This window comes from Mesorhizobium sp. Root552, from assembly GCF_001427285.1.
Lineage (GTDB): Bacteria > Pseudomonadota > Alphaproteobacteria > Rhizobiales > Rhizobiaceae > Mesorhizobium.
Genome location: NZ_LMFV01000034.1, coordinates 115020 through 171037, shown reverse-complemented (window position 1 = coordinate 171037; position 56018 = coordinate 115020). Strand labels below are relative to the sequence as shown.

Annotated in this window: 54 protein-coding genes and 3 tRNA genes (2 of these 57 cut by a window edge); 26 read left to right on the top strand and 31 right to left on the bottom strand. The window is 60.9% G+C overall.

Annotated elements, in window-relative coordinates; genetic code table 11:
- A protein-coding gene (locus ASD50_RS14285) for a M23 family metallopeptidase (RefSeq protein ID WP_056242504.1) crosses the window boundary here: on the top strand, window positions 1-636 show its 3' end. 672 nt of this gene lie to the left of the window's left edge; 636 of the gene's 1308 nt are visible here — the last part of the coding sequence; the start codon falls outside the window, past its left edge; the stop codon is at window positions 634-636.
- An 81-nt stretch (window positions 637-717) separates the two neighbouring features.
- On the opposite strand, the gene ASD50_RS14280 is transcribed toward ASD50_RS14285, so the two are convergent.
- Window positions 718-1590: an ATP-binding protein gene (locus ASD50_RS14280; RefSeq protein ID WP_056242600.1), complete on the bottom strand. Its 873-nt coding sequence runs from the start codon at window positions 1588-1590 to the stop codon at window positions 718-720.
- 440 nt (window positions 1591-2030) lie between these two features.
- On the opposite strand from ASD50_RS14280, the gene yajC reads away from it, so the two are divergent.
- From yajC to ASD50_RS14260, 4 genes are read left to right on the top strand one after another with little or no spacing between them, the layout of a single operon-like run.
- Window positions 2031-2366: a preprotein translocase subunit YajC gene (gene yajC / locus ASD50_RS14275; protein ID WP_056242502.1), complete on the top strand. Its 336-nt coding sequence runs from the start codon at window positions 2031-2033 to the stop codon at window positions 2364-2366.
- A 48-nt stretch (window positions 2367-2414) separates the two neighbouring features.
- Window positions 2415-4979: a protein translocase subunit SecDF gene (secDF, locus tag ASD50_RS14270; RefSeq protein WP_056242500.1), complete on the top strand. Its 2565-nt coding sequence runs from the start codon at window positions 2415-2417 to the stop codon at window positions 4977-4979.
- Between the two features lie 31 nt (window positions 4980-5010).
- Window positions 5011-5400, top strand: coding sequence for an Mth938-like domain-containing protein (locus tag ASD50_RS14265; protein ID WP_056242499.1), 390 nt, complete (start codon window positions 5011-5013; stop codon window positions 5398-5400).
- A gap of 6 nt (window positions 5401-5406) precedes the next feature.
- Window positions 5407-6249 (top strand): phytoene/squalene synthase family protein, encoded by an 843-nt coding sequence (locus ASD50_RS14260; RefSeq protein WP_056242497.1) that lies wholly within the window; start codon window positions 5407-5409, stop codon window positions 6247-6249.
- A gap of 12 nt (window positions 6250-6261) precedes the next feature.
- Here ASD50_RS14260 and trmFO read toward each other — a convergent pair whose 3' ends face one another.
- The 3 genes from trmFO to ASD50_RS22560 form a co-directional block, all read right to left on the bottom strand.
- Entirely contained in the window at window positions 6262-7671 is a 1410-nt protein-coding gene (gene trmFO, locus ASD50_RS14255) for a methylenetetrahydrofolate--tRNA-(uracil(54)-C(5))-methyltransferase (FADH(2)-oxidizing) TrmFO (RefSeq protein ID WP_056242494.1), read from the bottom strand.
- A 199-nt stretch (window positions 7672-7870) separates the two neighbouring features.
- A complete protein-coding gene (locus ASD50_RS22565) occupies window positions 7871-8011 on the bottom strand; it encodes a DUF1127 domain-containing protein (RefSeq protein ID WP_082549667.1) in 141 nt (46 codons plus the stop codon).
- A gap of 47 nt (window positions 8012-8058) precedes the next feature.
- The gene (locus ASD50_RS22560; RefSeq protein WP_082549671.1) at window positions 8059-8199 is read right to left on the bottom strand and encodes a DUF1127 domain-containing protein; all 141 of its coding nucleotides are present in this window, start codon (window positions 8197-8199) and stop codon (window positions 8059-8061) included.
- A gap of 240 nt (window positions 8200-8439) precedes the next feature.
- Here ASD50_RS22560 and ASD50_RS14250 point away from each other — a divergent pair, with 240 nt between their 5' ends.
- Both ASD50_RS14250 and ASD50_RS14245 read left to right on the top strand, forming a co-directional pair.
- Window positions 8440-9555 (top strand): DUF2157 domain-containing protein, encoded by a 1116-nt coding sequence (locus ASD50_RS14250; protein WP_056242491.1) that lies wholly within the window; start codon window positions 8440-8442, stop codon window positions 9553-9555.
- On the top strand, window positions 9552-10133 hold the full coding sequence (locus ASD50_RS14245; protein WP_056242487.1) for a GDYXXLXY domain-containing protein: 582 nt from the start codon (window positions 9552-9554) through the stop codon (window positions 10131-10133). The genes ASD50_RS14250 and ASD50_RS14245 overlap by 4 nt, the downstream gene beginning before the upstream one ends.
- 144 nt (window positions 10134-10277) lie before the next feature.
- On the opposite strand, the gene ASD50_RS14240 is transcribed toward ASD50_RS14245, so the two are convergent.
- Window positions 10278-10362, bottom strand: a tRNA-Leu gene (locus ASD50_RS14240).
- 338 nt (window positions 10363-10700) lie between these two features.
- Between ASD50_RS14240 and tig the strand changes: the two genes are divergently transcribed.
- Both tig and ASD50_RS14230 read left to right on the top strand, forming a co-directional pair.
- On the top strand, window positions 10701-12167 hold the full coding sequence (gene tig / locus ASD50_RS14235) for a trigger factor (protein ID WP_056242597.1): 1467 nt from the start codon (window positions 10701-10703) through the stop codon (window positions 12165-12167).
- A gap of 129 nt (window positions 12168-12296) precedes the next feature.
- Window positions 12297-12815 (top strand): hypothetical protein, encoded by a 519-nt coding sequence (locus ASD50_RS14230; RefSeq protein ID WP_244484530.1) that lies wholly within the window; start codon window positions 12297-12299, stop codon window positions 12813-12815.
- A gap of 16 nt (window positions 12816-12831) precedes the next feature.
- Here the strand turns inward: ASD50_RS14230 and ASD50_RS14225 are convergent, their stop codons facing one another.
- The 4 genes from ASD50_RS14225 to ASD50_RS14210 all read right to left on the bottom strand — a co-directional run bounded on the left by ASD50_RS14225 (window position 12832) and on the right by ASD50_RS14210 (window position 15800).
- Window positions 12832-13323, bottom strand: coding sequence for an NUDIX hydrolase (locus ASD50_RS14225; RefSeq protein ID WP_056242483.1), 492 nt, complete (start codon window positions 13321-13323; stop codon window positions 12832-12834).
- A 208-nt stretch (window positions 13324-13531) separates the two neighbouring features.
- Window positions 13532-14029 carry a xanthine phosphoribosyltransferase gene (gene gpt / locus ASD50_RS14220; protein WP_056242480.1) on the bottom strand — a complete coding sequence of 166 codons (498 nt, stop codon included), beginning with the start codon at window positions 14027-14029 and terminating at the stop codon, window positions 13532-13534.
- Window positions 14030-14139: 110 nt separating this feature from the next.
- Complete coding sequence (locus ASD50_RS14215; protein ID WP_056242479.1) at window positions 14140-14973, bottom strand: universal stress protein; 834 nt, start codon at window positions 14971-14973, stop codon at window positions 14140-14142.
- 86 nt (window positions 14974-15059) lie between these two features.
- Window positions 15060-15800: a competence/damage-inducible protein A gene (locus tag ASD50_RS14210; protein ID WP_056242476.1), complete on the bottom strand. Its 741-nt coding sequence runs from the start codon at window positions 15798-15800 to the stop codon at window positions 15060-15062.
- 177 nt (window positions 15801-15977) lie between these two features.
- On the opposite strand from ASD50_RS14210, the gene wrbA reads away from it, so the two are divergent.
- The gene (wrbA, locus tag ASD50_RS14205; protein ID WP_056242596.1) at window positions 15978-16610 is read left to right on the top strand and encodes an NAD(P)H:quinone oxidoreductase type IV; all 633 of its coding nucleotides are present in this window, start codon (window positions 15978-15980) and stop codon (window positions 16608-16610) included.
- A 134-nt stretch (window positions 16611-16744) separates the two neighbouring features.
- Here wrbA and ndk read toward each other — a convergent pair whose 3' ends face one another.
- Window positions 16745-17167 (bottom strand): nucleoside-diphosphate kinase, encoded by a 423-nt coding sequence (gene ndk / locus ASD50_RS14200; RefSeq protein ID WP_056242473.1) that lies wholly within the window; start codon window positions 17165-17167, stop codon window positions 16745-16747.
- A gap of 136 nt (window positions 17168-17303) precedes the next feature.
- On the opposite strand from ndk, the gene ASD50_RS14195 reads away from it, so the two are divergent.
- From ASD50_RS14195 to ASD50_RS14180, 4 genes are all read left to right on the top strand, one after another.
- On the top strand, window positions 17304-17816 hold the full coding sequence (locus ASD50_RS14195) for a DinB family protein (protein ID WP_056242471.1): 513 nt from the start codon (window positions 17304-17306) through the stop codon (window positions 17814-17816).
- Window positions 17817-17888: 72 nt separating this feature from the next.
- On the top strand, window positions 17889-19766 hold the full coding sequence (locus ASD50_RS14190; protein WP_056242594.1) for an ABC-F family ATP-binding cassette domain-containing protein: 1878 nt from the start codon (window positions 17889-17891) through the stop codon (window positions 19764-19766).
- Between the two features lie 513 nt (window positions 19767-20279).
- Window positions 20280-20594: a hypothetical protein gene (locus tag ASD50_RS14185; protein ID WP_056242459.1), complete on the top strand. Its 315-nt coding sequence runs from the start codon at window positions 20280-20282 to the stop codon at window positions 20592-20594.
- Between the two features lie 166 nt (window positions 20595-20760).
- The gene (locus tag ASD50_RS14180; RefSeq protein WP_056242457.1) at window positions 20761-22869 is read left to right on the top strand and encodes a molybdopterin-dependent oxidoreductase; all 2109 of its coding nucleotides are present in this window, start codon (window positions 20761-20763) and stop codon (window positions 22867-22869) included.
- A gap of 14 nt (window positions 22870-22883) precedes the next feature.
- Here the strand turns inward: ASD50_RS14180 and ASD50_RS14175 are convergent, their stop codons facing one another.
- The 3 genes from ASD50_RS14175 to purM are packed head-to-tail and all read right to left on the bottom strand — an operon-like array spanning window position 22884 to window position 25188.
- On the bottom strand, window positions 22884-23402 hold the full coding sequence (locus ASD50_RS14175; RefSeq protein ID WP_056242454.1) for a SixA phosphatase family protein: 519 nt from the start codon (window positions 23400-23402) through the stop codon (window positions 22884-22886).
- 11 nt (window positions 23403-23413) lie between these two features.
- Complete coding sequence (gene purN / locus ASD50_RS14170; protein WP_056242451.1) at window positions 23414-24127, bottom strand: phosphoribosylglycinamide formyltransferase; 714 nt, start codon at window positions 24125-24127, stop codon at window positions 23414-23416.
- Window positions 24124-25188, bottom strand: coding sequence for a phosphoribosylformylglycinamidine cyclo-ligase (purM, locus tag ASD50_RS14165; RefSeq protein WP_056242447.1), 1065 nt, complete (start codon window positions 25186-25188; stop codon window positions 24124-24126). Before purM ends, purN begins: the two co-directional genes overlap by 4 nt.
- Before the next feature lie 178 nt (window positions 25189-25366).
- Here purM and ASD50_RS14160 point away from each other — a divergent pair, with 178 nt between their 5' ends.
- From ASD50_RS14160 to hdaA, 3 genes are read left to right on the top strand one after another with little or no spacing between them, the layout of a single operon-like run.
- Window positions 25367-25924, top strand: a complete 558-nt coding sequence (locus tag ASD50_RS14160) for a CDP-alcohol phosphatidyltransferase family protein (RefSeq protein WP_056242445.1) — start codon at window positions 25367-25369, stop codon at window positions 25922-25924.
- A complete protein-coding gene (locus ASD50_RS14155; RefSeq protein ID WP_056242442.1) occupies window positions 25896-27071 on the top strand; it encodes an AI-2E family transporter in 1176 nt (391 codons plus the stop codon). Before ASD50_RS14160 ends, ASD50_RS14155 begins: the two co-directional genes overlap by 29 nt.
- Window positions 27072-27077: 6 nt before the next feature.
- On the top strand, window positions 27078-27779 hold the full coding sequence (gene hdaA, locus ASD50_RS14150; protein WP_056242440.1) for a DnaA regulatory inactivator HdaA: 702 nt from the start codon (window positions 27078-27080) through the stop codon (window positions 27777-27779).
- A gap of 53 nt (window positions 27780-27832) precedes the next feature.
- On the opposite strand, the gene yghX is transcribed toward hdaA, so the two are convergent.
- The 3 genes from yghX to ASD50_RS14135 all read right to left on the bottom strand — a co-directional run bounded on the left by yghX (window position 27833) and on the right by ASD50_RS14135 (window position 29583).
- Entirely contained in the window at window positions 27833-28720 is an 888-nt protein-coding gene (yghX, locus tag ASD50_RS14145; RefSeq protein WP_056242593.1) for a YghX family hydrolase, read from the bottom strand.
- Window positions 28721-29155: 435 nt separating this feature from the next.
- A tRNA-Arg gene (locus ASD50_RS14140) sits at window positions 29156-29232 on the bottom strand.
- A gap of 45 nt (window positions 29233-29277) precedes the next feature.
- A complete protein-coding gene (locus ASD50_RS14135) occupies window positions 29278-29583 on the bottom strand; it encodes an ETC complex I subunit (RefSeq protein ID WP_056242437.1) in 306 nt (101 codons plus the stop codon).
- A gap of 129 nt (window positions 29584-29712) precedes the next feature.
- Between ASD50_RS14135 and ASD50_RS14130 the strand changes: the two genes are divergently transcribed.
- Window positions 29713-29789 (top strand) — tRNA-Pro (locus ASD50_RS14130).
- Window positions 29790-29871: 82 nt separating this feature from the next.
- Here the strand turns inward: ASD50_RS14130 and ASD50_RS23520 are convergent.
- The gene (locus ASD50_RS23520) at window positions 29872-30021 is read right to left on the bottom strand and encodes a hypothetical protein (protein ID WP_164480444.1); all 150 of its coding nucleotides are present in this window, start codon (window positions 30019-30021) and stop codon (window positions 29872-29874) included.
- Window positions 30022-30140: 119 nt separating this feature from the next.
- Window positions 30141-31310, bottom strand: a complete 1170-nt coding sequence (locus ASD50_RS14125; protein ID WP_056242434.1) for a cystathionine beta-lyase — start codon at window positions 31308-31310, stop codon at window positions 30141-30143.
- Between the two features lie 444 nt (window positions 31311-31754).
- Between ASD50_RS14125 and ASD50_RS14115 the strand changes: the two genes are divergently transcribed.
- The 4 genes from ASD50_RS14115 (at window position 31755) to ASD50_RS14100 (ending at window position 36052) form a co-directional block, all read left to right on the top strand.
- Window positions 31755-32783, top strand: coding sequence for an amino acid ABC transporter substrate-binding protein (locus ASD50_RS14115; RefSeq protein ID WP_056242427.1), 1029 nt, complete (start codon window positions 31755-31757; stop codon window positions 32781-32783).
- 99 nt (window positions 32784-32882) lie between these two features.
- Window positions 32883-34067, top strand: a complete 1185-nt coding sequence (locus ASD50_RS14110; RefSeq protein ID WP_056242424.1) for an amino acid ABC transporter permease — start codon at window positions 32883-32885, stop codon at window positions 34065-34067.
- Window positions 34068-34070: 3 nt separating this feature from the next.
- Window positions 34071-35231: an amino acid ABC transporter permease gene (locus ASD50_RS14105; RefSeq protein WP_056242421.1), complete on the top strand. Its 1161-nt coding sequence runs from the start codon at window positions 34071-34073 to the stop codon at window positions 35229-35231.
- Window positions 35232-35248: 17 nt separating this feature from the next.
- Window positions 35249-36052 (top strand): amino acid ABC transporter ATP-binding protein, encoded by an 804-nt coding sequence (locus ASD50_RS14100; protein WP_056242419.1) that lies wholly within the window; start codon window positions 35249-35251, stop codon window positions 36050-36052.
- A 28-nt stretch (window positions 36053-36080) separates the two neighbouring features.
- On the opposite strand, the gene ASD50_RS14095 is transcribed toward ASD50_RS14100, so the two are convergent.
- Both ASD50_RS14095 and ASD50_RS14090 read right to left on the bottom strand, forming a co-directional pair.
- Window positions 36081-37355: an FAD-dependent monooxygenase gene (locus ASD50_RS14095; RefSeq protein WP_056242410.1), complete on the bottom strand. Its 1275-nt coding sequence runs from the start codon at window positions 37353-37355 to the stop codon at window positions 36081-36083.
- A gap of 11 nt (window positions 37356-37366) precedes the next feature.
- Complete coding sequence (locus ASD50_RS14090) at window positions 37367-37612, bottom strand: zinc-finger domain-containing protein (protein WP_056242406.1); 246 nt, start codon at window positions 37610-37612, stop codon at window positions 37367-37369.
- A gap of 145 nt (window positions 37613-37757) precedes the next feature.
- On the opposite strand from ASD50_RS14090, the gene ASD50_RS14085 reads away from it, so the two are divergent.
- Both ASD50_RS14085 and ppx read left to right on the top strand, forming a co-directional pair.
- Entirely contained in the window at window positions 37758-39962 is a 2205-nt protein-coding gene (locus ASD50_RS14085; RefSeq protein ID WP_056242404.1) for an RNA degradosome polyphosphate kinase, read from the top strand.
- Entirely contained in the window at window positions 39959-41491 is a 1533-nt protein-coding gene (ppx, locus tag ASD50_RS14080) for an exopolyphosphatase (RefSeq protein WP_056242403.1), read from the top strand. The genes ASD50_RS14085 and ppx overlap by 4 nt, the downstream gene beginning before the upstream one ends.
- Here ppx and ASD50_RS14075 read toward each other — a convergent pair.
- From ASD50_RS14075 to fumC, 3 genes are all read right to left on the bottom strand, one after another.
- Entirely contained in the window at window positions 41484-41897 is a 414-nt protein-coding gene (locus tag ASD50_RS14075) for a DoxX family protein (RefSeq protein ID WP_056242591.1), read from the bottom strand. The genes ppx and ASD50_RS14075 overlap by 8 nt on opposite strands.
- Window positions 41898-42041: 144 nt before the next feature.
- Window positions 42042-42464 (bottom strand): DoxX family protein, encoded by a 423-nt coding sequence (locus ASD50_RS14070; protein WP_056242400.1) that lies wholly within the window; start codon window positions 42462-42464, stop codon window positions 42042-42044.
- Between the two features lie 100 nt (window positions 42465-42564).
- The gene (gene fumC / locus ASD50_RS14065) at window positions 42565-43980 is read right to left on the bottom strand and encodes a class II fumarate hydratase (protein ID WP_244484529.1); all 1416 of its coding nucleotides are present in this window, start codon (window positions 43978-43980) and stop codon (window positions 42565-42567) included.
- Between the two features lie 714 nt (window positions 43981-44694).
- Here fumC and ASD50_RS14060 point away from each other — a divergent pair.
- Window positions 44695-45822 carry a metallophosphoesterase gene (locus ASD50_RS14060; protein ID WP_056242393.1) on the top strand — a complete coding sequence of 376 codons (1128 nt, stop codon included), beginning with the start codon at window positions 44695-44697 and terminating at the stop codon, window positions 45820-45822.
- Between the two features lie 128 nt (window positions 45823-45950).
- On the opposite strand, the gene ASD50_RS14055 is transcribed toward ASD50_RS14060, so the two are convergent.
- The 3 genes from ASD50_RS14055 to gltX form a co-directional block, all read right to left on the bottom strand.
- Entirely contained in the window at window positions 45951-46130 is a 180-nt protein-coding gene (locus ASD50_RS14055; protein ID WP_056242391.1) for a CsbD family protein, read from the bottom strand.
- A 303-nt stretch (window positions 46131-46433) separates the two neighbouring features.
- Entirely contained in the window at window positions 46434-47723 is a 1290-nt protein-coding gene (gene gltA / locus ASD50_RS14050; protein ID WP_056242388.1) for a citrate synthase, read from the bottom strand.
- Window positions 47724-47902: 179 nt separating this feature from the next.
- Window positions 47903-49324: a glutamate--tRNA ligase gene (gltX, locus tag ASD50_RS14045; protein ID WP_056242384.1), complete on the bottom strand. Its 1422-nt coding sequence runs from the start codon at window positions 49322-49324 to the stop codon at window positions 47903-47905.
- A gap of 94 nt (window positions 49325-49418) precedes the next feature.
- Here gltX and ASD50_RS14040 point away from each other — a divergent pair, with 94 nt between their 5' ends.
- Entirely contained in the window at window positions 49419-51890 is a 2472-nt protein-coding gene (locus ASD50_RS14040; protein ID WP_056242381.1) for a ComEC/Rec2 family competence protein, read from the top strand.
- A 449-nt stretch (window positions 51891-52339) separates the two neighbouring features.
- Here the strand turns inward: ASD50_RS14040 and lexA are convergent, their stop codons facing one another.
- The 5 genes from lexA to trpD form a co-directional block, all read right to left on the bottom strand.
- Window positions 52340-53059, bottom strand: coding sequence for a transcriptional repressor LexA (gene lexA, locus ASD50_RS14035; RefSeq protein ID WP_056242378.1), 720 nt, complete (start codon window positions 53057-53059; stop codon window positions 52340-52342).
- A 116-nt stretch (window positions 53060-53175) separates the two neighbouring features.
- Window positions 53176-54381 carry a gephyrin-like molybdotransferase Glp gene (gene glp / locus ASD50_RS14030; RefSeq protein WP_056242375.1) on the bottom strand — a complete coding sequence of 402 codons (1206 nt, stop codon included), beginning with the start codon at window positions 54379-54381 and terminating at the stop codon, window positions 53176-53178.
- Window position 54382: 1 nt separating this feature from the next.
- Window positions 54383-54871 (bottom strand): cyclic pyranopterin monophosphate synthase MoaC, encoded by a 489-nt coding sequence (gene moaC / locus ASD50_RS14025; RefSeq protein WP_056242372.1) that lies wholly within the window; start codon window positions 54869-54871, stop codon window positions 54383-54385.
- The gene (gene trpC / locus ASD50_RS14020; protein ID WP_056242369.1) at window positions 54868-55686 is read right to left on the bottom strand and encodes an indole-3-glycerol phosphate synthase TrpC; all 819 of its coding nucleotides are present in this window, start codon (window positions 55684-55686) and stop codon (window positions 54868-54870) included. Before trpC ends, moaC begins: the two co-directional genes overlap by 4 nt.
- Before the next feature lie 13 nt (window positions 55687-55699).
- A protein-coding gene (gene trpD, locus ASD50_RS14015; RefSeq protein ID WP_056242366.1) for an anthranilate phosphoribosyltransferase crosses the window boundary here: on the bottom strand, window positions 55700-56018 show its 3' end. Its footprint extends 692 nt past the window's final position; the window shows 319 of its 1011 coding nt (coding positions 693-1011); the start codon falls outside the window, past its right edge; it ends in the stop codon at window positions 55700-55702.

Here is a 56018-nt window from a genome sequence, read left to right as displayed (position 1 = left end):
AGTGTGACGGCGCTGAAGCAGGCCAACGGCATGCAGGACGGCCTGATCCGCGTCGGCCAGAAGCTTTCGCTGTCCGGTGCAGGCGCTGCTGTCGCAACGACGACCGTCGCCGCGGCAAAGCCGGTTGCGGTCGATCCGGTCAAGACGGCCTCGACCCCGCCGGCAGCGCCGGCAACGCAGACGCTTGCCACTTACACGCCGCCCAAGAAGGCCGACAAGGTCATCCAGCAGGCGCAGGACGATGGCGCCGCAGCGCCTGACTCGACCGGCATCGGCAAGATGCGCTGGCCGGTCCGGGGCAGGGTGATTTCAGGCTTCGGCGGCGGCCAGGGCGGCGACGGCATCGACATCTCCGTGCCGAAGGGCACGCCGATCAAGGCCGCCGAGAACGGCGTCGTCATCTATGCCGGCAACGGCCTGAAGGAATTCGGCAATACCGTCCTGGTGCGCCACGACAACGGGCTTGTCACGGTCTACGGCAACGCCAGCGAGTTGTCCGTAACCCGCGGCCAGAAGGTCAAGCGCGGCGACGACATCGCGCTTTCGGGCATGAGCGGCAACGCGACATCGCCGAAGCTGCACTTCGAGATCCGCAAGAACTCCGCGCCGGTCGATCCCTCGACCTATCTCGAATAAGCCACGACAAACGATTGTGGGCAGCCTGACCTCCAGTCAGCCCCGTCGCTTGCCCGCTCCGTCAGGAGCGGGCATTTCAGTTTAGCCGTTGAGCGACTTGCCCAGCCGTCCTGCAAGGTCTTGCGTAAATTGCCAGGCCACGCGGCCCGAGCGGCTGCCGCGCGTCGTCGCCCATTCGAGCGCCTCCGCCCGCAGGGTTTCCGGCTCCACATCGAGCTTGTAGTGCCGGGCATAGCCATTGACCATGTCGAGGTAGTCGTCCTGCGAGCACTTGTGGAAGCCGAGCCACAGGCCGAAGCGATCCGACAGCGACACCTTTTCCTCCACCGCCTCCGACGGGTTGATGGCGGTCGAGCGTTCGTTGTCGATCATGTCGCGCGGCAGCAGGTGCCGGCGGTTCGACGTCGCATAGAAAATCACGTTGCCGGGCCGGCCTTCCACGCCGCCTTCAAGCGCTGCCTTCAGCGACTTGTAGGAAGTGTCGTCGTGGTCGAACGACAGGTCGTCGCAAAACAGGATGAAGCGGTAGGCCGAAGCCTTGAGGATCGAGAGCAGCATCGGCAGCGTGTCGATGTCCTCGCGGTGGATTTCGATCAGCTTCAACGGATGCTCGAACTTGCCGGATGCATTGATGGCGGCGTGCGATGCCTTGACCAGCGACGACTTGCCCATGCCGCGCGCGCCCCACAGCAACACGTTGTTGGCTGGAAAGCCGGAGGCGAAGCGCTCGGTGTTTTCAACCAGTATGTCGCGCACGCGGTCAACGCCGCGGATCAGGTCGATTTCCACCCGGTTGACGCTGTGGACGGGCTCGAGGAAGCCGGGATTTGCCTGCCACACGAAACAGTCGGCGGCGGATAGATCGGTTTTGGGTGGGCGCACTGGCGCCAGTTGGTTGATCGCCGCGATCAGCAGATCGAGTTTGGTGTTCAGGGCATCGATAGGGTCGGTCATTTCGTTGCTTGATCTTTCGCTTTGCTGGCGCATGAGCGTTTAGAGCGTTTCAGGGCTAGATGGAATCATTCTGTTTGTCGTGCGGCGGGATGATCCACGCGAAGGGTTGCGAAGGTCGATGTGGTTCATCGGCCGGGCAAGCCGACAAAGTGGGCGCCCGCCGCAGGCAAACCCAAAGGGCCGGGCCGGTTTGGATCAAATCCTTCGGCCTTCGCCTCGACCGCACCGCCAGTGCGTTCGTCGCCGAAGTCCTCGACCTTGTCCCAAACCCTCACCGGCAGAATGTTTCCAGCTAGCCCTGAAACGCTCTAACATGCGTCAACGGACTGGAAAAGCGCCGGATTCGGCAGTAGGTGCGGTTGCAATGGCCGCTTTACCGACTATATTCCGGCCAAATTTCAGGCCGGATAACGGCTTTCCTCGCGGCTCAGGAGCTTTTGATGTTCGTTACCCCGGCATACGCCCAAGGCGTGGGCGCTTCTCCCGACATGTTTATCAGCATACTGCCGTTCGTTCTGATTTTCGTGGTAATGTATTTCCTGATCATCAGGCCGCAGCGCACGCAGATGAAGAAGCGTGCCGAGATGCTGACCGCGATCCGCCGCGGCGATACCGTCGTCACCGGCGGCGGCTTCATCGGCAAGGTCACCAAGGTCATCGATGACAACGAACTCGAAGTCGACCTCGGCGGAATGAAAGTTACCGCGCTGCGCTCTACCATTGCCGAGGTGCGCGTCAAGGGCGAACCGGTGGCGAACCAGAACGCCAAGAAATAACCGCATTGCAGGCGGAATGCCGCCTGCTCGCCAACAGGTTCTCGACATATGCTGTATTTTTCGCGCTGGAAGACGATTTCGATCTGGGCCGTCGTCCTGCTGGGCGTTTTGTTCTCCTTGCCCAACATGTACCCGCAGAGCCTGTTGTCGGCCATGCCGAACTGGTTGCCGAAAAAGCAGATGACGCTGGGCCTCGATCTTCAGGGCGGGTCGCACATCCTGCTCAAGATCGACACCAACGATCTTATCAAGGCCCAGCTTGAAAGCGCACGTGACGAGATCAGGAATCAGCTGCGTGACGCCAAGGTCGGCTACACCGGCCTTTCCGGCAGCGGCAGGGTCGTTCAGGTCCGCATCCGCGACGCCGGCCAGGTCGAAGCGGCGAAGGAAGCGCTGAAAACGCTGACGCAGCCGGTTTCGTCGAGCATGTTCGGCAGCGGCAGCGTCACCGAAATGGCGATGGACGAGCCCGAACCCGGTCTGCTCCGTTTCACCATCACGGACGAGGGCGTGCGGTACCGTTCCTCAACCGCGCTCAGCCAGTCGATCGAAGTCGTCGGCCGCCGCGTCAACGAGCTTGGCACCACGGAGCCGATCGTTCAGCGTCAGGGCGACGACCGCATTCTGGTTCAGGTTCCGGGTCTGCAGGACCCGCAGCGCCTGAAGGACATTCTCGGCCAGACCGCAAAGCTGACCTTCCAGATGGTCGATCAGTCGATGCCGGTCCAGGAGGCCATCGAAGGCCGCCCGCCGGCAGGCTCGACGGTGATGTACTCCAAGGACGATCCACCGGTCCCCTACCTGATTGAAAACCGCGTGATCGTGTCCGGCGAAAACCTCGTCGATGCGCAGGCTACATTCGATTCCCGCACCAACGAGCCTGTTGTTTCGTTCCGCTTCGATTCCAAGGGCGCGGCTCGATTCGGTCAGGCCACGCAGCAGAACACAGGCAAGTTGTTTGCCATCATCCTCGATAACCAGGTCATATCGGCGCCGCGCATCAACGAGCCGATCCTTGGCGGTTCGGGCCAGATTTCCGGCAGCTTCACGCCGCAGAGCGCCAACGATCTCGCCGTCCTGCTTCGGGCGGGCGCATTGCCGGCGAACCTGACCATCGTGGAAGAGCGCACCGTCGGCCCGAGCCTCGGAGCGGACTCTATCAGCGCAGGCAAGCTTGCCTCGGCCATCGGTGCCGTCCTCGTCGTTGTCTGCATGCTGCTGGTTTACGGCAAGCTCGGCTTGATCGCCAACATTGCACTGGCGGCGAACGTCGGCCTGATCGTAGCTGTTTTGACCACGCTCGGGGCGACGCTGACGCTGCCCGGCATTGCCGGTATCGTGCTGACAATGGGCATGGCCGTCGATTCGAACGTCATCATTTTCGAACGTGTGCGTGAGGAGCGAGCGCAAGGACGCTCGATCGTCCAGTCCTTCGACCAGGGCTTCAAGCAGGCTTTGGCGACAGTCGTTGACGCCAACATGACGACGTTCATCGTTGCGGTCATCCTGTTCTACATGGGAACCGGCCCGGTCAAGGGCTTCGCGGTCACGCTCGGCATCGGTATCATCACCACCGTCTTCACGGCGTTTACGCTGACGCGTTGGCTGGTTGCCTTCTGGGTCAGGCGCAACAAGCCCACCGAGTTCCCCAAGGGCCTGGTCCACTATCTGCCGCTGGAGCCTTCGTTCCCGTTCATGCGGTACCGCAACATCGGCTTTGCGGTATCCGGGTTTCTGTCCATCGCCGTTGTCGGCATGATGTTCGTCACGGACTTCAACTACGGCGTCGATTTCCGTGGCGGCTCCATGATCGAGATGCAGGCCAAGTCCCGCGTTGCGGATGCCGCTGACGTGCGCTCCAGATTGGAGGAACTCAATGTCGGCGATGTCCAGGTGCAGGAATTCGGCAGCGAAGGCGACCTGATGGTCCGTGTCGGCGCCCAGGAAGCTGGCGACAATGCCGAGCAATCGACCGTCAACAAGGTCAGGGCGGAGTTTGAAAACGACTACGATTTCCGGCGCGTCGAAATCGTCGGGCCCACGGTATCCAGCGAGCTTGCGACCACAGGCTTGATCGGCGTCGTGCTGTCGATGGTCGCGCTGCTGATTTACGTCTGGTTCCGCTTTGAGTGGCAGTTCGGCGTCGGTGCGATTGTTTCGACGGCGCACGACGTCATCATGATCGTCGGGCTCTACGTGGCATTGGGGCTTGAGTTCAACCTGTCCAGTGTCGCTGCGATCCTTACCGTTATCGGTTATTCGATCAACGATACCGTCGTCATTTACGACCGCATCCGAGAAATGCTGCGCAAGTACAAGAAGATGCCGATCGAAGACATCATCAACATCGCGTTGAACCATACGATGTCGCGCACGATCTTGACTGGCTTGACGGTTTTGCTGGCCCTGTTCGCGCTGTATTTCTACGGCGGCGAGGTCATCTCTTCCTTCGTCTTTGCCATCATCATCGGCGTTTTCGTCGGCACGTACTCGTCGGTGTTCATCGCGGGACCGATGCTGATCCTGTTCAAGCTTCGGCCTGAGACGTTCGGCGAGGAGACGGGAGCAAAGAAGAACAAGCTTCCTGCTCCCGCTCCGGCGTCGAAAGCCTGAACCGGGCAAGGCCGCTTGAGCATAAATCGAAATGGCACGGGGCATTGTCATTCGCGAAGCACACTTCCCGGGCCGTGCGCCGATTGAGGCGTACGGCAACGGAGGCTTCCGCTTCGCGGATATGTCCCATCGCGGTTCGATCGTTTGCCTGCCTTCTGGAATCTACGGCTGGGAGCCCGCTGACCGGCAGGCGCTGACCAGCGAGGATTTCGGCAAGCTCTTTGCCGAGGCGGGGAATATCGAGATACTGCTCGTCGGCATGGGTCCCGAGTTGCGGCCCTTGCCAGCGCCGTTGCGGGCCTCGTTCAAGCAAGTAGGTATTTCATCCGACCCGATGTCGACCGGTGCGGCCGTGCGGACCTACAACGTCCTTTTGGCCGAGGACCGCGCCGTGGCTGCCGCGCTCATCGCAGTAGACTGATCTGGCATGGGCGGGAATTCACAGTTCATCATGGATACGGTGCGCCGCGCCGATCATGACCGTCACCTGTCCGTGCTCTATGCGCCGCAGGACAAGCGCGACGCGCTGTTTGCCCTTTATGCCTTCAATGCCGAAATCGCCACGGTGCGCGACCGCATACGCGAAGCCCTGCCGGGCGAGGTTCGATTGCAGTGGTGGCGCGATACGCTTGCAGCGCCTTCCGGCCAGGACGAGACCGGCCAGCCGGTAGCCGATGCGCTGAGGGCGGCGATCGGCCAGTACGCCTTGCCGCTGCCGGCGTTCGACAACTATCTGGAAGCGCGTATCTTCGATCTCTACAACGACCCGATGCCGTCGCGCACGGATCTCGAAGGCTATTGTGGCGAGACCGCCTCGGCCTTGATCCAGCTTGCCGCCATGGTTCTCGATCCAGCGGAAGCGCCGCGCTTTGCGGAGCTGGCGGGCAGGGCAGGCTGCGCACAGGCGATAGTTGGCCTTCTCCTGCTGCTGCCGATCCATCGCGCGCGGGGCCAGTGCTATGTTCCAGCCGAAATCCTGGCTGCGGTTGGTTCCTCGCCGCAGGAGCTTCTTTCCGGCGATGGCGGGCAGGGCGCACTTCATGCCATCGATGCGATGATCGCGCTGGCGCGCGAGCATCTGGCGGCGTTCGAGAGTGGCGCCGCTAACCTGCCTGCCTCGCTGCGCCCCGCTTTCCTGCCGCTTGCGCTGACGGGAGCGTTTCTTTCAAAGATGTCGGGCAATCAGCGCGCGCTGATGACGGGCGGCATCAAGCTTTCTCTTGCTCGCCGCCATTGGCTGCTTTGGCGTCGGGCGATGCATGGCTGGTAGACGGTAAGAAAGCTACTCTGCCGCTTCGGCAGTTGCCGCAAGGCCGAGCCACTGGCGGCAGTCGGCCAATGCGCGCGCAGTCATGGCGCGCTTCTTGGCAACGGTCTTTTCCTTGCCGCGTAGCCGCTTGCCGTCGACCTTCGGCGCTTCCATCGGTGGAAACAGGCCGAAATTGACGTTCATCGGCTGGAACGAGCGCTTGCCCGGTTCGTCTTCCGAGACGATGTGGCCGCCGGTGATGTGGTTGAGCAGTGCGCCGAATGCGGTCGTTACCGGCGGAACCGAGATCGGCTGTCCCAGCCGCTCCGCTGCCGCGAAGCGCCCGGCCAGAAGGCCGACAGCCGCGCTTTCGACATAGCCCTCGCAGCCGGTGATCTGGCCGGCAAAGCGCAAGCCGTTGCGGCTCTTCAGTTGCAGCGAGCCGTCAAGCAGCGTCGGCGAATTGATGTAGGTGTTGCGGTGCAGCCCGCCCAGCCGCGCGAACTCGGCGTTCTCAAGTCCCGGAATGGTGCGGAAGATGCGAACCTGTTCGGCGTGCTTCAGCTTGGTCTGGAAACCGACCATGTTGTAGAGCGTGCCCAGTGCATTGTCCTGCCGCAACTGCACCACGGCATAGGCCTTTACCGTCGGGTTGTGGGCGTTGGTAAGCCCCATCGGCTTCATCGGGCCGTGGCGCAGCGTTTCGGGGCCGCGTTCCGACATCACTTCGATCGGCAGGCAACCATCGAAATAGGGCGTGCCTTCCCACTGCTTGAACTCGGTCTTGCCGCCGTCGAGCAGCGCCTGCACGAAGGCGTCATACTGCGCCTTGTCCATCGGGCAATTGATATAGTCCTTGCCAGTGCCGCCCGGACCGACCTTGTCGTAGCGGGACTGGAACCATGCCACGTCCATATCGACCGTATCGAAATGGATGATCGGCGCGATCGCATCGAAAAACGCCAGCGCATCCGCGCCCGTCGCCTCGGCAATGGACTTCGCCAGATCCGGCGCGGTCAACGGGCCGGTCGCGACAATGGCCTGATCCCAATCTTGCGGCGGCAGGCCGGCGACTTCCTCGCGCACGATCGTCACCAGCGGATGGGCTTCGAGCTTTGCCGTCACTGCTTGCGAGAAGCCGTCGCGGTCCACCGCGAGCGCACCGCCTGCCGGCACCTGGTGCGCATCGCCGGAGGAAATGATGAGCGAACCCGCCAGCCGCATCTCGGCATGGAGCAGGCCAACCGCGTTGCTCTCGGCATCGTCCGAGCGGAAGGAGTTGGAGCAGACCAGTTCTGCAAGGCCCTCGGTCTTGTGGGCATCGGTGCCGCGAACGGGGCGCATCTCGTGCAGCACCACCGGCACGCCTGCCTGCGCGACCTGCCAGGCAGCTTCCGATCCGGCCAAACCGCCGCCGATGATATGAACGGGCTTCATGCTCATGCGCGTCGCAATAGTCCTTTGCCTTGCCGAATGCAATCGACGCAGCCGGTCCGGTCATGGGGAAACAGTCGCCTGAAACGACAACACCCGCCGGGGGAGGATCCGGCGGGTGTCGTTTTGGGGGTCAGCCTTGGGAGGAGGAGCGGCTGACCTTATTTGCCGGGTCGGGGAGGAGGTCGATCCCGGCAAAATTCCTTGGTTAGAGCGCCTTGCGGGCGATGGTCTTGATCTCGTCACGCACGATGCCGAGATCTGCAAGCTGGCGGTTCGACAAGCGACCCAGTTCATTGACCGTGTCGCGGTAAGCGCGCCAATTACGGTAGTTGCGGATCAGGTTCATTGTCATACTTCCAGAAATTCGTTCGGGCCGGGTGAGGCCCGATTGGATCAGACCGACTTGCGCGCGACGAAGTGGATGTCGCTGCGGCTGATGCCGAGGTCGTTCAGTTCGCGGTTGGTCAGGCGGTTCAGCTCGGAAACGGTTTCCCGGTAGCGGCGCCAGTTGCGGTAGTTGCGGATCAGGTTCATGGTATTGCTCGTTTCGTCTTTGTTGCGGATCATTTCCGTCGTTCTGTACGATGCACAGATAGGCCGACCCACATCGATTTAAAAGAGACGCCCTTGCATGGCAGCATTGCAAATTGTGCATTGCAACATTTCGCCGCAATCATGCCTCTGACACAAAACTGCCGGAATCGAAAAAGCTCCTGACCTCAATAGCTTGAACACCTAGCTTAACAATACGACTGATTTTGTGGAAAAAGGCGCATGGCGAGCCATTCGGCCAAGGTGAAACAGGACATCGCAAGGTGGCTCGAGGCCGGCCTGATCGACGGCATGACCGCCGATGCGCTCGCCCGCGACGTCGTGGCCAACGAGCGCCGCTCGCTGAGCTTCGGCTCCATCCTCGCCATGATGGCGGCGCTGTTGCTCGGCGCGGCTATCCTGATCTTCGTTGCCGCCAACTGGGAGGCCATTCCCCGGCTCGCCAGGGTCGCGGCGCTGTTTGCCGTCATGCTCGGCGGCTATGTCGGAGGGGCGCTGGTCAAGGCGCGTGGCTACGGCGCCATCGGCGAGGCGCTATGGATCGTCGCGGCTGCGGCGTTCGGCGGATCGATCGCGCTGATCGGCCAGATGTACCACTTCTCGGGCGACGAATCCGCGGCGATGCTGACATGGTGTGCCGGCACGGCTCTTGCCGCGCTCGCCCTGCGCTCGGGGCCGCTCACCGTGGCTGCTGTCGGCATTGCCGATGCGTGGCTCGCCATGAAGCTCATCGGCGGCTTCAGGCTGTTCAGCAGCAGCGAGATTCCGCACCTCTTCCTCGTCATCGCCGCTGGCCTGTTCGCCGTCTCCTACTGGACCCGCAGCCAGGCAGCGCGCCATCTCATCGTGCTGTCGCTCATCTTCTACGTCGTCGGGTTGGCCATAGACGACAATCTTCTTATCGTCGCCGTCCTGCTCGCGCTGGTGTCCGCTGCCGCCTTCGCTGCGGCCGTTATTGCGCCCGCCGCCACCGACGCCATCGTCAGGCTCGGCGGGCGGCTGCCCCTGCACGGCCTGATCGGTTTCCTCACCGGCATGGCGCTCGTCCAGTTCCAGTTTGCGGACACGGGCGGCTTCGCCATCGCCGCGGCCATCACACTGGCGGGCATTGCCGCGGCAATCGTGCTGGCGGGCAGGCAGAGCAGGGGCCTGAGATGGATCGCCTATCTCGGCTTCGCCTTCGAACTTTGCCTCATCTATGCCGTGACGATGGAAACGATGCTGGGCACGGCAGGCTTTTTCCTCTTGGCCGCGCTCGTCCTCGGCATCCTCGCCTTCGCCATCATCCGCATTGAAAAGCGCATGTCCCATCCGGTTGCCGGGGAGGTTGCGTCGTGAGCAACGGCAGAACGCTCGTTTTCTCCGCGCTGGCGTTGGCGCTGGTGCAGATCGGCTTCCTGAGCTGGATGATCGCAGGCCGCGCCGCCGTCCTGCGCAACGGCCAGGAAGTGCTGCTCAAGGTCGAGCCGGTCGATCCGCGCGATCTCTTGCGCGGCGACTACGTCTATCTCAGCTACGATATTTCCCGCATCCCGGTGAAGCTGATCGCCGACATTCCCGCGGGCAAGCAGACGAACGACGAAGGCCGGATCACTGTCCGGTTGAAAAAGGACGCAGATGGCTATTGGCGGGCCGCTTCGGCCTGGCTGGCAAAGCCGACATCCCCCGCGGATGCCGGCGAGGTTGATATTGTCGGCCACATCGCCGCCGGCTGGACGTTGAGCGGCGACGCCACCATCGCGCCCGACTATGGCATCGAACGTTTTTATCTACCGGAAGGCGAGGGCCTTGCCATCGAACGCGACATGCGGGTGAGGCCGTTCGGCATCCGCGCCGCCGTCTCAAAAGACGGCGTGCCGCAGATCAAGGCCCTGATGGACGGCGACCAGATGCTGTTCGAGGAGCCGCTTTACTAGTTCGCGCCGATCATTCGAAGCATCCACGAACCCGCAGGGTTCGCAAGGGTGACCGCCCGCCGGCCGTCAGGCCGCCCATCGGAGGCGTGAGCGAAGCGAACTGCCGTGAGATAGAAAGACGCGAACTGCCGTGAGATCAGGAAATGGTGCGGATGAAGGGACTCGAACCCCCACGCCTTTCGGCACTGGAACCTAAATCCAGGGCGTCTACCAATTCCGCCACATCCGCACGACGAAGCGCAATTCCCATGTAGTCATCATTCTGTCAATGTCGAGGCCAACATGGCCCGTCGATACCGCGCGAAGATGGTTGAAAATTGGGCTCGCCTGTGACAAAAGGCGGGTCGAATGTGACGGGACGCGACGATCCGCTTCTGTGGAATGTGAAAAGAAGTAGGAAAAACAAAGACTTATTCACATTTTTGGAGCGTATTTGGCTGATTGGGCCGCCTTGCGGTCAATTTGTCCGAGTTCCGCACCGTAGCCATCCCCGGCACAAATATACCGGCAGGCTGTAAACGGCAGAAGCCCGTTGGCAGCCTTATTGGTGAAAACAAAGGTTTGATGATGCAGGTCACCGAAACGCTCAACTCCGGCCTCAAGCGCGAAATCAAAGTCGTCGTGCCGGCAACAGACATGGAAGCCAAGCTGGCTGCACGGCTGTCCGATGCCAGGGGCAAGGTCCGCATCAATGGCTTCCGCCCCGGCAAGGTCCCGGTCCAGCACCTGCGCAAGGTCTACGGCAAGTCCTTCATGGCCGAAGTGGTAAACGAGATCCTGAACGAGTCGCGCACCATCATCACCGGCCGTGGCGAGAAGGCTGCGATGCAGCCGGAAGTCATCATGACGGAAGACGAGAAGGAAGCCGAAAAGATCCTCGCCGGCGGCGCGGATTTCGAGTTCCGCCTCAATTACGAAGTCATCCCGGCGATCGAGATCAAGGATTTCACCGACATCAAGGTCACGCGCCCCGTTTACGATGTGCCGGAAGCCGAGATCGACGAGCAGGTCAAGCGCGTTGCCGAGTCCGCCCGGACTTATGAGGCGAAGACCGGCAAGGCCGCCGAAGGCGACCGCGTCACCATCGACTATGTCGGCAAGATCGACGGCGAGGCTTTTGGCGGCGGCGCAGGCAACGACCAGCCGCTGGTGCTGGGCTCGAAGGAGTTCATCCCCGGCTTCGAAGACCAGCTCATCGGCGCCAAGGCCGGCGACGAAAAGCAGGTCGTCGTCACGTTCCCCGAGAACTATCAGGCCGCTCATCTGGCCGGCAAGGAAGCCACCTTCGACGTTACCGTCAAGGAAGTGGCAAAGCCCGGCGAGCTTGAGGTCAATGACGAGACCGCCAAGGCTCTCGGCCTTGAGTCGCTTGAGCGCCTGAAGGAAATCGTGCGCGGCCAGATCGAGAGCCAGTTCGGCTCGATGACGCGCCAGAAGGTCAAGCGCCAGCTTCTCGACCAGCTCGATTCCTCTTATTCCTTCGAAGCTCCCTCGAAGCTCGTCGAAGCCGAGTTCACCAACATCTGGAACCAGGTCAACCGCGATCTCCAGGCTGCCGGCCGCACCTTTGCCGATGAGGAAACCACGGAAGAAGAGGCTACCGCCGAGTACCGGCGGCTTGCGGAGCGCCGTGTGCGCCTCGGCCTTGTGCTGGCGGAGATCGGCGAGAAGGCCGGTGTCGTCGTCTCCGACGACGAGTTGCAGCGCGGCCTGTTCGAGCAGGTGCGCCGTTTCCCGGCAAACCAGCAGCAGGAAGTTTTCGAGTTCTACCGCAGCAACCCGGAAGCGTTGAACACGCTTCGCGCGCCGATGTTCGAGGAAAAGGTGGTCGACCACCTGCTTGGCCAGATTTCCGTCACCGACAAGAAGGTGAGCAAGGATGAGCTGATGGCCGAGGACGACGAGGAAGACACCAAGGCCAAGCCGGCCAAGAAGGCTGCTTCCAAGAAGGCCAAGGACGAGGCCGCAGGTGAGGCCGAAGAACCCAAGAAGAAGGCGGCTCCGAAGAAGAAAGCCGCCAAGGACGCCGAGTAATCGGATTTCCAAATCGTTAAGAAGGCCGCCTCAGGGCGGCCTTTTTCGTTGTCAGGCCGTCAACATTGTTCTGTTAGAAGTTCGCACATACCTATCGCGAAGTGCGATGTCTCGCTGGGGAGAGCTGGATTGGGTAGGGCTATGGTCAAGTGGGGGACCTTCGCCACCGTTTTGCTTTTGGCGGGCGGTGGTGGCGCATATGCGCAGGCCGGGCAGGATCGCTGGCGTTTCACCACCATGGACGATGGGTTGGTCACGGCGTCGCTCGCTGCCGTCAACAAGCTGACCAACAACAGCGGCACGTTGAGCTACAGCCCCGTCCTGACCATTGCCTGCCGCACCGGCGGTGATCCGCAATGGAGCGAATGGCTGCGCCTGAACGATATGGCGTCCGGTTCGACCGTCACCGTGTCCGTTGCCATTGGCGACAATCAGGCCGTTGACGAGCGCTGGGTGATTTCACGCCGTGGCAAGGTGCTTATAAAGAGTGGTCCCCAGGCGGTAAGCCGCCTCGTTCCAGCAGACAGGCTGGCCCTGTCGTGGCGGTTTGGCCTGCTGTCCGGGCGCGGCGAAGCCGACTTCGATCTTGAAGGCATTGGCGAGGTGGTCGGTCAACTCGCCGAAGCTTGCCAGACTACCCAGCCGTAATGGAGCCGTAAAAGTGCTAGGCGGCGAACTGGGCCCTGTTCGCACAGAAGTAAGCGATGATCTGGGAAAGATCGGGCTCTGCCACCATGCGTTCGGCTTCCGCGCACGCAACCCAGCGGCGCGTGCGTGCCCGTTTTTCCTTCCAGCGCTCGGCCACGCTGCCGACCTTGAGCGGGAACACCAGCACCTCGCAGGGCACTTCCTCGCCGGATGGCAGGGCTTTCGCGTAGAAATAGCGGCCGGCTTCCACGGGCGAGATCCAGCCGGTCAATCCGGCTTCTTCTCCTGCCTCGCGCGCGGCGGCGTTGCACAACGGCTCGCGCGCCTCGGGCCAGCCTTTCGGCAGAACCCAGCGGCCGGTGTCGCGGCTCGTGATGAGCATGATTTCAACGGCGCCGTTGTTTTCACGCCAAGGCAGCGCTGCCACCTGCAAGCGCAATGGAACGGTGCCGAAGAGCTTGCGGACTCGTTCAGCCAGATGTTCGTGTGATTGAGGCCCCATCAACATGCGAAAACAGCGCCAAAAACTCAGGAATCGTTTGCCGTCTCATAAAGGGTACGGCTAATTGCGTGTAATAAAAGTAAAAATTTTGTGGCTTCTGGAAAAGCCTGCCGCGCAACAACAAAAAGGCGGCCTTCGCCACCTTTCGAAGTATGCGCGATTACGGTGCGGTGGGGTTCGGATTAGAGCGTTCCGTGGCTGGCCATGAAACGCTCTAACCGGCGTGATCGTCCGCAATCGGCTTCTGGTAGGTGAACCCCATGTCCCACGGGAAATAGATCCACGTGTCCTGGCTCACCTCGGTCACGAAGGTATCGACAAGCGGCCTGCCTTTCGGCTTGGCATACACGGTCGCGAAGTGCGCCTTGGGCAGCATCGCGCGCACCACGCCTGCGGTTTTGCCGGTATCCGTCAGGTCGTCGATGATGAGGATGTTCTCGCCATCGTTCTCCATCAGTGGCGGGCTGATCTCCTTGAGCACCTGCAGTTGCCCCTGCGAGGTGTAGTCGTGGTAGGAGGCAACGCACACCGTCTCGATGATGCGGATGCCGAGTTCACGCGAGATGATGGCAGCCGGCACCAGCCCGCCGCGCGTGATGCAGACGATCGCCTTCCATTGCGCGTTCACGCCAGCCAGCCGCCAGGCAAGCGCGCGCGCGTCTCGGTGGAACTGATCCCAGGAAACAGGGAAGGCTTTTTCGGGTAGGGACATTGATGGCGCACTCCGCAGCGCGCCAGAGCGCGCAGTTCATTGGGATGCGGGCGGAATTAGCCGGAAATCGATAGGCTTGGCAAGGTCGCAAAAGGATTGAGAGGCGTCCGTCAGCGTGACAGGAACGCCGCCACCGGGATCGAACGCAATACGCTGCGCGTCACGCCGCCAAAAAGCAGTTCGCGCAGCCACGAATGGCTGTATGCGCCGAGCACCAAAAGGTCCGCTCCGCTTGCCGCGAGGCGCTCCTGAATGATCTCCTCGACGGCTGTGCCGTTGGATTTCTGGATGGAGACGCGAACGGAAATATCGTGCCGCGACAACGCCGCCGCAATTTCCGCGCCTGCCGCATGGGCGTCATGTTCAGGCACGTCGGGCGGATCGATCACCAGCACGTCCGTTCTTTCCGCTTCGGCCATGAAGGGAATGGCATCGAACGCAGCGCGAGCCGCTTCCTTCGAGCCGTTCCAGGCCAGCAGGATATGTTTGAAGCTGGTGACCAGCGCGCCGGAATGCGGCACCACCAGGACCGGCCGCCCGGCCTCGTAGACAAGGGTGTCGACGTCGGCTCCCTCGTCGCCGTCAATGTCGCGCTGTGCGGCAATCACCAGGTCCGCCGAGCGAACGCTTGAGATGCCGGTAAGTGCGCTGTCGCCGGAAAAGCTTTCGAGGCTGCGCCATTCATAAGAAAGCTCCGCTTCTTCGGTGCGCTTGATGAAGGCGTTGTGGAGCTTCTGGGTGCGCTCCCTGTTCATCTCGGCCGATACCTGGATGAATTCCGTGTCGGGAAATCCGGTTGCCGACGTATAGGGAACGGGCATCGCCTCGGCATGGATGCCGACCAGATGACCCTGGAAGCGGCTTGCCAGCGGAATGGCGCAATCAAGCACGCGTTCCGCATCGTGTTCGCTTTGAAGAACGGCGACGATTGTCTTGAAACGCATGTCCGGGCCTCCTCTTGGCATCGTTGCCGACACGGCTGACAGGAAACGCGGAAAGCGCGGGCCGGGTTCCGGCTCGCAGGCTGCCGTCAGCCGGCCTTGGAAAAACCTGCGACCATATTTTCGACCTCTACGCGGGCCGCGTCCAGTGCTTCTTGCGTACGCGCGCGCACGACCAGTTCGGTCCAGAATTTTCCCTCGCCGAACTTCGGATACGAACCGATGATGGTCTCGGGGTGGCGTTTCTGGATGTCGCCCAGCGGCCCGCCGATGAGGCCCTCGCCATGTGGGCACTGCACGGTCGCCGACAGCATCTTCGTTCCGGTCCTGAGCGTCGGCATGACATTGTCCAGCATCGCCTGGAAGATCGACGGCACGCCCGCCATCACGTGCACGTTGCCGATGCGGAAACCGGGCGCCATCGAAACGGGGTTGTCGATGTGGCTTGCGCCGCGCGGCATGCGGGCCATGCGCTTGCGCGCCTCGGTGAACTCGACGCCGCGCTTCCTGTAGTTGTCTTCCATCATCGCATAGGCCTTGGCGTCGTATTCGCACGGCACGCCGAACGCCTTGGAAATCGAATCCGCGGTGATGTCGTCATGCGTCGGGCCGATGCCGCCGGTGGTGAAGACATAGGTGTAGCGGGCGCGCACGGCGTTCACCGCCGCGACGATCTCGTCTTCCTCGTCGGGAACGATGCGCACTTCCTTCAGGTCGATGCCGACCGCCGTCATGATGTCGGCGAGATGGCCGATGTTCTTGTCCTTGGTGCGGCCCGAGAGGATTTCATCGCCGATGACGAGCATCGCGGCGGTAACGATTTCTGGCATGGTCGGCTCCGGGCGGAAGGCGGGACGCCTGTCACATAGCCCGAGCCCCGGCCCATCGCAAAGATATTATATTAGTGAACGATCTGTCTGCATCTGGGTATCTTTCGATGAACAGCCATTCGCCTAGATAAGCGGTGACGGGCATGGCCCGAAACGCGGAATTCTTTGGAGATCGAAATGGCTAAGGTACTTGTTCTTTATTATTCGAGCTGGGGCCACATGGAGCAGATGGCCAAGGCCGCTGCCGAGGGCGCTCGCGAAGCCGGTGCGGATGTGACCATCAAGCGCGTTCCCGAACTGGTGCCGCTGGAAGTGGCCAAGGCCGCCTACTACAAGCTCGCCCAGGACGCGGAAGTCGCAACCCCCGCCGAACTCGAAAACTACGACGCCATCATCATCGGCTCGGCCACCCGCTACGGTGCCGTCGCTGCCCAGATGAAAAACTTTCTCGACCAGACCGGCCCGCTGTGGGCACGCGGCGCGCTGCTCGACAAGGTCGGCTCGGTCATGGTTTCGACCGCCACCCAGCACGGCGGCGCCGAGCTCGCGCTTCTCACCACGCAGGCCGCGCTCCAGCACCACGGCATGGTCATCGTGCCGTTGTCCTATGCCTACCAGGGCCAGATGGGCAACGATGTCGTGCGCGGCGGCGCGCCTTACGGCATGACCACCACCAGCGACGGCGATGGCTCGCGCCAGCCGTCGGCGCAGGAGCTTGAAGGTGCGCACTTCCAGGGCAAGCGCGTCGCCGAAATCGCCGAAAGGCTGCATGGCGGCTCCAGCAAGGCGCTCCAGGAAGCCGCCGAGTAAGCCTCGGCACTTGCGCCGATACAAACAAAAACCCCCGGTCGAGACCGGGGGTTTTTGCATTCGGAAGTCATACTTTTGATTTTATGCATGTCTCCCGAAACCGGTTCCCATTTTCGGGAAACATGCATTGAAACTCAGCCGACGACTTCGGTGTCGGAGAACCAGTAGCGGATTTCCTGCGCGGCGGTTTCGGGCGCATCCGAGCCGTGCACCGAGTTTTCGCCGATCGACAGCGCGTGAACCTTGCGGATGGTGCCTTCCGCAGCCTGGGCCGGGTTGGTTGCGCCCATCACTTCGCGGTTCTTGGCAATGGCGTTCTCACCTTCCAGAACCTGCACGATGGTTGGGGCAGACGACATGAACTCCACCAGTTCGCCGAAGAAGGGGCGATCCTTGTGGACGGCGTAGAAGCCTTCCGCCTCGCGGCGGCTCATCCACACACGCCGCGATGCGACGACGCGCAGGCCGGCATCCTCCAGCATCTTGGTGATGGCGCCGGTCAGGTTGCGGCGGGTGGCATCCGGCTTGATCATCGAAAAGGTGCGTTCGAGCGCCATTTGGTCGTCCTTGTGATTTTGGATTGATTGGTGGCGGCTCTATACAGGCCGCCCGCACCCTTGCCAAGGGGAGCCGCGATGCCTACGGGTTGCCTGATGCCGCCACCATCGCGGGCAGGCACATGCGGGGCGAGTGATGAAACGACACTTCATGATGTTTGCGGCCTACAACCAGTGGGCCAACAGCCGCATCTACGAGGCCGCAGCCGATCTCACTGAAGACGAGTTCAGCCGCGACACCGGTGCCTTTTTCGGCTCGCTCATGGGCACGCTCAACCACATCCTCGTCGCCGACCGCATCTGGATGAAGCGCTTCACCGGCCAGGGCGATGCCCCCGCCAAGCTGGACACCATTATCCACAAGGCGCTTCCGGCGCTGCGCGCCGCGCGCGAAGCGGAAGACAAGCGCATTGTCGATTGGGTGGGCGGCCTGTCGGACAAGGCGCTGGCCGGGCGCTTTTCCTACATGACCGTCACCGACATGCGCACCATTTCGCAGCGCCTGTCGCCGGCGCTCGGCCATCTGTTCAACCACCAGACCCATCATCGCGGACAGGCGCACATGATCCTGACGGTGCTTGGCCGCCCCTCGGTGTCGCTCGACCTCATCTATTTCCAGCGCACGGAGGAGGGCAGGGCGTTCGCCTGATACGCTGCCTCGGAAAGGCTTTGACACTGGCGGGGCTTGCGCTTCGCCTCAGGCTCGGCCAAAAGCGCGGCCATGCTGACCATCAATGATCTTACACTGCGCATTGCAGGGCGCCTGCTCCTCGACCACGCTTCGCTGGCCCTACCGGCGGGCGCGAAGGCGGGCCTCGTCGGCCGCAACGGCACCGGCAAGACGACCCTGTTCAAGGCCGTCACCGGAGACTTCCCGTCCGAGACCGGCTCCATCGACCTGCCGCGCAACACCCGCATCGGCCAGGTGGCGCAGGAAGCGCCCGGCACCGAGGAGCCGCTGATCGAGATCGTGCTGAAAGCCGACAAGGAGCGCGCAGCACTTCTGGAGGAAGAAAAGACCGCGACGGACCCGAACCGCATCGCCGAAATCCATATCCGTCTCGCCGACATCGATGCGCACTCGGCCGAGTCGCGCGCCGCCACCATCCTTGCCGGTCTCGGCTTCGATGACGATGCGCAGAAGCGTCCGGCCTCCTCGTTCTCCGGCGGCTGGCGCATGCGCGTTGCGCTTGCGGCAGTTCTGTTTTCCGAGCCCGATCTCCTGCTGCTCGACGAGCCGACCAACTATCTCGATCTCGAAGGCACGCTGTGGCTGGAGAACTATGTCGCGAAATATCCGCACACGGTCCTGCTCATCTCGCACGACCGCGACCTGTTGAACCGCGCCGTCAACTCCATCGTCCATCTCGACCAGAAGAAGCTGACCTTCTGGCGCGGCGGCTACGACCAGTTCGAGCGGCAGTGGACCGAGCAGCGCGAGCTTCAGGAAAAGGGCCGTGTCAAGCAGGAAGCCGCACGCAAGCACCTGCAATCCTTCGTGGACCGTTTCCGGGCCAAGGCTTCAAAGGCGCGTCAGGCCCAGTCGCGCATCAAGGCGCTGGAAAAGATGAAGCCGATCGCGGCCTTGGTGGATGACACGGTGCGCCCGTTCTCGTTCCCCGAACCGGTCAAGACGGTTGCTTCCCCCATCATTGCCCTGTCGGGCGTCAATGTCGGCTATCAGCCCGGTGCGCCGGTGCTGAAGAAGATGAACCTGCGCATCGATGCCGATGACCGCATCGCCCTGCTTGGCGCCAATGGCAACGGCAAGTCCACCTTCGCCAAGCTGCTTTCCGGCCGCCTGAAGGCTGAAGCCGGCACCGTGACCGTTGCACCCGGTCTCAAGGTCGCGATCTTCGCCCAGCACCAGTTGGACGATCTTCGCCCCGACGAAAACGCCTATGAGCATGTTCGCCGGCTGATGCCGGAAGCGCCGGAATCGAAGGTGAGGGCGCGTGTCGCCCAATTCGGCCTCGCCACCGAAAAGATGAACACGGTCGCGAAAGACCTGTCCGGTGGCGAAAAGGCCCGGCTTCTGATGGGGCTTGCCGCCTTCGACGGACCGAATCTTTTTATTCTCGACGAACCGACCAACCACCTCGACATCGATTCGCGCGAGGCGCTGGTCCATGCGCTGAACGAGTTTCCGGGCGCCGTTATCGTCATCTCGCACGACCGTCACTTGCTGGAAGCGACCGTCGACCGCCTCTGGCTGGTCAAGGAAGGCACCGTCAATCCCTATGACGGCGATCTTGACGACTACAAGACGCTGGTCACCGGCGTTTCCGCCAACAGCCGCGAACGGCGCGAAGCCGAAAAGGCGTCCAAGGCCGACAGGCGTCGCGAGGCTGCCGCCCGCCGCGCCGCGTTCGAGCCGCTGGCAAAGGAAATCCGCGCCACCGAGGCGTTGATGGACCGACTGCGCAAGCGCATTGATACCATCGAGGATCAGCTTGCCGATCCGGCGCTTTATGAAAAAGACCCGGTCGGGGCGACACGGCTAGCCAAGGAACGGTCCGATCTCTCCGGCCAGCTTGGCCGCCACGAGGAAAAGTGGCTGGAAATGTCTGCCGAGTACGAGCAAGGCATCGCCGAGTAGGGGTGTCCGGCGCAACGCTGACGCCTTCCTCTCCCCGTTCTTCACGGGGAGAGGGTAAGGGTGAGGGGCAGCGCCTACCTTTCTAGATATGGATCGAGTTACCTCGCTTCCTCCTCCAACCCCTTGATCTTGCTCACTTCCTACAAAATCTTTCATCTCATTTATCCCCACCCTCCGTACCTCTCTCATAATCTGCTCACTGCCTTCGCGGGAGACCTGGTCCGGACCGGGGATCAGGAGAGGGTGCCGGGCTGGTCGTCTGCGGTAGGCGACTGGGTGATGAACCCCTAAGTCCGGCCCTCGAACCGGGCGCAGTGTTGCCCGCGGAGCCTGTCCTTTGGACGGTCTGCGGCATGGCCGGCGCGTCGGTTGAGGGAAGCCACCGGACGGGCGGTCGCAAGGCCGCACCAAACTACCAAACGAGCGACCGAACGGCCGCCCGTCCTCCCGACTTGTCATCGGCCCGGACGTTTTGCGTCGCGGGAACAAGCAACTGTATCCTGAGGAAACGCGATGGGCAGCAGATCGAGAAACAAACAACCTGTAGTCACGGCCAGTGAAATCGCTTCTGAACCGCACGACGACACCTATCGTTCCGCCATTGCCTTCATGGCGCGCTCGCTGGTCGCCGACCTGTTCGGCCAGCACGAAACCTGCACGCGCCGTGAATGCCGCCTGGCGGGCCGTTGTCAGGGATACATGCAGGGCGGCTTTTGCCCGGTCGAAATGGACAATCGGCAAGCTTTCCTGTTCGCCGGAATGATGGCTTTCCACGATGTCCTGCGCGGCGAAATCGACGGCTTCCAGCGGAGCGACGCCGCGCCTTAGTGCATGTCTCCCGAAAGTGGGAACCGGTTTCGGGACAAAGACATGCATAAAATCAAGGAGCTAAAGCGTGTGAAGCGAATCTGGAAGATCGCGACACGCTTTAGGATCAAACCCTTGAACTTATTGCCCCTACAAGGCTGTCCGGAACGGCGCTATACGATGGTGCATGAACCAGCATACCAAACTTCGGTTGGGCCATTCGGCCTGCCCGCATGACTGCCCCTCCACTTGCGCGCTCGACGTCGAGTTGCTCGGCCCCGACCGTATCGGGCGCATTCATGGGGCGAAGGACAACAGCTACACCGCCGGCGTCGTTTGCGCCAAGGTGGCGCGCTACGCCGACCGCATCCACCATCCGGACCGTCTTTTGAAGCCGCTCGTGCGCGCGGGGTCCAAGGGCGACGGAAACTGGAAGGTGGCGAGCTGGGAAGCCGCGCTGGATCTCGTCGCCGAGAAGTTCGATGCGGCGGAAGCAAAGTACGGCTCGGAAACGGTGTGGCCCTATTTCTACGCCGGCACGATGGGGCTGGTGCAGCGAGACGGAATCGAACGGCTTCGTCACGCCAAGAAATATTCCGGTTTCTTCGGCTCGATTTGCACCAATCTGGCGTGGACCGGCTGGATGATGGGCGCCGGTGCATTGCGCGGACCCGACCCGCGCGAAATGGCGAAGTCCGATTGCGTCGTCATCTGGGGCACCAATGCCGTCGTCACCCAGGTCAATGTGATGACCCATGCCATCAAGGCCCGCAAGGAACGCGGCGCGAAGATCGTGGTCATCGACGTCTATGAGAACGCGACAATGAAGCAGGCCGACGTCGGCCTGATCGTCAAGCCCGGCACCGATGCCGCGCTTGCCTGCGCGGTCATGCACGTCCTGTTCAAGGAAGGCATGGCGGATCGGCCATATCTGGAAGAATACACCGATGACTCCCGCGGGCTCGAGGCGCATCTTGCCACCCGTACGCCGGAATGGGCATCGGCTATTACCGGCCTTTCGGTCGAGGAGATTGTCTCCTTCGCTCGGCTGGTTGGCACAACCAAGCGTACCTTTTTCCGTCTCGGCTACGGGTTTTCGCGACAGCGCAACGGCTCGGTCAACATGCACGCGGCGTCCTGCATCGCCGCTGTCACCGGCTGCTGGAAATACGAGGGTGGCGGCGCTTTCCATGCCAATTCCGGCATCTACAAGCTCAACACGGAATTGCTTGAAGGTACGCGCATGCGCGACCTCAATATCCGCTATCTCGACCATTCGCGCATCGGGCCTGTGCTGACCGGTGCCGAGGATGCGCTCTACGGCGGCCCCCCGGTCACGGCCATGCTGATCCAGAACACCAATCCGGCCAATGTCGCGCCGGAACAGCGGCTGGTCAGGCGCGGCATGTTGCGCGACGACCTTTTCATGTGCGTGCACGAGCAGTTCATGACCGACACGGCCCAGCTTGCCGATGTCGTCCTGCCCGCCACCATGTTCCTGGAGCACGACGATATCTACAAGGGTGGCGGCAACCAGCACCTAACGCTGGGTCCGAAGCTCGTCGATGCGCCGCCCGGTCCGCGCACCAACCACTTCGTCATCGAAGAATTGGCCAAGCGCCTCGGCGTGGCGGACCGGCCAGGCTTCGGCATGACCGAGCGCGAGCATATCGACGTCATCCTGTCCAAGCGGGGGCTGGGTACGTTCGCCACCTTCAGGGAAGAGAAATGGGCCGACCTGCAGCCGGCCTTCGAGGATGCGCATTTCCTCAACGGGTTCGGGCACGCTGACAAGAAGTTCCGTTTCAAGCCGAACTGGACGGGACAGTCCGCGCCCAACAGGCCGCCGCGCTCGATGGGGGTGTTCGGTCCGCATGAGCGCCTGCCGGAATTTCCCGACCATGTCGATCTGATCGAGGTTGCGGACGAGGAGCATCCGTTCCGGCTCGCCACTTCGCCGGCCCGCAATTTCCTCAATTCGAGCTTTACCGAAACGCCGGTGTCGAAAGCCAGGGAAGGGCGGCCGCAACTGCTCATCCACTCACAGGACGCGGCCATGTTCGGCCTGTCGGACGGCGATCGCGTCGAGATCGGCAACAGGCGCGGCGAAGTCGTCCTTCACGCCAAGCTGTTCGATGGCGTCAGGCGTGGCGTCGTCATTGCCGAAGGCATCTGGCCGAACGGTGCGCATGAGCGCGGCGAGGGCATCAATGTGCTCACCGGGTCGGACGCGCCGGCTCCCTATGGCGGAGCGCCGGTTCACGACAACAAGGTATGGGTGAGGGCGGCGGCCTAGCGCGGCAAGGAGAATTATTCGAAGTCCTTGGGGCGCAGGAAATGAGTCAGCTCCGCCGAGGCGGCAGCAAGGTTTGCCCACCTCTCCTGCGTGTGGAAACGGACCAGTCCTGCGGTCGGAAACTTGCGCGACATCGTTCGCAGCGCCGTTGGTTCCGATGTGGCCGACGCCAGTTGCATGGCCAGCATTTCCAGCCCCGGATTGTGGCCGATCACCAGAAGCGATTGGACTGCGCTTCCGGTCTTGCGGATTTCGGCCAGTATCCGTTCAGGCCGCGCCTCGTAAATGGCATCGGAGAACTCGAAAACGCAAGAATTCTTCGGCCATTGCGACACGACGCATTCCCAGGTCTGGCGGGTGCGTATCGCTGCGGAAACGATCGCCAGGTCCGGGATCCAGTCGCGGCTGGCCATCTCCTTGCCCATGCGCCGCGCCGCCTTCCTCCCGCGCAGCGCAAGCGGCCGCGAGAAATCGGGGAGCGCCGGATTGTCCCAACTCGACTTGCCGTGGCGGAGCAGGAACAATTGCCTCATCTAAAGACCGCTCAGGGAGTGAAACGAGCCAATGCTTCGAGGTCGACATCGTCGCGCAGTGCCCCAGGCGACATGATGGCCTGGTCGCCATTCTCGACCATTCTGCTCGTGGCCGAAAATACTGACTTCCCGTCGGCCATGCTGACCTTGCCTTCCGCCACCAGCTTCAGCGCGAGCGCATAAAGGCCATGCTCAGCCTTCAGCACACGTGCCGCAAGCGATGTCTCATCGTCGCCAGTAAGCACCGGAACCGCCGCCTGTGCAATAATAGGCCCGCCGTCCATGTCGGGCGTCACGAAATGCACAGTGCAGCCATGTATGCGCATGCCTGCGTCCAGTGCGCGGTTGTGCGTATCCAGCCCTTTGAAGGCAGGCAACAGGGCAGGGTGGATGTTGATCATCCGACCGGCCCATTTCTCCACGAACGGCGTCGTCAGCAACCGCATGTACCCTGCGAGCGCAACGATCTCCGCTCCGAACGAAGACAAAGCCTCGTCGATGGCGCCGTCATGCGCATCCTTGCTCGCATGGTCGGAACGCGTGATCGCGCGCGTGGGGATGCCACGCGCCGCTGCAATGCCAAGGCCCGGCACATCCGGCTTGTCCGAGATCACGCCGACGATCTCGGCGGGATAGGCCGGATCGGAAGCGGCTTCGATCAGCGCCGCCATGTTGGAACCACGCCCGGAGATCAGGACAACTGTCCGTTTACGCAGGAGGCTCATAGGTCAAGGGATCCGCGATATATGACGCCGGTGTCGCGGCGCGGCACGATGCGGCCTACCGACATTACCGTTTCGCCCGCCTCCTGTAGCACGGCAGCGACTTGCGCCGCCTGGCCGGACGCAACCACGATGACCATGCCGATGCCGCAGTTGAAGGTCCGCATCATTTCGTCCGGCGCGACATTGCCGGTCTTGGCCAACCAGGTGAAAACCGGTGGCACGTCGATTGCGTCGAGATCGAGCTCGGCCGAGAAATCCTTCGGCAGCACGCGCGGAATATTGTCGGGGAAACCGCCGCCGGTGATATGGGCGAGCGCCTTGATGCCGTGGGTGCCGCGGATCGCTTTCAGGATCGATTTTACATATATGCGGGTGGGCTCCAGCAGCGCTTCGCCGAGCGCCTCGCCATGTGCAAACGGCGCTTTGTCGGACCATGACAGACCGCTTTTCTCAACGATCCTGCGCACGAGAGAGAATCCGTTGGAGTGGACACCCGACGAGGCGAGGCCGAGCAGAACGTCGCCCTCGATGATATCGTCTGTCGGAAGAAGCTGGTCGCGCTCGGCGGCGCCGACGGCAAAACCCGCGAGGTCGTAGTCGTTGCCATGATACATGCCCGGCATCTCGGCCGTTTCGCCCCCGATAAGAGCACAGCCAGCCTGCCGGCAGCCGCGTGCAATGCCGCCGACGATTGCCGCGCCCTGTTCGGGATCGAGCTTGCCGGTGGCAAAGTAGTCGAGGAAGAACAGCGGTTCCGCGCCCTGGACAACGAGATCGTTGACGCACATTGCCACAAGGTCGATGCCGATCGTGTCGTGCTTGCCGGCGTCGATGGCAATCTTGAGCTTGGTGCCGACGCCGTCATTGGCGGCAACCAGAACCGGATCGGAGAAGCCTGCGGCCCTGAGGTCGAACAGGCCGCCAAAGCCGCCGATCTCGCCATCCGCACCCGGGCGGCGCGTGGCGCGCACGAGCGGCTTGATCTTTTCGACCATGAGATTGCCGGCGTCGATATCGACACCTGCCTCGGCGTAGGTCAGCCCAGTTTTGTGCTCGGCCATCGCTTTTCCCTTAACAATGCGGGCTCATCGCATGAACGGGTTCGTCCTGCAAGGCAAGTGGGCTTTCACACTATCACCAGCATGGGAAAAGAGTGAGTGGTTGGTCCAGGTGCTTGCCCGTCTTGCAGTTCAGCAGCACCTCGACCATTTATCGTCGTGATGAACCGATGAGAGCGACTTGACGATCCCGAACCTGATCACAATCCTACGTTTCCTGCTCGTTCCGGCCGTAGTATGGGCAATGCTGCTGGCGCGCTGGGACTGGGCCTTTGCAGGCTTCGTAATTGCCGGCGTCTCCGATGGTGTCGACGGCTTCATCGCGCGGCAGTTCAACCAGCGCTCCGAACTTGGCGCCTACCTTGATCCGATGGCCGACAAGATCCTGCTTGTGAGCGTTTTTGTCGTGCTTGGTTTTATCGGCGAATTACCGCTCTGGCTGGTCATTGCGGCGGTGACGCGTGATGGCCTGATCATCTGTGCGGTACTTTTGTCTACGGTCATCGGCAATCCCGTCGAAATGAAACCGTTGATGGTTTCAAAGGCGAATACCGCAATTCAGATTGTGCTGGCGGCGGTCGTTCTGGCGGAATTGACGTTTTCGACGATTTTTGGGCCGCTGCGCACGTCCCTTATATTCCTGTCCGGCCTCTTGACCGTGGCTTCCGCCGCGGCCTATCTCGTGGCTTGGCTGAGGCACATGAGCGGCTATGGCAAAAGCAGTACATCAGACAACTGACAATGAGGCTGCCGAAGCTGCCGCGTCGGCTGCGTTTCGGCGGCAATTGCGCTTCTGGCTCGTGGCCGCAATCGTATTTGCCATTTTTCTTTATGTTTTCAGCAGCATTCTGTTGCCGTTCGTGGCGGGCATGGTCCTTGCCTACTTCCTCGATCCGGTAGCCGACAGACTTCAGCGGCTTGGCCTGACGCGTGTCATGGCAACGGTCGTCATTCTGTTCGCGTTCATTGTCGTGCTGGTCCTCGCGCTGGTCCTGCTTATTCCGATACTGGCGTCGCAGATGGCAGATTTCGCCGGCAAGCTGCCCGAATACATGACGCGTCTGCAGTCGTTGGTCACGAGCTTCGACCCGCAATGGCTGGAGCGGCGGTTCGGCGTTGATGCGGCTGGCCTCAAAGACGGGCTGAATTCTCTGCTTACCTCCGGCTTCGGCTTGCTGACGACGGTGTTCCAGTCGATCTGGAGTTCGGGCGTCGCGCTCGTATCTGTCGTCAGCTTGTTCGTCGTCACCCCGGTGGTCGCATTTTACATGTTGCTTGACTGGGACCGGATGGTGGGGAAGGTCGATAGCTGGGTGCCACGCGACCATGTCGAAACCGTTCGCGCCATCTTTGCCGATATCAACACGGCGACTGCCGGGTTCGTGCGCGGCCAGGGCACACTGTGCCTGATTCTAGGGGCGATCTATGCCGTCGGCCTGACCATCACGGGGCTGAATTTTGGCATCCTGATCGGCCTTTTTGCTGGTCTCATCAGCTTCATCCCCTATGTCGGGTCGCTGACCGGTCTGGTATTGGCCGTTGGCGTGGCCTTCGTCCAGTTCTGGCCGGACTGGCTGATGATCGTGGCTGTGGTAGGTGTCTTCTTTGTCGGTCAATTCATCGAAGGCAACATTCTGCAACCGAAGCTGGTCGGCAAGAGCGTCGGCTTGCATCCGGTCTGGCTGATGTTTTCATTGTTTGCCTTTGGCGCCTTATTCGGTTTCGTCGGCTTGCTGATCGCTGTGCCTGCTTCGGCTGCCATCGCCGTGATTGTCCGCTTTGTGATCTCCCGTTACCTCGACTCGCCCTTGTACAAGGGACACAGAGTTGACCCCGCTGCTTCGGCTCCGGTTCGCAGCCGCGGAACTCCCGACGTGAACGCCTGAGGCGGCATGGCTACCCCTCTGGAGAAGCCCCGTCAGTTGCCGCTCGATCTCGGCCATGGAACCGGCTATTCGCGTGACGACCTCGTCGTCTCATCGTCGAACGAGCAAGCGGTTTCCTTGGTGGATTGCTGGCCGGACTGGCCGTCAGCCGTAGTAGTCCTCGCCGGGCCTGCTGGTTCCGGCAAAACACATTTGGCGGAAATCTGGCGAGGTGTGGCAAATGCCGTACCTATCGATCCTGCTCGGATTGGCGACTCGATCTCGAAGCTTGGCGATCGACCAGCCGTGATCGACAACGCCGACAGTGTCTCAATGGATGAAAATGGCCTGTTTCACCTCATCAATGAGGTGCGTACTGCAGGTTCCCATCTCCTGTTGACCGCACGCCGCTTTCCCTCAGCCTGGAACGTAACTTTGCCCGATCTCGTTTCGCGGCTGAAGGCAGCAGCGACGGTTGAAATTCACGAACCGGACGATCCACTCTTGACGGGCGTGATCACCAAGCTCTTTGCTGATCGCCAGGTCGAGGTGGAACCGCATGTCGTGCAGTATCTGGTCCGCCGCATAGAGCGTTCGCTTGCAACTGCGATGCGTGTTGTGGACAGGCTTGATCGTGTGGCGCTGGAACAGCAAAGCCGCATCACTCGCGCCCTTGCAGCCGAAGCCATCAGCGCGATGGATGAAGGCCAGCGTGAGTTCGACCTTTAGCGATTTTTCGCTTTGTCATCACTTTCGGCCAGTAACATCTGCCCAGGCCGATATCAGGCGAGATGACGCTTGAACCACTCGACGGTTCGGTCCCATGCAAGCTTGGCAGCGGCCTCGTCGTAGCGGGGCGTTGAATCGTTGTGGAATCCGTGGTTCACGCCGGGGTAGACGTAGGCTTCATATTCCTTGCCGGCCGCCTTGAGCGCCGTTTCGTAAGCCGGCCACCCCTCATTGATGCGCGTATCGAGTTCTGCGTAGTGGATCAGAAGCGGTGCGGTTATACGCGGCACATCTTCGGATCTCGGTTGGCGGCCGTAAAAAGGGACAGCCGCGCCCAATTCGGGATAAGCCACGGCTGCGGCATTAGCGACACCTCCGCCGTAACAGAAGCCGGTTATGCCGACTTTGCCGGTGGTTGACTCGCTCTTCATGAGAAATTCGACAGCCGCGAAAAAGTCATTCATGAGCTTTTCGGGGTCGACCTGCTGCTGCAACTCACGGCCTTTGTCATCGTTCCCTGGATAACCACCCACTGAACTCAGGCCATCAGGAGCAAGGGCAACAAAACCAGCCTTTGCAACGCGGCGTGCGACGTCTTCGATGTACGGATTAAGCCCTCGATTTTCATGCACAACGACGACGCCCGGTACAGGGCCGGTTACTGTTGCAGGTTTCACCAAATAGGCGCGAATCTTTCCATTCCCTTTGGGCGAACCGAAGGTGATGTACTCCGCAACGATGTCAGGGTCGGTGAATTCGACTTGTTGCGCCAATGCGTAATCAGGGCTCAAGGTGCTAAGAATGGCTGCCGCTGTGACGCCTCCTACAGCAAATTTCCCTGCACGATCGAGGAATTCGCGCTTCGTGATCCTGCCGTGAGCGTAATAATCATAGAGCTCCAGCAATTCCTGCGGAAAATCCTTTGCAGTCAGTCGCGACATCGCTTCCTCCGTGTCCTGTAGTTTCCGAGGGAACAGGATATGCCAGAGCGAGCGCATATGATGTTCACGATTTCGAAAGCTGGTTCTTGACGAAGAACAGGCGCACGGATTTTCCGGATGGCCAGACTTTGGATGCAACGGCCTCGATCCGCAAAAAAAGCCCCGCGGGAGCGGGGCATAGATGAGAATCTGAAGAATTGACCAACGAGCTTGGGGAGCCGGGGACGGCCAAGCCTTCAGCCGTTCGACCCGGGAGCCGAGACGGCGACTAAAATCTATCGAAGTTGGATGCTGGGGGCATTAGGCCATGACAGGAAAAAGATTTTCTCCACAATAATGATTGCCTTGCTCAGAATCGGCCATGTTTCGTTGAACGCTCGACTCGGAGCCGGAGTCCAGCTTTCATCAAGATATTACTATAACTCTTTGATTTATTGGCGATCCCGGCAGGATTCGAACCTGCGACCATCGGCTTAGAAGGCCGGTGCTCTATCCAGCTGAGCTACGGGACCGCTAACCAGCTGCCCTAGGGGCGGCCAGCGTTTGCCAAGGACACCTCAATGGGTCCAAGGCGTGCGGCGGTCATAGCGGAAATTGTCGGAATAGGAAATCTGCCGACGCCTCGATTCCTTCGGTTCTTCAACCCGATACGCAAGGCCTTGGCTTTCCGCGTAGGCAACGGCTTCTTCGCGCGTTTCAAATGACAGCCTGATCTGGCTCTTCATGTCACCGGAAGTCGTATAGCCCATCAGGGGGTCGATCTTGGGAGGCTGCTCGGGATCGAACTCAAGCAGCCAATAGCCGGTTTTACCCTTGCCAGATTGCATCGCGGTCTTTGCTGGGCTGAAAATGCGCGCGGACATAAAAACCTCGTTGCTGCTTCGGCGCTTGCCGTTCTCGCGATTTGCTTACTGTGCAATGTGGGTTCCGGCAAGAGGACACGCTTTTGCACTTGCCATGCCACATCTAAATCAATAGGCAACACACGGCCTCGGAGTGTAGCGCAGCCTGGTAGCGCACCTGATTTGGGATCAGGGGGTCGCAGGTTCGAATCCTGCCACTCCGACCATCGATCTTCCCAAAATAGATATTTGCGGGCGACGCTGACTATATGGCTGCCCGTTCAAGCCAGGGCCAAGGCTGTTTCGATATCAGACGAAGACCATCAGAACGATCGCTCCGATGACGATCAGAACAAGGCCGCCTATCAGCATCGGCAGAAGCGTGTTCCCGGATTCGGCCCCACTGGCGGCTTCTGAAGTGGTTGTTACCGCCAGCCTTTTGCCCTCGGGGGTAGCCATGTCCTTCTCCTCCAGCACGGGGAATCCGTATCTCGGATTTCCTGATACCCTCCTTGAAGGGTTGTTCTTTGCGCTGGAGCAAACTTGGGGGCCGCAACTCCCCGACGCACGGGTAATGGTCAGATAGCGGCTGCGGCCTTGAGACCTCGCAGGATGTCTGCCTTCAGGTCCTCGATATCTTCGAGGCCGATCTGCAAACGGATCACTGGCCCCTCGTAAGGTCCCTTGGCTACGACACGGTCGCCCAGGAAAACAGGCACGGCAAGGCTTTCATAGCCGCCCCAGGAGTAGCCAAGCCCGAAAATCTCGAGAGCATCGAGAAATGCATGCGCATGGCTTTGGCCACCACCGGCAAGCACCACGGAAAAGATGCCGCTGGAGCCACCAAAATCTCGCTTCCACAAGGCATGGTCAGGATGGCTTGGCAGCGCCGGATGGAGAACACGCGCAACGCCGCTTTGTCTCTCCAACCACTGGGCGATGGCAAGCGCACTGCGCTGATGATGCTCCAGCCGCACGCCCATTGTGCGCAAGCCGCGCAGCACCTGATAAACGTCGTCTGGCCCGGCGCAGCAGCCAAGCGTGATGAACGCGTCGTGCAGGCGTTGCCAATGGGCCTCATTGGCCGAAACCGTTCCGAGCAGCACGTCGGAGTGGCCTCCGGGGTACTTGGTCGCTGCATGGATGGAGATATCGACACCGTGATCCAGCGGCTTGAAATAGAGCGGCGTTGCCCATGTGTTGTCCATCATGACAAGGGCGCCAGCAGAATGCGCGGCGTTCGCGATCGCGGAAATGTCCTGAATTTCGAAGGTGTTCGATGCAGGCGATTCAGTGAATACGATGCTGGTATTCGGCTTGATGAGCGCTGTGATCCTGGCGCCGATCCGAGGATCGTAGTAGTCGACCTCCATTCCAAGCCGTTTGAGCATGGTATCCGCGAAGTGGCGCGTTGGATGGTAGACCGAATCGACGATCAGAATATGCCGGCCTGTTTCGGCGAAAGCGAGCAACGGCACGGTGACCGCCGCGAGGCCCGAAGGCACCAGAATGGTACCTGCCGAGCCTTCAAGATCGTCGATGGCCGATGCGAGCGCGTCTGTGGTCGGTGTTCCGCGAGTGCCATAGGTATATTTTTGCGCTCTGCCGGCGAGGGTAGCGGCGTTAGGGAAGAGAACAGTTGAAGCGTGCACGACGGGCGGATTCACGAAGCCGTGATAGTCGCGCGGGTCGTTGCCAGAATGCGCGAGCCGCGTATTGATACCCAACGTCTTGTCGTTTTTCGCCATTATCTCAATCACCTGACGGGAAAGCTCAACGCATAAAGGCGCGACATCGGTGGTGCAACCGCCACCCGTCTGACAGGTGCCTGGATTTAGTGGGCCAAATCCGCGTGACGACACTGAGCGTTCCAATTGTATTCCGCTGCGGAAGGCGGCCGGCGACCCCAATTTGCCAATCGACCGGGGGCATCTTGCAGTCAAGGAAAACTTTATTCCCTTCCCGGATATCCTTGTATTTCAATGGTTTGCCACAATGCTCTTCGAAACTCGCCACCTTTCTGTCATTTTTCTTGACCTCACAGAAATAATCGCCTTCGATGCAGTTCGTGAATGGGAGAAAGGTTACGCGTCGATCTCGATGCCGTGTTCCGGGAGTGGGCCGGAACAGTGAGCCGCGTTCGCAAGAAAAAGTCGGGTTATGTCCCGAAGAACAGAAAAGGGTTTTGGGTTATGAAGCAACTGGCATTGGGTATCTTGAGCGCGGCGGCCTTCGGCATGGTGGCCACAGCGGCCTCCGCCGGCACGCTGGAAGACGTCAAGGCGAAGGGTTTTCTGCAGTGCGGCGTCAATACCGGTCTCGCAGGTTTTTCTGCGCCGAACGACAAGGGCGAGTGGACCGGCCTTGACGTCGACTTCTGCCGCGCTGTTGCCGCAGCAGTGTTTGGTGACGGCACCAAGGTGAAATTCACCGGCCTGAGCGCGAAGGATCGCTTCACCGCACTTCAGTCGGGCGAGGTCGACGTCCTGTCCCGCAACACCACCTGGACGGTCAATCGCGATACGGCACTCGGTCTCAACTTTGCCGGCGTGACCTACTATGACGGCCAGGGCTTCATGATCAACGCCAAGAAGCTGCCTGGCGTGAATTCAGCACTCCAGCTTTCGGGCGCCGCGGTCTGCGTCCAGGCCGGCACGACGACGGAACTCAATCTTGCCGACTACTTCAAGGCCAACAAGATGGAGTACAATCCGGTAGTCTTCGAGAAATTCGAGGAAGCCAACGCGGCCTATGACGCCGGTCGTTGCGACGCATACACGACCGACCAGTCAGGTCTCTATGCCGTTCGTCTGCAGATGTCGGCGCCCGACGACCATGTGGTGCTTCCCGAGATCATCTCGAAAGAGCCGCTTGGTCCTTCGGTTCGTCAGGGCGACGACAAGTGGTTCGATATCGTCAAGTGGACCTACTATGCGCTTTTGAACACGGAAGAGGCCGGCGTGACGCAGGCCAACGTCGATGAAATGAAGAATAGCGACAATCCCGATATCAAGCGCCTGCTGGGCACCGAAGCCGAAACCAAGATCGGCACCGACCTCGGCCTGAGCAATGACTGGGTCGTCAACATCGTCAAGGCCACCGGCAACTACGGTGAAATCTTCGAGCGTAACGTTGGCACGGGAAGCCCGCTCAAGATTTCCCGCGGCATCAATGCCCTGTGGACCAAGGGCGGCCTGCAGTACGGCATGCCAATTCGCTGATCTCAAGCTGGGCCGGAGAATTCGTTCTCCGGCCCTGATTGCCCCTCAAGCCATAACAAAAACAGGCTGTCGGGTTGAAGTCGCGGTAAGGGGAGCCATGTGGCACAAGAGGCAATTCACGAAGCGCCCGCAAGGGCGTCTTTGATCTATGACCCTAGGGTTCGTGGCATAGTCTTCCAGATAGTCCTGGTCGCGCTGCTGGTGGCGGGTATTTGGTGGGTCGTAGACAATACGATCGAAAATCTGCGCCGCTCCAATATTACGACCGGCTTTGCATTCCTGCGAGGGAGAGCCGGTTTTGATATCTCTGATCGTTTGATCGAGTATAGCTCGGATTCTTCTTACGGCCGCGCGCTTATCGTTGGTGTGCTGAATACCGCTGCCGTCGCTGCGGCCGGTATTGTAACAGCAACGATCCTTGGCTTCCTCGTCGGCGTCGGACGACTGTCGAACAATTGGTTGATCCGCAAGCTGGCGACGGCCTATGTCGAGCTTTTTCGGAATATTCCGCCGCTGCTGGTAATCTTGTTCTGGTATCAGGGCGTTTTGGCGCTTCTGCCCAGCGTGCGCGACAGCGTTTCGCTGCCCCTGGGGTCTTATCTCAACAACCGTGGTTTTTACTTCCCGCGTTTCGTATGGGAGCAAGGAGCGTGGCTTATCCTTGCCGGATTGGTCACTGCGGTCGCACTAAGCTGGTACGTCGCACGACGTGCCAGGATGCGTCAGATGGCGACCGGCAAACAGTTTCCGGTGCTTCTTACCAGCATCGCCCTTATAGTTGGTCTGCCGTTGCTGGGTTTCTTGATAAGCGGCTTGCCGGTATCAATCGATTTTCCGCAAAAGGGCACGTTTAATCTAACAGGCGGGATGAACGTCAAGCCGGAGTTCCTGTCACTCTACCTGGCGCTGTCATTCTATACTGCCGCATTTATCGCTGAAATCGTGCGTGCCGGCATCATGGGGGTTCCGCGCGGTCAGACGGAAGCTTATTCGGCCCTAGGCCTGCGCTCGAATCTCGGACTTAGGTTGGTGGTCATACCGCAGGCCATGCGTATCATCATTCCGCCGCTGACCAGTCAATACCTCAACCTGACCAAGAATTCCTCGCTTGCCGTCGCAATAGGCTACCCCGATCTCTATGCGATCGGCGGCACGATCCTCAATCAAACGGGACAAGCGATCGAGGTGGTCGTCATCTTCATGGTGGTCTACCTTAGCATCAGCATCATCACCTCAATTCTCATGAACTGGTTCAACACCAAAATGGCGTTGAAGGAGAGGTGACCCATGCAAGAACATGACATGTCATGGGTGCGCACCGAAATGGCATTGGCTCAGGCCGCGCCGCGCTCTCAGGTTGGGTTTGGGGCGTGGGTTCGCAAAAACCTGTTCTCGACACCGTTCGATGCTGCTCTGTCGTTGCTGGCGATTCTTGCCCTTGCCTGGTCGGTCCCGCATATCCTGAACTGGCTTTTCCTGGATGCAGTCTGGACTGGTGCTGACAGAACGGCTTGCTTAACTACAGAGCAGGGCGGTCAACTTCCTGCGGGATGGAGCGGAGCCTGCTGGCCGTTCGTCAGTGGACGATTTGGCCAGTTCATGTTTGGCCGGTATCCGCTTGAAGAGCGCTGGCGGGTTGTCCTGACTGGTATTCTATTCATAGCTCTTTTGGCTCCCCTCCTTATTCCAAAGGTTCCATACAAAGGACTGAACGCCATTTTGTTTTTTGGCGTTTTTCCGTTTGTGGCCTTCTTCTTGCTGGTCGGTGGCGTCTTCGGCCTGCGCTATGTGGAAACGCCCCTCTGGGGCGGCCTCATGGTTACCTTGGTGATCTCCTATGTGGGCATCGTCGTATCTTTGCCGCTTGGAATACTACTCGCCATGGGGCGGCGCTCGAAGATGCCGATCGTCAAGCTGCTTTCGGTAATCTTCATCGAAGCCGTACGCGGCGTCCCGCTGGTCACGGTGCTTTTCATGGCCAGCTTCATGCTGCCTCTGTTCGTGCCTCCGGGCATGACCTTCGACAAGCTTTTGCGTGCGCTTATCGGCGTTGCGTTGTTTGCGTCTGCCTACATGGCCGAAGTGGTGCGTGGTGGTTTGCAGGCCATTCCGAAGGGGCAATATGAGGGTGCCGATTCGTTGGGGCTCGGCTACTGGCAGAAGATGGGTTTCATCATCATGCCCCAGGCCCTGAAGCTCGTGATACCCGGCATCGTCAATACGTTCATCGGCATGTTCAAGGACACGACGCTCGTCCTTATCATCTCGATGTTCGACCTGCTTGGCGTGGTGAAGCAAAATATCTCGGGCGACCCAACCTGGGCAACACCGCAGACTGCCAAGACAGGCTATGTGTTCGCCGCAGCCATCTTCTGGGTGTTCTGCTTCGGTATGTCTCGCTACTCCCAATATATGGAACGCCGGCTTGATACCGGTCATAAACGCTAGACAAAGGGGAACGGCTTATGGCCACCGAAAACGCAGTCAGCGCGGAAGAGATCAAGGTCAACACCAACAAAATGCAGATTTCCGCTACCGACGTAGCGATCGAAATCATTGGCATGCATAAATGGTACGGCGAATTCCACGTGCTGAAAGACATCAACCTGAAGGTGATGCGGGGCGAACGTATCGTCATCTGCGGTCCGTCCGGTTCCGGCAAGTCGACCATGATCAGGTGCATCAATCGGCTGGAAGAACACCAGAAGGGCAAGATCATCGTCGACGGCAAGGAACTGACCAACGATCTCAAGAAAATCGACGAGGTTCGCCGCGAGGTCGGCATGGTGTTCCAGCACTTCAACCTGTTTCCGCACCTGACCATTCTGGAGAACTGTACGCTCGCTCCAATCTGGGTTCGCAAAATTCCGAAAAAGCAGGCTGAGGAAACGGCCATGCATTTTCTTGAAAGGGTCAAGATCCCGGAACAGGCGCACAAGTATCCCGGCCAGCTTTCCGGTGGGCAGCAGCAGCGCGTTGCAATCGCCCGGTCGCTGTGCATGAACCCGCGTATCATGCTGTTCGATGAGCCAACTTCGGCTCTCGATCCGGAAATGATCAAGGAAGTTCTGGAAACCATGGTTGGCCTTGCCGAAGAAGGCATGACCATGCTGTGCGTGACGCACGAAATGGGATTTGCGCGTAAAGTCGCGAACCGGGTGATCTTCATGGATGCCGGCCAGATCGTGGAACAGAACACGCCTGCCGAATTCTTCGATCACCCACGGCACGAACGCACGAAGTTGTTCCTGTCGCAGATTCTCCACTGATAGTTCTGGTTTTGATGAAACGGCCCGGTCATTTTTTGACCGGGCTTTTTTGGTCAGTTGGAACGGCTGCTGATGGCGTGTCGTTGACGGAACCAGATTCTGGCAATCGCCAACCGTAAAGCCAGTCGAGATCGGCGGCGAGTTGTTCCGGCGAGCGTAGCTTCAAGAAGAGATTGCGCGCCAGCGCGACCGGTCCTGCGGCATGCCATGCCAGATGATTGAGGGCTCCACGCCGAACAACTTTGTTGACCCGCTCCTTGCGCCGCTGCTCCCAAACGGAAAGCCGCGTTGCGAGTTCATCGTCATTAGCGATGAAGTCGGCCAACATGGCTGCATCTTCGATTGCCATTGCGGCGCCTTGGGCAGCAAATGGGGTCATCGCGTGGGCAGCATCGCCGATAAGTGCAGCGCCTTTTGCTCTCCATGCTCCATTCGAATCGACGCTGTGCAGTGGCCACGCCGTCCAGCCACCAGCCAAATCCACAAGCTTGCGAAGTTGCGGTGAAGTGTTGCGCATGGCTTGCGCGAGGATTTTGATATCTGCGTTGCCCGACCAGCTATCGGCAATTCTCTCACCTTTGGTGAAAGCAACGAGATTGATCTTCGTGCCCGCGCTAATTGGATAGGCAATCAGATGGAACCGGCTGTGCAGGAAAGCCGTTACGGCGTCTGTGTTTGCAATGCCGGCAAACGCCCTTCCGGCAGGTTCGTCGAGCGCTATTGTGGTGCGCCATGCCAATTCACCGGTAAAGCGGCTGGGGGCAGTTGTTCTTACCGCATTGCGAACCGCTGACCAGACACCGTCGGCTCCGACAAGCAGCCCTGCGCTGACGTTTGATACATGGCCGGCACAATTCACCGAAGCTTCAATCCCGTTCGCGTGCTGATGCACGTTGACGATTCGCGCTCCGGTCTTGAGCTCTATTCGAGTGTTCTGGTTGGCGGTAGCCAACAACGCGCGTTGCAGGTCGGCGCGATGTACAACGAGGTAAGGAGCCTTCCAGCGCTTCTCGGCCATCTCGCCAAGCGGGATAGCCGTGAGCATTTTGAGGGTGCCTGCGTCCCGTAATTCGACGGCGCGCGGGCGCACCGTATAAGGCAGCAATTCTGGAAGGACGCCCAGTTCACGCAAGATGTGCGTGGCATTGGGCGAAAGCTGGAGGCCTGCGCCGAAAGCCTCCAGCTGAGGGGCCTGTTCGTAAAGTCGGACGGACAACCCATGTCTGGCGAAAGCAATGGCTGCCGTCAGGCCGGCTACTCCGGCACCTGCGATGATGACCGACCGGGATCGTTCATCGGTCAAGATGCTGGCTTTCAGGCAGCGCGATCGACGTAGACGCAGTTCGGCGGCAGTGTTTCGCTCGCCTTTAATCCTGCGTTGTAGCGATACAGCGTCGAGCAATAAGGGCAGACCTTTTCGTTGTCCGCACCCAGGTCGAGAAAGACATGGGGATGGTCGAAAGGCGGGTTGGCGCCAACACACATGAATTCTTTCACGCCGATCTCGATTGCGGCATGGCCTTGATCGTTCTGGAAGTGGGGAATGGAACCGCCGGCCATGATCGTCTCCTTCTGGCTCGTACCACTTGCGTTTGGAGCATAACCCGGCTCTTTGCAAGATCGATGAAATGAAACTGTCGCAAAACCCTGTCAGAGGATAAATTGAGCCGGATAACCGGCGCGCAGGGCTGGAGAAAACAGGGACATGAGCGAGTTGAAACCGGTTCAGGCCGAGTTCGTCACTACGGAAGCCCCTTCCATGGAAGGCGGGAACCCCGACCGGTTCGTCAATCGCGAATTTTCGTGGTTGCAGTTCAACCGTCGAGTGCTCGAGGAGTCGCAAAATCCGCGACATCCCTTGCTCGAGCGGATTCGCTTTTTGTCGATTTCCGCAGCGAACCTGGATGAATTCTTCATGGTGCGTGTCGCCGGCCTGGCCGGTCAGGTGCGCGAGAAGATTGCACTTAAAAGCCCGGACGGTCGTACTCCGGAACAGCAGCTCGAACAAATCCTGCGGGAAGTCGAGCGCCTTCAGGAAGATCAGCAAAAAAGCCTTTCGGCGTTGATGGAACTGCTGAACAAGGAAGGCATCGAGACCATCACCAGCGATGCGTTGACCAAGGAAGAACGCATGTGGCTCGAGGAGCATTTCCGCGAGCAGGTGTTTCCCGTCCTGACGCCATTGTCGATTGATCCGGCTCACCCATTCCCATTCATTCCCAACCTTGGCTTCTCGATGGCTTTGCAGCTTCGCCACCGCAAGGAAGGCGAGGAAATGAGTGCGCTTTTGAGGCTTCCACCCGCGTTGAAGCGGTATGTTCGCTTGCCCGATCGCAAGAACCATGTTCGCTTCATTCCGCTGGAAGAGGTGGTTGCGATCTATATCGGCAAGCTGTTTCCCGGATATGAAGTGAAGGGTTCGGGCACCTTCCAGATCATTCGCGACAGCGATATCGAGGTCGAGGAAGAGTCGGAAGATCTGGTCCGCCTCTTCGAGACCGCCCTGAAACGACGGCGCCGCGGATCGGTTATTCGGATCGAATTCGACAGCAAGATGCCGGAAGAACTGCGTGAGTTCGTGGCCGGTGAACTGGGCGTTGCCGCTAATCGGATCAGCGTCCTCAATGGGCCTTTGGCGCTCAGCCAGATCGCCGAGATCGTCGCCGTCGCGCGAGATGACCTGAAATTCACACCCTACAATCCGCGTTTCCCCGAGCGCATCCGCGAGCATGGCGGGGATTGTTTCGCGGCTATCCGCGAGAAGGATATTGTCGTCCACCACCCCTACGAGTCTTTCGATGTGGTCGTGCAGTTCCTGAGGCAGGCAGCCGCTGATCCTGACGTCGTCGCCATCAAGCAGACGCTTTACCGTACCTCCAATGACAGCCCGATCGTGCGTGCATTGATAGATGCTGCCGAAGCCGGAAAGTCGGTGACCGCGCTGGTTGAACTCAAGGCGCGCTTCGATGAAGAGGCCAATATCCGTTGGGCACGCGATCTTGAGCGCGCCGGCGTCCAGGTCGTGTTTGGCTTCCTGGAGCTCAAGACCCACGCCAAGATGTCGCTTGTGGTGCGGCGCGAGGACGGTCGGTTGCGCAACTACGTACACCTTGGAACGGGCAACTATCACCCGATTACCGCGCGCATCTATACCGATCTGTCGTTCTTCACGACCGATCCGCAGATCGCCCGTGACGTGGCTCAGATATTCAACTTCATCACGGGCTATGCGGAACCGGCGGAGGAGATGACAATCGCTCTGTCTCCCTACACGTTGCGCAGCCGCATCCTTGGCCATATCGAGACCGAGATCGATCATGCACGCAATGGCCGGCCTGCACGAATCTGGATGAAAATGAATTCCCTCGTCGATCCCACCGTGATCGACGCGCTTTATGCGGCTAGCCGAGCGGGGGTTGAAATCGATCTTGTTGTGCGCGGCATTTGCTGCTTGCGGCCCCAGGTTCCCGGCCTCTCGGAGAATATCCGCGTCAAGTCGATTGTCGGCCGCTTCCTTGAGCACAGCCGTATCTACTGCTTTGGCAATGGGCACGGCCTGCCGTCTGACGAGGCGATCGTCTACATCAGTTCCGCCGACCTGATGCCACGCAATCTCGACCGCCGGGTCGAATGCATGGTGCCGATCACCAACCCGACTGTGCATGAACAAGTTATTGGCCAGATCATGCTGGGCAACCTTGTGGACAATCAGCAAAGTTTCGAAGTATTGGCAGATGGAACCTCCAGGCGCGTGTCGCTGGAAGAGGGCGAGGAGCCGTTCAACGCGCAGGAATACTTCATGACGAATCCGAGCCTGTCGGGACGAGGCGACGCATTGAAATCGCACGCGCCCAAGCGCATTGCCCAGTTCAAGCGCCGTAAGAAACTCGACGTAGCGACGGGCGGATGATCTCAGCATCCCAGGGGCGCCTGCAGGACCGCAAGCCGGTTTCGATCATCGACATTGGATCGAACTCGATCCGTCTTGTCGTTTATGAAGGCTTGGCGCGATCGCCGACCATCCTGTTCAACGAAAAGATGCTGGCCGGCCTTGGGCGCGGCATCGTTTCGACAGGCAAGCTCGATCCGGAGGCGGTTACTCGCTCGATGGAAGAGTTCAGGCGTTTCCGCAGCCTTTCCGATCAGGCTGGAGCTGAGGAAATCCATGTCCTGGCGACCGCGGCAGCGCGGGAAGCGGGAAACGGCCCGGACTTCATTCGCCGCGCGGAGGATGTTCTCAAGACCGAAGTTCGGGTGTTGAGCGGCAGGCAGGAGGCCTACTACTCCGCCCTTGGGGTTATCTCGGGTTTTCACCCTGCAAATGGAATTGCCGGCGACCTTGGCGGCGGCAGCCTTGAGTTGATCGACGTCAACAGCGAGGTGATCGGCGATGGCATTACCTTGCCTCTGGGTGGCCTGCGCTTGCAGGACATGGCGAAAAATTCGCTGACCCAAGCGGTCAAGATCGCGCGCATCGAGGTGGCGAGAGCAAAGCTTTTGAAGGCCGGGCAGGGCCGTGTCTTCTATGCCGTGGGCGGGACCTGGAGAAACCTGGCCCGCCTTCATATGGAGACGACGAATTATCCACTCGGCGTCATGCATCACTACGAGATCAGCGCAGATAGCGCCGCAGCATTTCTCAAGCAGGTCGCCAAGGGCGATATCGACAAATTCAAAGGCATCGAGGGCGTGTCGAAAGCTCGACGCGCGTTGTTGCCCTATGGCGCCATCGTTCAGCAGGAAATCCTTGCGGCGATGAAACCGGCAAAGATCGTGGTATCTGCGGTTGGCGTGCGCGAAGGCTTCCTTTATTCGCTGCTGAAAGGAGCCGACCAGAAAGCCGATCCGTTGCTTTCGGCTTGTGAAGAATTGGCCAGGTTGCGTTCCCGTTCCTACACACATGCGCAGGAACTTGCGGAATGGACGGGCAAGGCTTTCGCTGCCTACGGGATCGATGAGACCGAGGACGAGGTGCGGTATCGAAAAGCCGCCTGCCTTCTGGCCGATATCGGTTGGCGTGCGCATCCTGAATATCGTGGCACGCAATCGCTTAATATCATCGCGCATGCGTCTTTCATCGGCGTGGATCATCCGGGGCGGGCCTATCTGGCGCTCACCAGCCTGTTTCGCCATGAAGGGCTGTTCAAGGAATCCGCGCCTGAGATACGCTCGCTCGCGACACCGCGGCTCTTGGAGCGCGCACGCATTTTGGCGGCAACGATGCGGGTTGTTTACCTGCTTTCGGCAGCCATGCCCGGCGCCATTCCGAGGCTCAAATGGGAAAACAGGGGCAATGGCGTCCTGGCTCTGGTCATCCCCGCTTCGCTCGGCGGCCTTTATGGCGAGCGCCCTATCGGACGGCTGGCGCAGTTGGCGAAAACTCTCAATCGCAAGCTGATACTTGCCGTCGAGGATGGCCCGAGCGCTGCGGTCAAGTAGCACGCAGCCCGCGCCAGGAATCCACGGAAAAGGCCCCGGACCCCGCCATTGCAAGGGCGAGGAACCCGCCGGCTATGGCAACATCTTTCATCAACATCTGCTGGTGCATGAACGCCAGCACCGGATCGCCTGCACCCTGGCCGTAGTGGCCTAGAAATGCAGCGCTCAGGCAAAACAGGGCCAAGGCGAGGGATGCGATGCGGGTTTGAAATCCGATCAGGACGAGCAATCCGGAAATCAATTCGAAAAGTCCCACGCCCCACGCCATGATTTCAGGCGCCGGCAAACCCAGGCCGGCGAAGTAGCCGGTCGAGCCACTGATATTACCCAGCGTTTGAAGGCCCGCAGGAATAAACAGGGCGGCTAACAGGATACGTGCCAGAAGAAGCGTAAGGTTTCTTGACATGTTCCTGCCCCCCATGACCACGCGGATAGCATGGTGACCTCAAGGCTCATGCTACCAGCAGTCCAACTGGTGTGGATAAATTCACAACGAAAAAGGGGCACGGAAACTTCCGTGCCCCTTCTGGCGTCGGGTATGCAGGGCTTGTCAGCTACGGCGGCCGTCGATCGAGATCGAACCGGCACCGACAGCGGCGAGCAGCAGGAAGCCGCCAACGAGGCCGAGGTTCTTCTGCAGCATCAGCACCTGCATCTGGTCGGCGAAGTCGAGGTGGGCGATTGCCGTGGCCGCAAGCGTGAAGACGGCGAGCAGGATGGCGGCGATGCGGGTCTTGAAGCCGACGAGGATGGCGAGGCCACCGAGGAGCTCAACGAGACCGACGACGACGGCGGTTACGGTCGGCAGCGGCAGGCCGATGGAACCGAACCATCCGGCGGTGCCGGAAATCGCGGTCAGTTTGGCGAAGCCGGACAAGATGAAGAGGACGGAAAGCAGGACGCGACCGACGAGGATCGCGACCGAGGAATTGGAGGCGGCGGGAGCGCCGGCAGCGGAAGTGTTGAAGGACATGGCAAAGTCTCCGGGGGTGATCGATGCCGCCTACATAGACGGAATCGATCGTTCACCAAAGATGTCTATCCGGCGACACATCGTTCACCAATGAGAGTCGTCAGCCCGGATGCGTCATGTCCTCCGGGCGAACGAGGCGGTCGAAATCGGCCTCGCTGACATAACCGCCGCCAACGGCTTCCTCGCGCAAAGTGGTGCCTTTCTTGTGGGCAGTCTTGGCGATCTTTGCCGCATTGTCGTAGCCGATGGTGGGGGCAAGAGCGGTTACGAGCATAAGGGAGCGTTCGAGCGCGGCCTTGATGTTGTCTTCGCGGGCCTCAATTCCGACAACGCAATTGTCGGTAAACGAGATGGCGGCATCGGAGAGAAGCTTGACCGACTGGAGGAAGTTGTAGGCCATGAGCGGGTTGTAGACGTTCAACTCGAAATGGCCCTGGCTGCCGGCGAAGGTGAGGGCGGCGTTGTTGCCGAACACCTGCACGCAAACCTGCGTCAACGCCTCGCACTGGGTCGGGTTGACCTTGCCCGGCATGATCGACGAACCGGGCTCGTTTTCCGGCAGGGAGAGTTCGCCAAGGCCGGAGCGGGGGCCGGAGCCGAGGAAACGGATGTCGTTGGCGATCTTGAACAGGGCAGCGGCGGTGGCATTGATGGCGCCGTGCGAGAACACCATCGAATCATGCGCGGCCAGCGCCTCGAACTTGTTCGGCGCGGTCTTGAAGTCGATGCCGGTAATGGCGGCGATGCGCTCGGCAACCTTTTCGGCAAAGCCGACGGGAGCGTTGAGGCCGGTGCCGACGGCTGTGCCGCCCTGCGCCAGTTCGCACAGGCCGGGCAAGGTGAGTTCGATGCGCTTGATCGAGGACGCGACCTGCGCGGCGTAGCCCGAAAATTCCTGGCCGAGGGTGAGGGGAGTGGCGTCCTGGGTGTGGGTGCGACCGATCTTGACGATATGGTCGAAGGCCTTGGCCTTGGCGTCGAGCGCGGCGTGCAGGTGCTTCAGCGCCGGCAGCAGGTCGTGGACGATGCGCTCGGCGGCGGCGACGTGCATGGCCGTGGGATAGGTGTCGTTGGACGACTGGCTCATATTGACGTGATCGTTGGGATGCACCGGCTTCTTGGAGCCCATGACGCCGCCGAGCAGTTCGATCGCGCGGTTGGAGATCACCTCGTTGGCGTTCATGTTCGACTGGGTGCCGGAACCGGTCTGCCAGACCACCAGCGGAAAATGGTCGTCGAGCTTGCCGTCGATGACTTCCTGCGCGGCGGTGACGATGGTTTCACCGAGCTTGGGGTCAAGGCGATTGAGCGCCATGTTGGCTTCGGCGGCGGCACGCTTGACGATGCCAAGCGCGCGAACGATGGAGGCAGGCTGCTTTTCCCAGCCGATCTTGAAGTTGCCAAGCGAACGCTGCGCCTGCGCGCCCCAATAGCGGTCCGAGGCCACTTCGATCGGGCCGAACGTATCGGTTTCGGTTCTGGTCTTTTCAGCGCTCACTGTGCCGGTCTCCTGCATATGTCCAACAGTCGCGAGGGGCGTATCGCGTTGCCCCATGCGCTTCAAGCGAAGATTGCGGGGCAAAGCCAACCAAATCGGTTGAAGGCCGGACACGGCTTTTTCTGCCACGCCCGGCTAAAGCCGTCTGGCCATTGTCAAGGAGCTGACCTCGCTTGAGAGGTCGGGAGGACGGGCGGCCGTTCGGTCGCTCGTTTGGTAGTTTGGTGCGGCCTTGCGGCCGCCCAGGCTCCGCGGGCAACACTGCGCCCGGTTCGAGGGCCGGACTTAGGGGTTCATCACCCAGTCGCCTACCGCAGACGACCAGCCCGGCACCGCCGCCCCCTCCTGATCCCCGGTCCGGACCAGGTCTCCCGCAAGGGCGATGGGACGGATTATGGGGGAGACGGAGAGGGTGGGGAAAAGTGGGGCGTGAGATTTTTGTCTAGGTGAGCAGGATCAAGGGGTTGGACGGATTACGACCCACGTTTCGTACACGTCGGCTAGCTCAGCGCTGCCCCTCACCCTTACCTCTCCCCGTAAACGGGGAGAGGAAGGCGTCAGCGTTTGCGCTCAGCCCCATCCGATCTCGCCTCGCTATGCTCGGTTCGGCCACCGCCGGAGCCATAGCGAAGGGCCGGGCTGTGGCCGAGCGTTAGCGAGGACGGATGACGGGTGAACGGCAGAGCGAACCGTTCTGGACGAGTCGGCTGCGGGTGTGTTGAACTGCCGGTCATGATGGATAGAACGACCAGGGCGTGGCCGACCCGGCGGCAGGTGCTTGCCGGAATGGGAAGCCTCGGCGTTTTCGGCGGCTTTGGCGGTTACGCGAAAGCCCAGGCTGCCGGGGTTCCTGCCATCGATGCGACGTTTCTTTTCGTCTGCGATGTTCACGCCTGCCGGATGGCGAGCGGGCTAAGCCCGAATTGCCAGCAGGAGGGCAAGACGGACGCCAACCTGCTGCGCAATATCGCGGCGCTGAATGGTTTGGGCGACAAGGACTGGCCAGCCGAGATCGGCGGCGTTGCAACTGCCCTTCGCTCCGCCGGTAAAAGGATCGGGACGCCGCTCGGGCTTGTTGTCGGCGGAGACATGACCGACGACGGCGGCGGGCAGGTGACGCAACCCAGCGAAGGCACGCAGCTGCTGCAATTCAGCCAGCGCTACCAGCAAGGCATGGGGCCGGACCGCGTGCATGTTCCGGTCTATGCCGGGCTTGGTAACCACGATCTCGACCAGAACGGTCCTCCGCCCCATGTCGACTGGTATCGGCGCGAACTGCGCGACTATATCGAGGTTAACCACCGCCCGGGCGTGTTCTTCAAGCCGGCGGTGCCGGCAACGAATTACGATACTGATTCCGATTGCTATTCCTGGGATTGGGGCGGTCTTCACCTCATCCAGACGCATCGCTTCGCCGGCGACACCGGGCATGGCGCAGTGAGCGGCTTGCCGTGGCTGAAGCAGGATCTGGCGACTTATGCTGGCGACGGCAGGCCGGTCGTGCTGTTCCAGCACTATGGCTGGGATGCGTTTTCAATCGAGAACTGGGACCCGGCGAAAAAGACCTTCGATGACGAGGGCAGCGGTGCGCCGCACTGGTGGAGCGAAGCGGACAGGGAAGCGCTTGTCAGCGCTTTGGGCGCGTACAATGTCGTCGGGATATTCCACGGCCACCAGCATGAAACCCCGATGATCTACCGCCAAGGCAAACTGGACCTTTTCAAGCCGAAGGCGGCTTACATGGGAGGCTTCGCGTTGGTGCGCATAACCGATGAGGCGATGGATGTGGTGCTTGGCGAGGCGAATGACGACAAGGGCGGGGTGACGTTCACCAACGCGTTCAGCAAGGCGATCAAATGAAAAAGGCCGCCTAAGCCGCCTTTTTCACTGTCTCGCATTTCAGCAGTACCTGGCTGACTTCTTATGTTGGGCCTATGTTGGGCGCATTTCCGGACGCAAAATCGCTTCACCCTTTTGCTGGAAACGCCCTAGAGCGCCTTCTTCACCTTTTCCTTCACGTCGCCATAGGCTTTCTGGACCTTGCCAGCGACTTTTTCCGCCGTGCCTTCTGCCTGCGTGCGCTTGTTGCCAGTGGCCTTGCCTGCTGCTTCCTTGACGGAGCCCTTGACCTGCTTGGCCACGCCGGCGACCTGATCCTTGTTCACCATGTTTCCGCATCTCCTGGGTTGAACGTGCCAAGACAAACGGGGAGAGGCGGGTTCGGTTCCGCCGATTTTCAGCGCGCCCGCGATTGCCGATGTCGTTGTCCGAAGCAGCAAAAAAGAACGCCTCCCGCACCGCATAGTGTGTGGGAGGCGTCCTTGTTGTCGTCAGCTCTTCTTCGGATTGCTCCGTCGAAATGCTTCGACATCGGGATAATGCGGCGCCGGTGAAATGGTTCCACGCAAAAATAAATTTTTTGCGGCTGAAAGACGAAGGGCGCCAAATGGCGCCCCTGTCGTTCATGGAGGTTAGCGCTTGGCGATCGGAACGTAGTCGCGATCGGTCGCGCCGGTGTAAAGCTGACGCGGGCGGCCGATCTTCTGGTGCGGGTCCTCGATCATTTCCTTCCACTGTGCGATCCAGCCGACCGTGCGCGCAACGGCGAACAAAACGGTGAACATGGTGGTGGGGAAGCCAAGGGCCTTGAGCGTGATGCCCGAATAGAAATCGACATTCGGGTAGAGCTTCTTTTCGATGAAATATTCATCGGTAAGCGCGATCTTCTCAAGTTCCATCGCGATGTCGAGCAGCGGATCGTCCTTGATGCCGAGTTCGCCGAGAACCTCGTGCGCCGTCTTCTGCATGATCTTGGCGCGCGGATCGTAGTTCTTGTAGACGCGGTGGCCGAAGCCCATGAGGCGGAACGGATCGTTCTTGTCCTTGGCGCGGGCGATGAATTCGGGAATGTGATCGACATGGCCGATTTCGCTCAACATGTTGAGGGCGGCCTCGTTGGCACCGCCATGCGCCGGACCCCAGAGGCAAGCGATGCCGGCCGCGATGCAGGCGAACGGGTTGGCGCCCGACGAACCGGCAAGGCGCACGGTCGAGGTGGAGGCGTTCTGCTCATGGTCGGCATGCAGGATGAAGATCCGCTCCATGGCGCGCGCCAGCACCGGGTTGACCTTGTACTCCTCGCACGGCACCGCAAAGCACATGTGCAGGAAGTTGGCCGCGAAGTTGAGGTCGTTCTTCGGGTAAATGAACGGCTGGCCGATATGGTACTTGAAGGCCATGGCGGCGAGCGTCGGCATCTTGGCGATGAGGCGCATGGAAGCGACCATGCGCTGGTACGGGTCCGAGATGTCGGTGGAGTCGTGGTAGAAGGCCGACATTGCGCCGACGACGCCGCACATGACGGCCATCGGATGGGCGTCGCGGCGGAAACCGGAGAAGAACTTCGACATCTGCTCGTGCACCATGGTGTGGCGCGTGATGCGGTAGTCGAAGTCGTCCTTCTGGGCCTTGGTGGGCAATTCGCCGTAAAGCAAGAGGTAGCAGACTTCGAGGAAGTCGCCGTGTTCGGCAAGCTGGTCGATCGGGTAGCCGCGATGGAGCAGGACGCCCGCATCGCCGTCAATGAAGGTGATGCCGGATTCGCAGGACGCCGTCGACGTGAAGCCCGGATCGTAGGTGAAAGCGCCGGTGGTGGCATAGAGCGCACCTATATCCACGACGTCCGGGCCGACCGAGCCACTTCGCACCTTGAGTTCGTGAGTTTTGCCACCAAGCTCCAGTTTTGCGGTCGATCCGGTCATTGCAAACTCCTTATTATTCCTCATGCCCGTACGGCAAAAATCATCCTGCGACGCAATATCCGAAAACAGGGGGGTGTTCGAAATTGCAGCCTTGACGCGGGGTCAGGCCAATTAGTCCAGTTGCTAATGTTGCATCGCAAAACGACGCTTTCAATGCCATTCTTCTTGGTCCAGAAATCCTAATCGATTTGATCGGAAATGCGCGCCAGGCTCTCTTCGCGGCCGAGCACGGCCAGCACGTCGAAGACACCCGGGGAGGTGCTTCTGCCGGTCAGTGCAGCGCGCAACGGTTGTGCGACCTTGCCCAATTTCAATCCTTCCTCTTCCGCGTAGACGCGGACCGCAGCCTCGGTCGAGGACGCGCTCCATTCCGTCAGCGCCTTGAATCGGGGAAGGATGTCTCCAAGGACCTTCTTGGCGCCGGCGTCGAGAATGGACGCAGCCTTTTCATCGAATTGCAGCGGACGATCCGCTATCAAGAAATACGTGCTGTCGGCAAGTTCAACCAAGGTCTTGGCCCGCTCTTTCAGGCCGGGCATGGCGGCAAGCAGCCTTGCCCTGGCGGCGTCGTCGAAACGGGCGGCCAGCGCCTCGCCACCGGGCAGATGCGGGAGGGTCTCCAGGAAGATATCGGTGAGCCTGGCATCGTCCATGGCGCGCATATGGGTGCCGTTCAGGGCTTCCAGCTTGGCGAAGTCGAAGCGGGCCGCACCCTTGTTGACGTCCTTGATGTCGAACCACGAGATCATGTCGGCGATCGACATCACCTCGTCGTCGCCGTGGCTCCAGCCGAGACGGGCGAGGTAGTTGAGCAGGGCCTCGGGCAAATAGCCCAAGGCGCGGTAGGCCTCGACGCCGAGCGCGCCGTGGCGCTTGGAGAGCTTGGCGCCGTCGGCACCGTGGATGAGGGGGATGTGCGCCATTTTCGGCACCGCCCAGCCCATCGCGTTGTAGATCACCGTCTGGCGCGCGGCATTGGTGAGATGGTCGTCGCCGCGGATGATGTTGGTGACGCCCATGTCGTGATCATCGACCACCACGGCATGCATGTAGGTGGGGTTGCCGTCGGAGCGCAGGATGATGAAATCGTCGAGATCCTTGTTGGGGAAGCGCACTTCGCCCTGCACGAGATCATGAACGATGGTTTCGCCCTCCGAGGGCGCCTTGATGCGGATGGCGCCGGCAACGCCCTTGGGCGCCTCGGACGGATCGCGGTCGCGCCAGCGGCCGTCATAGCGCGGCGGACGGCCTTCGGCGCGGGCCTTTTCGCGCATTTCCTCAAGTTCGGCAGGGGTGGCGTAGCAGTAGTAGGCCTTGCCGAGGCGGACTAGTTCTTCCGCGACTTCGCGATGGCGCGGCGCGCGCTCGAACTGCGAAACCGGCTCGCCCTGCCAGGTCATGCCGAGCCAGGTGAGGCCTTCGATAATGGCGGCGGTGGCGGCTTCGGTCGAGCGCTCGCGGTCGGTGTCTTCGATGCGCAAGAGCATCGTTCCGCCGGTGTGCTTCGAATAGAGCCAGTTGAACAGAGCCGTGCGCGCGCCACCGATGTGCAGGAAGCCGGTGGGCGAGGGGGCGAAGCGAGTGACGACCTTTTCGGACATGAAACTCTCGAGCAACAGACGGCCCGCTGTGGCGGGCTTTTATGGTTGGCGCGTTCATGTACCATAGGAGCCTTGGGTGCAAGGGGCAGACCCGATGGCTGGATCAGCTCGGGGCGAGAAAGACGTTGCAAGTGCATTGAGTGGGGTCAGTGAGCGCTCGTTTTTTGCCTCGCATCCGCCCGCCCAGCTTCCCTCAATTTCCGTTGAACGCCTTCCAGGCGTGGCTGAGTCGGGCAAAGGCCTGCCTGATCGGGCGGCGGTCGAACCGGGCATGGAGCGCCGCAGTGACTGGCGGTTTTGGCGAATGCGCAGGCTCTCGCTGGCTGAACTGCGGGTGGAGACGGCCAAAGCGATAGCGACCGAACTGGACAGAGGCGCGGCCTTCCTGCTGGTGCCGGTGTTTCTCGCGGTTGGCGTGATCGTCTATTTCACGCTGGAGACGGAGCCGGACTGGTTGCCGCTGCTTGCGGCGGCGGGCGCGGTTGCGGCATTGGCCTGGAGCGTGCGCGCCCGGCATACGGCCCTGCTCGGCGCTGTGGCGCTGCTGCTTTGCAGCGTGGGCATGATTGCCGGGAAGGTCGAAACGTGGCGGGCGGACACGCATATGCTGGGCTCCGAGGTCACCACGCGGCTGACGGGCAGGGTGGTTTCGATAGACGACATGGCCAATGGGCGCACGCGGCTGACCGTCGATGTCGTCTCTACCGAACGGCCCGCGCTGCGATACCAGCCGGAACGGGTGCGCCTGACCGCGCGCAAGGCGCCACCCGGATTGATGGCGGGCTCGACGGTCACGGGGCTGGTGCGGCTGTTGCCGCCGACCGGGCCGGTGCGACCGGGCAGCTACGACTATTCGTTCGAAAGCTACTTCGACGGCGTGGGCGGCAGCGGCTTTTTCCTGTCTGGCCTGGAGGTGAGTGCCGATGCGCCGATGCCGCCGGGAGCGCGGATAGCGACGGCGATAGAGAGGGCGCGCGATGCCATCGCCGACCATGTGCGCGGAACCGTGGGAGGGCCGGAAGGCGAGATCGCGGCAGCACTGATCGTAGGCGTTCGGGCCGGAATTCCCGAGGCGATCAACGAGGCGATGCGCAAGATCGGCATCTATCACATCATATCGATTTCAGGGCTGCACATGGCGCTGGTGGCGGGCACGGTGATGAGTCTGATGCGCGGCGGGTTCGCGCTTTTTCCCGATTTTTCGTCACGGCGGTCCACCAAGAAGTACGCGGCGGCGGCGGCGCTGTTTGCGATTGCCGCCTATCTGCTGATCTCGGGGATGGTGGTTGCGGCGGAGCGCAGCTTCATCATGCTGGCGGTTATGTTGACGGCGGTGCTGTTCGACCGCGCGGCGCTGACCATGCGCAACCTCGCCATCTCGGCAATCGTTGTCATTGCGCTGTCGCCGCACGAAGTGGTCGGACCGAGCTTCCAGCTTTCGTTTGCGGCAACGGCGGCGCTGGTCGGCGCCTATGCCGGCTGGGCCGACTACCGCGCTTCACGGCCAGCTGCAGCCGCCATCCGGCGGCGATCTTTGCCGGGCGCGTTGATGAACCGGTTTGCGATGATGATGGTGGCACTGGCGGCGACTTCGATTATCGCCGGCAGTGCCACGACGCTGTTTGCCATGTGGCATTTCCAGCGCGTCGCGCCGCTCAGCCTGTTCGCCAACCTCGCCGTGATGCCGATCGTGTCGATCGTTGTCATGCCGTTTGCCGTGTTCGCCGCGCTTTTCATGCCGTTCGGCCTCGATGGCCCGTTCCTTTACGTGATGGGCAAGGGGCTGTCAGCGATGATCGGCATGTCGGAATGGATCGCAGCACTTTCGCCACTCGATGCCGTCGGGCTGGTTTCCGCGTCGTCGGTCGTGATGGTCACGATTGCGCTGGTGATCGCAACTATCACCACGACATGGCTGAGGCTCGCCGCAATCCCCCTGGCGGCTGTGGGGCTGTTGATGGTGACGCAGGTGCGCACGCCCGACGTGCTGATCTCGGAGGACGCGCGGCTGGTGGCCGTGCCGATCGGCGGGGAGCGGCTCGCGGTCAACCGCTCCCGCCCGAACGCGTTCACCATCGACAACTGGCGACGGGCGCTCGATGCGGAAACGGTCGTCAAACCCGATATCGGGCGCGATCAGACGCTTGTTTCGACGGCTGATGCGCCGGGACCGACCGAGTTCCGGTGCGCGAACGACCTTTGCCTGGTGACGCACGTTTCGGGAAAAGTGGTTGCGCAGGCCGATTCCGCGGCTGCGGCAAAGCCTGCCTGCACTTTGGCGACCGTGATCGTCATCGACGACGCCACGGCTTCCGATCCCTGCCGCCTGCCGTCGGTAAGGGTGATCACCAAGCGGCAGTTGGCGAGAACGGGCAGTGCTGCCGTTTTCCTTGGCGACCAACCGGACGGTGCGCGGGCGCAGGTGCGCTTTGCCGTGGAGGCGGATTACCGTCCGTGGCATGTCCAGCGCCGGTTTTCGCGTGGAGCACGGGGGCTTGGCCCTTATGAGAAAAAGGATCGCAAGCCCACGGACGGGCCGAAGCCGGAACAGTCCGCAGGAGACTAGCGGTCTTTAAGCAAAGCCGCGTCTAGTCCGTTTCAACATGGGTTTTGGATGGCTTCCTCTCTCCGCGAAGAACTCCGAACAGATGCTCTGGCTGGCCGTGCATCGTGTCGTAGCTGCGCTGACACCAAGGGCATCGAACTGCGGCGCGTGGGCGGGGTCCTGCGCATGAGTGACAGAACCGAGGGGCAGACATCGGAAACTCCTTCCACCCCGGTCAAGTCTTGGGGCGCGTTAAATCGTGACAGTGAATTTGGCTTGGAAGCCACCTGCCAATTTCATAATGAATGTCACGAAATTGTGGCGCTAGGCCTTTGTCTCAAAAGACAAAATGCCTCATTGCCAAATGCCGCTGGCAACGGTCGCGCAAAGAAGAGAGGATTAGCGGAAACTGCGGGCAAATCGACCGGGCATCTCAATGCCCGGCCTCACATGGGACGAATTTCTTCGTCTCAATAGCGCCTGATCAAGCCAACCAGCTTGCCCTGCACCTTGACCCGGTCCGGGCCAAAAATGCGGGTTTCGTAGGCCGGGTTGGCTGCCTCAAGGGCGATTGACGCCCCTTTGCGGCGAAAACGCTTCAAAGTGGCTTCCTCTTCGTCCACCAAGGCAACGATGATTTCGCCCGGCGTCGCCGAATTGGCATTGCGGATGATGACCGTATCGCCGTCGAATATGCCGGCTTCGATCATCGAATCGCCCTTGACCTCCAGTGCGTAGTGCTCGCCGCCCGAAATCATGTCCGGCGGCACCGAGATCGAATGGGTCTTGTGCTGGATGGCGTCGATGGGAACGCCCGCAGCGATGCGGCCCATGACCGGAATGGAAACCGCCGCTGCCGCATCGTCGTCATTGCTGGCCGATTGCAGCCGGGAGGGTTCCTTGACCGGGCGTCCGAGGCTGCCCTGGATGACGCTCGGAGAGAATTTTCTCGCCGCATTGAGGCCCGGCGCAATTGAATCCGGCAGGCGCAACACTTCAAGCGCGCGAGCCCGGTTCGGCAGCCGGCGGATGAAACCACGCTCCTCAAGGGCTGTGATCAGCCGATGGATGCCTGACTTGGAAGCAAGGTCGAGCGCCTCCTTCATTTCGTCGAAAGAGGGCGGAATTCCGCTTTCCTTCAATCTCTCGTGGATGAAGAGGAGAAGTTCATGTTGCTTGCGCGTCAGCATTGCGGCCCCCGGTCGCGGTGGAATCCAGAATCGGAAAACAAACCCGGAACAAACACTATCTGTTCCAGTTGTGTTCCGCAACCGTTTAAAGTTTAATGAACGCGTTGACGATTTGTTCAGGCTAGCGTGAGGATACGGCAGGGAGCGCCGGCTTCGGCTGCCGGCGCAAAAGGCAGGCGTTCGATGAGGCAACCTGCCCTCGTCATGGTGCGCAGCATCGAAGAATCCTGAACGTTGAACGGCGTTGCGACCAGCGCGCTGCCTTGCGTGCTGAGGGTGGCGCGGACGTAATCCTGGCGCAGATCGTTTGCCGCCATCGGCGCGCCGAGCAGTGCGTCGCCCATATTCTGGCGAAAGGGGCGGCCGCCGAGGCGCGCAAGCAGAGGTTTCAGGAAAAGCTGGGAACATACCAGGCTGGCGACGGGATTTCCGGGCAGGCCGATGCAGCGGATATTTCCAAGACGCCCGAACATGAACGGCTTGCCGGGACGCATGGCGATTTTCCAGAAATCAAGTTTCATGCCTTCGCCGGTGAGAACGCCGTGCACGAGGTCGTGGTCGCCTACGGATGCGCCGCCCATCGTCACGATGACATCGGCGTTGGCCGCAACAGCCTGCCTTACCAGCGAGGCTATCGCTTCCTTGCGGTCGGCTGCGATGCCGAGGTCGAGCGCGCGTGCGCCGACCGCCCGTGCCGATCCCATGACGCCATAGGCGTTCGACGAAATGATCTGACCGGGCCCCGGCTCGCTGCCCGGGACGCGCAGCTCGTCGCCGGTGGCTATGATGGCGACGAGCGGTTGCCGCACCACATCGAGGTGCGACCGATTTGCAGATGCTGCGAGCGACAAGGCGCTGGCGCCAAGCAGATGGCCTTGATCGAGCAAGGTGTCGCCGGCTTCGAAATCGAGTCCGGCGCGCCTGACATTTGCGCCGGCGCGGGTCGGTTCGGCAAGTTCGATCATATCGCCGCCCAGAACGGCGACGTTTTCCTGGATGACGACGGTATCGGCCCCGTCAGGCAAGGGTGCGCCGGTGAAAATGCGGGCCGCTTCGCCGCTTCCGACCGAGCCTGCGAGATTGTGGCCGGCAGCTATTTCTCCGACAACCTTCAGCCGGGCGAGCGCTTTTTCCGCATCGGCACCGCGCACCGCATATCCGTCCATTGCCGAGGCGGCGAAAGGCGGCTGGGTGCGCAAGGCGACCACCGGCCCGGCGAGCACCCTGTCATAGGCATCAGCCAGTGCGACGCTTTCGGATGGCAGCGGCTCAACATCGTCGAGCAAACGCTTGAGGGCCTGGTCGACGGGCAGCAGCGCCATGTCACGCCTCCGATTTGTAGTCGCCTGACTTGCCGCCGGTCTTTTCCACCAACCGGACGCCGGAAATGACCATGCCGCGATCCACGGCCTTGGCCATGTCGTAGATGGTCAGGCAGGCGACGGACGCGGCCGTCAGCGCTTCCATCTCGACGCCGGTCTTGCCGGTGACGCGCGCCAGTGCGGTGACTTTCAGGCCGGGCAAGGCGTGGTCCGGCTCGATGTCGACCGAGACCTTGGTGAGCAGGAGCGGGTGGCAGAGCGGGATCAATTCATGCGCCTTCTTGGCCGCCATGATGCCGGCGATGCGCGCCGTGCCAAGCACATCGCCCTTCCTGGCATTGCCGGCAAGGATCATCGCCAGCGTATCGGCCTGCATGGCGACGGAGCCCTCGGCAATCGCCGTGCGCACCGTTTCGGCCTTGTCGCCGACATCGACCATATGCGCCTCGCCGGACGCGCCGATATGGGTAAGCCTGGGCCCGGCGCTCATAGCCTGACCGCTTCCGCCGGGGCAGGCAGACCGAGCAGCGTGCGCGTCGCACCGGCAACGTCGTCCTGCCGCATCAGGCTTTCCCCGACGAGGAAAGTACCGATGCCGCAGTTGGCGAGCCGCCTGCAATCCGCATTGGTGAAGATGCCGCTCTCCCCCACCAGCAGCCTGCCGGCGGGAACCATGGGAGCAAGCCGCTCGGAGGTTTCCAGCGTGGTCGCGAAGGTGCGCAGATTGCGGTTGTTGATGCCGATGAGCCGCGAGGAGAGTTTCAGCGCGCGTTCCATTTCCGGCTCGTCGTGGACTTCGACCAGTGCATCCATGCCAAGCGAGAATGCGGTCTCTTCCAGTTCGCGCGCCAAAGCGTCGTCGACGCTTGCCATGATGATGAGGATGGCGTCGGCACCCCAGGCTCGCGCTTCATAGACCTGGTAGGGATCGAACAGGAAATCCTTGCGCAAGGCGGGCAGGGCCACCGCGTTGCGGGCGCCGGCCAGATATTCAGGTGCGCCCTGAAACGAGGGTGCGTCGGTCAGCACGGACAGGCAAGCCGCGCCACCTTCGGCATAGGCTTTCGCAAGCGCCGGAGGATCGAAATCGGCGCGGATCAGGCCCTTGGAGGGGCTGGCCTTCTTGATTTCGGCGATCAGCGCGTATCGGCCGGCGGCGGTCTTTGCTTCAAGCGCTGCGAGAAAGCCTCGGGGATCGGCTTCGTCGCGGGCGCGCGCCTTCAGTTCGGCAAGCGGCATGCGCGCCTTGGCGGCGGCGATCTCGTCGCGCTTGTAGGCTTCGATCTTGCGCAGGATATCAGCCATCCAGGTTCTGACCCTAACCGTTGGAAACCTTGACGAGCTTGTCCAGAACCTGCAGCGCGCGGCCGCTGTCGATGGCTTCGGCAGCCTTGGCAACGCCGTCGCCAAGCGTCGTGACCTTGCCCGCGACGACCAGTCCGGCCCCGGCGTTCATCAATACGGTGTCGCGGTAGGCTCCGGGCGCGCCGGCAAGCATGTCGCGCAGCGCCTTGGCATTGTAAGCGGCATCGCCGCCGCGCAACGCTTCCTTGGTGTGCCGCTTCAAGCCGACGCTTTCTGGCGTGAGCGTGAAGGAGCGGATCTCGCCGCCGACCAGTTCCGCCACTTCGGTTTCG

Coding starts and splice junctions, on each gene's coding strand:
- ASD50_RS14215 (WP_056242479.1), bottom strand. CDS start 14,973: ATGCGTTTCAAGACAATCGTCGCCGTTCTTCAAAGCGAACACGATGCG.
- gltA (WP_056242388.1), bottom strand. CDS start 47,723: ATGACCGGATCGACCGCAAAACTGGAGCTTGGTGGCAAAACTCACGAA.
- ASD50_RS14265 (WP_056242499.1), top strand. CDS start 5,011: ATGGCACGGGGCATTGTCATTCGCGAAGCACACTTCCCGGGCCGTGCG.
- ASD50_RS14125 (WP_056242434.1), bottom strand. CDS start 31,310: ATGGCGAAAAACGACAAGACGTTGGGTATCAATACGCGGCTCGCGCAT.
- tig (WP_056242597.1), top strand. CDS start 10,701: ATGCAGGTCACCGAAACGCTCAACTCCGGCCTCAAGCGCGAAATCAAA.
- ASD50_RS14250 (WP_056242491.1), top strand. CDS start 8,440: ATGGCGAGCCATTCGGCCAAGGTGAAACAGGACATCGCAAGGTGGCTC.
- ASD50_RS14085 (WP_056242404.1), top strand. CDS start 37,758: ATGAGCGAGTTGAAACCGGTTCAGGCCGAGTTCGTCACTACGGAAGCC.
- hdaA (WP_056242440.1), top strand. CDS start 27,078: ATGGCTACCCCTCTGGAGAAGCCCCGTCAGTTGCCGCTCGATCTCGGC.
- trpC (WP_056242369.1), bottom strand. CDS start 55,686: ATGGCTGATATCCTGCGCAAGATCGAAGCCTACAAGCGCGACGAGATC.
- ASD50_RS14060 (WP_056242393.1), top strand. CDS start 44,695: ATGATGGATAGAACGACCAGGGCGTGGCCGACCCGGCGGCAGGTGCTT.
- secDF (WP_056242500.1), top strand. CDS start 2,415: ATGCTGTATTTTTCGCGCTGGAAGACGATTTCGATCTGGGCCGTCGTC.
- lexA (WP_056242378.1), bottom strand. CDS start 53,059: ATGCTGACGCGCAAGCAACATGAACTTCTCCTCTTCATCCACGAGAGA.
- ASD50_RS14070 (WP_056242400.1), bottom strand. CDS start 42,464: ATGTCCTTCAACACTTCCGCTGCCGGCGCTCCCGCCGCCTCCAATTCC.
- ASD50_RS22560 (WP_082549671.1), bottom strand. CDS start 8,199: ATGAACCTGATCCGCAACTACCGCAACTGGCGCCGCTACCGGGAAACC.
- ASD50_RS14075 (WP_056242591.1), bottom strand. CDS start 41,897: ATGTCAAGAAACCTTACGCTTCTTCTGGCACGTATCCTGTTAGCCGCC.
- ASD50_RS14180 (WP_056242457.1), top strand. CDS start 20,761: ATGAACCAGCATACCAAACTTCGGTTGGGCCATTCGGCCTGCCCGCAT.
- wrbA (WP_056242596.1), top strand. CDS start 15,978: ATGGCTAAGGTACTTGTTCTTTATTATTCGAGCTGGGGCCACATGGAG.
- ASD50_RS14105 (WP_056242421.1), top strand. CDS start 34,071: ATGCAAGAACATGACATGTCATGGGTGCGCACCGAAATGGCATTGGCT.
- moaC (WP_056242372.1), bottom strand. CDS start 54,871: ATGAGCGCCGGGCCCAGGCTTACCCATATCGGCGCGTCCGGCGAGGCG.
- gltX (WP_056242384.1), bottom strand. CDS start 49,324: ATGTCCGAAAAGGTCGTCACTCGCTTCGCCCCCTCGCCCACCGGCTTC.
- ASD50_RS14090 (WP_056242406.1), bottom strand. CDS start 37,612: ATGGCCGGCGGTTCCATTCCCCACTTCCAGAACGATCAAGGCCATGCC.
- ASD50_RS14260 (WP_056242497.1), top strand. CDS start 5,407: ATGGGCGGGAATTCACAGTTCATCATGGATACGGTGCGCCGCGCCGAT.
- yajC (WP_056242502.1), top strand. CDS start 2,031: ATGTTCGTTACCCCGGCATACGCCCAAGGCGTGGGCGCTTCTCCCGAC.
- ASD50_RS14155 (WP_056242442.1), top strand. CDS start 25,896: ATGGCAAAAGCAGTACATCAGACAACTGACAATGAGGCTGCCGAAGCT.
- ASD50_RS14185 (WP_056242459.1), top strand. CDS start 20,280: ATGGGCAGCAGATCGAGAAACAAACAACCTGTAGTCACGGCCAGTGAA.
- fumC (WP_244484529.1), bottom strand. CDS start 43,980: ATGCAGGAGACCGGCACAGTGAGCGCTGAAAAGACCAGAACCGAAACC.
- ASD50_RS14100 (WP_056242419.1), top strand. CDS start 35,249: ATGGCCACCGAAAACGCAGTCAGCGCGGAAGAGATCAAGGTCAACACC.
- yghX (WP_056242593.1), bottom strand. CDS start 28,720: ATGTCGCGACTGACTGCAAAGGATTTTCCGCAGGAATTGCTGGAGCTC.
- ASD50_RS22565 (WP_082549667.1), bottom strand. CDS start 8,011: ATGAACCTGATCCGCAACTACCGTAATTGGCGCGCTTACCGCGACACG.
- ASD50_RS14055 (WP_056242391.1), bottom strand. CDS start 46,130: ATGGTGAACAAGGATCAGGTCGCCGGCGTGGCCAAGCAGGTCAAGGGC.
- gpt (WP_056242480.1), bottom strand. CDS start 14,029: ATGTCCCTACCCGAAAAAGCCTTCCCTGTTTCCTGGGATCAGTTCCAC.
- purN (WP_056242451.1), bottom strand. CDS start 24,127: ATGAGCCTCCTGCGTAAACGGACAGTTGTCCTGATCTCCGGGCGTGGT.
- ppx (WP_056242403.1), top strand. CDS start 39,959: ATGATCTCAGCATCCCAGGGGCGCCTGCAGGACCGCAAGCCGGTTTCG.
- ASD50_RS14190 (WP_056242594.1), top strand. CDS start 17,889: ATGCTGACCATCAATGATCTTACACTGCGCATTGCAGGGCGCCTGCTC.
- ndk (WP_056242473.1), bottom strand. CDS start 17,167: ATGGCGCTCGAACGCACCTTTTCGATGATCAAGCCGGATGCCACCCGC.
- ASD50_RS14225 (WP_056242483.1), bottom strand. CDS start 13,323: ATGTTGATGGGGCCTCAATCACACGAACATCTGGCTGAACGAGTCCGC.
- ASD50_RS14040 (WP_056242381.1), top strand. CDS start 49,419: ATGGCTGGATCAGCTCGGGGCGAGAAAGACGTTGCAAGTGCATTGAGT.
- ASD50_RS23520 (WP_164480444.1), bottom strand. CDS start 30,021: ATGGCTACCCCCGAGGGCAAAAGGCTGGCGGTAACAACCACTTCAGAA.
- ASD50_RS14280 (WP_056242600.1), bottom strand. CDS start 1,590: ATGACCGACCCTATCGATGCCCTGAACACCAAACTCGATCTGCTGATC.
- ASD50_RS14195 (WP_056242471.1), top strand. CDS start 17,304: ATGAAACGACACTTCATGATGTTTGCGGCCTACAACCAGTGGGCCAAC.
- glp (WP_056242375.1), bottom strand. CDS start 54,381: ATGGCGCTGCTGCCCGTCGACCAGGCCCTCAAGCGTTTGCTCGACGAT.
- purM (WP_056242447.1), bottom strand. CDS start 25,188: ATGGCCGAGCACAAAACTGGGCTGACCTACGCCGAGGCAGGTGTCGAT.
- ASD50_RS14175 (WP_056242454.1), bottom strand. CDS start 23,402: ATGAGGCAATTGTTCCTGCTCCGCCACGGCAAGTCGAGTTGGGACAAT.
- ASD50_RS14115 (WP_056242427.1), top strand. CDS start 31,755: ATGAAGCAACTGGCATTGGGTATCTTGAGCGCGGCGGCCTTCGGCATG.
- trmFO (WP_056242494.1), bottom strand. CDS start 7,671: ATGAGCATGAAGCCCGTTCATATCATCGGCGGCGGTTTGGCCGGATCG.
- ASD50_RS14135 (WP_056242437.1), bottom strand. CDS start 29,583: ATGTCCGCGCGCATTTTCAGCCCAGCAAAGACCGCGATGCAATCTGGC.
- ASD50_RS14210 (WP_056242476.1), bottom strand. CDS start 15,800: ATGCCAGAAATCGTTACCGCCGCGATGCTCGTCATCGGCGATGAAATC.